The 48,682-nt window shown below is 72.8% G+C and carries 45 protein-coding genes; 20 read left to right on the plus strand and 25 right to left on the minus strand.

Features of this window, described 5'->3' with window-relative positions; genetic code table 11:
- Window positions 1-121 precede the first annotated feature (121 nt).
- Window positions 122-979 carry a type I methionyl aminopeptidase gene (gene map, locus E6U81_RS33845; RefSeq protein WP_136233831.1) on the minus strand — a complete coding sequence of 286 codons (858 nt, stop codon included), beginning with the start codon at window positions 977-979 and terminating at the stop codon, window positions 122-124.
- A 93-nt stretch (window positions 980-1,072) separates the two neighbouring features.
- Here map and E6U81_RS33850 point away from each other — a divergent pair, with 93 nt between their 5' ends.
- Complete coding sequence (locus E6U81_RS33850) at window positions 1,073-1,324, plus strand: hypothetical protein (protein ID WP_136233832.1); 252 nt, start codon at window positions 1,073-1,075, stop codon at window positions 1,322-1,324.
- A gap of 50 nt (window positions 1,325-1,374) precedes the next feature.
- Here the strand turns inward: E6U81_RS33850 and E6U81_RS33855 are convergent, their stop codons facing one another.
- On the minus strand, window positions 1,375-1,983 hold the full coding sequence (locus tag E6U81_RS33855; RefSeq protein WP_136233833.1) for a hypothetical protein: 609 nt from the start codon (window positions 1,981-1,983) through the stop codon (window positions 1,375-1,377).
- 85 nt (window positions 1,984-2,068) lie between these two features.
- Here E6U81_RS33855 and npdG point away from each other — a divergent pair, with 85 nt between their 5' ends.
- Window positions 2,069-2,773, plus strand: coding sequence for an NADPH-dependent F420 reductase (npdG, locus tag E6U81_RS33860; protein ID WP_031146191.1), 705 nt, complete (start codon window positions 2,069-2,071; stop codon window positions 2,771-2,773).
- A gap of 52 nt (window positions 2,774-2,825) precedes the next feature.
- Here npdG and E6U81_RS33865 read toward each other — a convergent pair whose 3' ends face one another.
- Window positions 2,826-4,910 (minus strand): TerD family protein, encoded by a 2,085-nt coding sequence (locus E6U81_RS33865; protein ID WP_206310091.1) that lies wholly within the window; start codon window positions 4,908-4,910, stop codon window positions 2,826-2,828.
- Between the two features lie 239 nt (window positions 4,911-5,149).
- On the opposite strand from E6U81_RS33865, the gene E6U81_RS33870 reads away from it, so the two are divergent.
- Window positions 5,150-5,338: a hypothetical protein gene (locus E6U81_RS33870; RefSeq protein ID WP_030849047.1), complete on the plus strand. Its 189-nt coding sequence runs from the start codon at window positions 5,150-5,152 to the stop codon at window positions 5,336-5,338.
- Between the two features lie 4 nt (window positions 5,339-5,342).
- Here E6U81_RS33870 and E6U81_RS33875 read toward each other — a convergent pair whose 3' ends face one another.
- Together E6U81_RS33875 and E6U81_RS33880 are read right to left on the minus strand one after the other, a co-directional pair.
- Window positions 5,343-6,236 (minus strand): S41 family peptidase, encoded by an 894-nt coding sequence (locus E6U81_RS33875; RefSeq protein ID WP_136233834.1) that lies wholly within the window; start codon window positions 6,234-6,236, stop codon window positions 5,343-5,345.
- 72 nt (window positions 6,237-6,308) lie between these two features.
- Window positions 6,309-7,109 carry a site-2 protease family protein gene (locus tag E6U81_RS33880; RefSeq protein ID WP_136233835.1) on the minus strand — a complete coding sequence of 267 codons (801 nt, stop codon included), beginning with the start codon at window positions 7,107-7,109 and terminating at the stop codon, window positions 6,309-6,311.
- A gap of 73 nt (window positions 7,110-7,182) precedes the next feature.
- On the opposite strand from E6U81_RS33880, the gene E6U81_RS33885 reads away from it, so the two are divergent.
- Window positions 7,183-11,145 carry a BTAD domain-containing putative transcriptional regulator gene (locus E6U81_RS33885; RefSeq protein ID WP_136233836.1) on the plus strand — a complete coding sequence of 1,321 codons (3,963 nt, stop codon included), beginning with the start codon at window positions 7,183-7,185 and terminating at the stop codon, window positions 11,143-11,145.
- A 57-nt stretch (window positions 11,146-11,202) separates the two neighbouring features.
- Here the strand turns inward: E6U81_RS33885 and E6U81_RS33890 are convergent, their stop codons facing one another.
- The 3 genes from E6U81_RS33890 to panB all read right to left on the minus strand — a co-directional run bounded on the left by E6U81_RS33890 (window position 11,203) and on the right by panB (window position 14,074).
- On the minus strand, window positions 11,203-12,054 hold the full coding sequence (locus E6U81_RS33890; RefSeq protein ID WP_136233837.1) for an ABC transporter permease: 852 nt from the start codon (window positions 12,052-12,054) through the stop codon (window positions 11,203-11,205).
- Window positions 12,051-13,064 carry an ATP-binding cassette domain-containing protein gene (locus tag E6U81_RS33895; protein ID WP_136233838.1) on the minus strand — a complete coding sequence of 338 codons (1,014 nt, stop codon included), beginning with the start codon at window positions 13,062-13,064 and terminating at the stop codon, window positions 12,051-12,053. The genes E6U81_RS33890 and E6U81_RS33895 overlap by 4 nt, the downstream gene beginning before the upstream one ends.
- Before the next feature lie 146 nt (window positions 13,065-13,210).
- Window positions 13,211-14,074, minus strand: coding sequence for a 3-methyl-2-oxobutanoate hydroxymethyltransferase (gene panB, locus E6U81_RS33900; RefSeq protein WP_206310092.1), 864 nt, complete (start codon window positions 14,072-14,074; stop codon window positions 13,211-13,213).
- Between the two features lie 288 nt (window positions 14,075-14,362).
- Between panB and E6U81_RS33905 the strand changes: the two genes are divergently transcribed.
- Complete coding sequence (locus E6U81_RS33905; protein ID WP_136233840.1) at window positions 14,363-15,391, plus strand: endonuclease/exonuclease/phosphatase family protein; 1,029 nt, start codon at window positions 14,363-14,365, stop codon at window positions 15,389-15,391.
- A gap of 83 nt (window positions 15,392-15,474) precedes the next feature.
- Here E6U81_RS33905 and E6U81_RS33910 read toward each other — a convergent pair whose 3' ends face one another.
- The 4 genes from E6U81_RS33910 to E6U81_RS33925 all read right to left on the minus strand — a co-directional run bounded on the left by E6U81_RS33910 (window position 15,475) and on the right by E6U81_RS33925 (window position 20,686).
- Window positions 15,475-17,229 (minus strand): NAD+ synthase, encoded by a 1,755-nt coding sequence (locus E6U81_RS33910; protein ID WP_136233841.1) that lies wholly within the window; start codon window positions 17,227-17,229, stop codon window positions 15,475-15,477.
- A gap of 129 nt (window positions 17,230-17,358) precedes the next feature.
- Window positions 17,359-18,531: a hypothetical protein gene (locus E6U81_RS33915; RefSeq protein ID WP_136233842.1), complete on the minus strand. Its 1,173-nt coding sequence runs from the start codon at window positions 18,529-18,531 to the stop codon at window positions 17,359-17,361.
- 110 nt (window positions 18,532-18,641) lie between these two features.
- Window positions 18,642-20,234, minus strand: coding sequence for a multicopper oxidase family protein (locus tag E6U81_RS33920; RefSeq protein ID WP_136233843.1), 1,593 nt, complete (start codon window positions 20,232-20,234; stop codon window positions 18,642-18,644).
- A gap of 77 nt (window positions 20,235-20,311) precedes the next feature.
- Window positions 20,312-20,686, minus strand: a complete 375-nt coding sequence (locus tag E6U81_RS33925) for a hypothetical protein (protein ID WP_136233844.1) — start codon at window positions 20,684-20,686, stop codon at window positions 20,312-20,314.
- 75 nt (window positions 20,687-20,761) lie between these two features.
- Between E6U81_RS33925 and E6U81_RS33930 the strand changes: the two genes are divergently transcribed.
- Both E6U81_RS33930 and E6U81_RS33935 read left to right on the plus strand, forming a co-directional pair.
- Window positions 20,762-21,463 carry a DUF998 domain-containing protein gene (locus E6U81_RS33930; protein ID WP_136233845.1) on the plus strand — a complete coding sequence of 234 codons (702 nt, stop codon included), beginning with the start codon at window positions 20,762-20,764 and terminating at the stop codon, window positions 21,461-21,463.
- Complete coding sequence (locus E6U81_RS33935; RefSeq protein WP_136233846.1) at window positions 21,460-22,410, plus strand: alpha/beta hydrolase; 951 nt, start codon at window positions 21,460-21,462, stop codon at window positions 22,408-22,410. The genes E6U81_RS33930 and E6U81_RS33935 overlap by 4 nt, the downstream gene beginning before the upstream one ends.
- Before the next feature lie 28 nt (window positions 22,411-22,438).
- Here E6U81_RS33935 and E6U81_RS33940 read toward each other — a convergent pair whose 3' ends face one another.
- From E6U81_RS33940 to E6U81_RS33955, 4 genes are all read right to left on the minus strand, one after another.
- Window positions 22,439-22,858, minus strand: a complete 420-nt coding sequence (locus E6U81_RS33940) for a CBS domain-containing protein (RefSeq protein WP_136233847.1) — start codon at window positions 22,856-22,858, stop codon at window positions 22,439-22,441.
- Window positions 22,859-23,046: 188 nt separating this feature from the next.
- Complete coding sequence (locus E6U81_RS33945; protein ID WP_136233848.1) at window positions 23,047-23,724, minus strand: DUF305 domain-containing protein; 678 nt, start codon at window positions 23,722-23,724, stop codon at window positions 23,047-23,049.
- Entirely contained in the window at window positions 23,721-24,422 is a 702-nt protein-coding gene (locus E6U81_RS33950; RefSeq protein WP_206310093.1) for a DUF3105 domain-containing protein, read from the minus strand. The genes E6U81_RS33945 and E6U81_RS33950 overlap by 4 nt, the downstream gene beginning before the upstream one ends.
- A gap of 56 nt (window positions 24,423-24,478) precedes the next feature.
- Window positions 24,479-24,853, minus strand: coding sequence for a hypothetical protein (locus E6U81_RS33955; protein WP_136233849.1), 375 nt, complete (start codon window positions 24,851-24,853; stop codon window positions 24,479-24,481).
- A gap of 172 nt (window positions 24,854-25,025) precedes the next feature.
- On the opposite strand from E6U81_RS33955, the gene E6U81_RS33960 reads away from it, so the two are divergent.
- Entirely contained in the window at window positions 25,026-26,387 is a 1,362-nt protein-coding gene (locus tag E6U81_RS33960) for a glutamine synthetase family protein (protein ID WP_031146228.1), read from the plus strand.
- A gap of 121 nt (window positions 26,388-26,508) precedes the next feature.
- On the opposite strand, the gene soxR is transcribed toward E6U81_RS33960, so the two are convergent.
- Window positions 26,509-26,973 (minus strand): redox-sensitive transcriptional activator SoxR, encoded by a 465-nt coding sequence (gene soxR / locus E6U81_RS33965; protein ID WP_136233850.1) that lies wholly within the window; start codon window positions 26,971-26,973, stop codon window positions 26,509-26,511.
- Window positions 26,974-27,068: 95 nt separating this feature from the next.
- Between soxR and fdxA the strand changes: the two genes are divergently transcribed.
- Window positions 27,069-27,392 (plus strand): ferredoxin, encoded by a 324-nt coding sequence (gene fdxA, locus E6U81_RS33970; protein WP_136233851.1) that lies wholly within the window; start codon window positions 27,069-27,071, stop codon window positions 27,390-27,392.
- 59 nt (window positions 27,393-27,451) lie between these two features.
- On the opposite strand, the gene E6U81_RS33975 is transcribed toward fdxA, so the two are convergent.
- Window positions 27,452-27,664: a hypothetical protein gene (locus tag E6U81_RS33975; RefSeq protein WP_136233852.1), complete on the minus strand. Its 213-nt coding sequence runs from the start codon at window positions 27,662-27,664 to the stop codon at window positions 27,452-27,454.
- A 33-nt stretch (window positions 27,665-27,697) separates the two neighbouring features.
- Window positions 27,698-28,315, minus strand: coding sequence for a hypothetical protein (locus E6U81_RS33980; RefSeq protein ID WP_168714812.1), 618 nt, complete (start codon window positions 28,313-28,315; stop codon window positions 27,698-27,700).
- Window positions 28,316-28,435: 120 nt separating this feature from the next.
- On the opposite strand from E6U81_RS33980, the gene E6U81_RS33985 reads away from it, so the two are divergent.
- From E6U81_RS33985 to E6U81_RS33995, 3 genes are all read left to right on the plus strand, one after another.
- On the plus strand, window positions 28,436-29,233 hold the full coding sequence (locus E6U81_RS33985) for an arylamine N-acetyltransferase (RefSeq protein ID WP_240804170.1): 798 nt from the start codon (window positions 28,436-28,438) through the stop codon (window positions 29,231-29,233).
- 159 nt (window positions 29,234-29,392) lie between these two features.
- Window positions 29,393-29,647, plus strand: a complete 255-nt coding sequence (locus E6U81_RS33990; protein ID WP_225884719.1) for a hypothetical protein — start codon at window positions 29,393-29,395, stop codon at window positions 29,645-29,647.
- 185 nt (window positions 29,648-29,832) lie between these two features.
- Entirely contained in the window at window positions 29,833-30,516 is a 684-nt protein-coding gene (locus tag E6U81_RS33995) for a histone deacetylase (protein WP_136233856.1), read from the plus strand.
- A gap of 3 nt (window positions 30,517-30,519) precedes the next feature.
- Here E6U81_RS33995 and E6U81_RS34000 read toward each other — a convergent pair whose 3' ends face one another.
- A complete protein-coding gene (locus tag E6U81_RS34000) occupies window positions 30,520-32,580 on the minus strand; it encodes a PIG-L family deacetylase (RefSeq protein ID WP_136233857.1) in 2,061 nt (686 codons plus the stop codon).
- A 234-nt stretch (window positions 32,581-32,814) separates the two neighbouring features.
- The gene (locus E6U81_RS34005) at window positions 32,815-36,207 is read right to left on the minus strand and encodes a PIG-L family deacetylase (RefSeq protein ID WP_168714813.1); all 3,393 of its coding nucleotides are present in this window, start codon (window positions 36,205-36,207) and stop codon (window positions 32,815-32,817) included.
- A 191-nt stretch (window positions 36,208-36,398) separates the two neighbouring features.
- Between E6U81_RS34005 and E6U81_RS34010 the strand changes: the two genes are divergently transcribed.
- Window positions 36,399-39,386: a bifunctional [glutamine synthetase] adenylyltransferase/[glutamine synthetase]-adenylyl-L-tyrosine phosphorylase gene (locus E6U81_RS34010; RefSeq protein ID WP_136233859.1), complete on the plus strand. Its 2,988-nt coding sequence runs from the start codon at window positions 36,399-36,401 to the stop codon at window positions 39,384-39,386.
- Between the two features lie 92 nt (window positions 39,387-39,478).
- Here E6U81_RS34010 and E6U81_RS34015 read toward each other — a convergent pair whose 3' ends face one another.
- Window positions 39,479-40,264, minus strand: coding sequence for a CAP domain-containing protein (locus E6U81_RS34015; protein ID WP_136233860.1), 786 nt, complete (start codon window positions 40,262-40,264; stop codon window positions 39,479-39,481).
- Window positions 40,265-40,873: 609 nt separating this feature from the next.
- On the opposite strand from E6U81_RS34015, the gene E6U81_RS34020 reads away from it, so the two are divergent.
- Window positions 40,874-41,443, plus strand: coding sequence for a hypothetical protein (locus tag E6U81_RS34020; protein ID WP_136233861.1), 570 nt, complete (start codon window positions 40,874-40,876; stop codon window positions 41,441-41,443).
- Window positions 41,444-41,456: 13 nt separating this feature from the next.
- Here the strand turns inward: E6U81_RS34020 and E6U81_RS34025 are convergent, their stop codons facing one another.
- The 3 genes from E6U81_RS34025 to E6U81_RS34035 all read right to left on the minus strand — a co-directional run bounded on the left by E6U81_RS34025 (window position 41,457) and on the right by E6U81_RS34035 (window position 43,487).
- Entirely contained in the window at window positions 41,457-41,891 is a 435-nt protein-coding gene (locus E6U81_RS34025; protein WP_136233862.1) for a hypothetical protein, read from the minus strand.
- A gap of 63 nt (window positions 41,892-41,954) precedes the next feature.
- Window positions 41,955-42,818: a helix-turn-helix domain-containing protein gene (locus tag E6U81_RS34030; protein ID WP_136233863.1), complete on the minus strand. Its 864-nt coding sequence runs from the start codon at window positions 42,816-42,818 to the stop codon at window positions 41,955-41,957.
- Window positions 42,819-43,022: 204 nt separating this feature from the next.
- Window positions 43,023-43,487, minus strand: coding sequence for an ATP-binding protein (locus tag E6U81_RS34035; RefSeq protein ID WP_346766192.1), 465 nt, complete (start codon window positions 43,485-43,487; stop codon window positions 43,023-43,025).
- 110 nt (window positions 43,488-43,597) lie between these two features.
- Here E6U81_RS34035 and E6U81_RS34040 point away from each other — a divergent pair, with 110 nt between their 5' ends.
- The 6 genes from E6U81_RS34040 to E6U81_RS34065 all read left to right on the plus strand — a co-directional run bounded on the left by E6U81_RS34040 (window position 43,598) and on the right by E6U81_RS34065 (window position 48,468).
- Window positions 43,598-44,449 (plus strand): helix-turn-helix transcriptional regulator, encoded by an 852-nt coding sequence (locus E6U81_RS34040; RefSeq protein WP_240804171.1) that lies wholly within the window; start codon window positions 43,598-43,600, stop codon window positions 44,447-44,449.
- Window positions 44,446-44,649 carry a DUF397 domain-containing protein gene (locus E6U81_RS34045; RefSeq protein WP_136233865.1) on the plus strand — a complete coding sequence of 68 codons (204 nt, stop codon included), beginning with the start codon at window positions 44,446-44,448 and terminating at the stop codon, window positions 44,647-44,649. Before E6U81_RS34040 ends, E6U81_RS34045 begins: the two co-directional genes overlap by 4 nt.
- Window positions 44,646-44,870 carry a hypothetical protein gene (locus E6U81_RS34050; RefSeq protein ID WP_136233866.1) on the plus strand — a complete coding sequence of 75 codons (225 nt, stop codon included), beginning with the start codon at window positions 44,646-44,648 and terminating at the stop codon, window positions 44,868-44,870. Before E6U81_RS34045 ends, E6U81_RS34050 begins: the two co-directional genes overlap by 4 nt.
- Window positions 44,867-45,745, plus strand: coding sequence for a hypothetical protein (locus tag E6U81_RS34055; protein WP_136233867.1), 879 nt, complete (start codon window positions 44,867-44,869; stop codon window positions 45,743-45,745). Before E6U81_RS34050 ends, E6U81_RS34055 begins: the two co-directional genes overlap by 4 nt.
- Complete coding sequence (locus tag E6U81_RS34060) at window positions 45,745-46,251, plus strand: GNAT family N-acetyltransferase (RefSeq protein WP_206310094.1); 507 nt, start codon at window positions 45,745-45,747, stop codon at window positions 46,249-46,251. The genes E6U81_RS34055 and E6U81_RS34060 overlap by 1 nt, the downstream gene beginning before the upstream one ends.
- Window positions 46,252-46,398: 147 nt before the next feature.
- Window positions 46,399-48,468: a phospholipase C, phosphocholine-specific gene (locus E6U81_RS34065; RefSeq protein WP_136233868.1), complete on the plus strand. Its 2,070-nt coding sequence runs from the start codon at window positions 46,399-46,401 to the stop codon at window positions 48,466-48,468.
- Window positions 48,469-48,682: the final 214 nt, after the last annotated feature.

A 48,682-nucleotide genomic window follows, 5' to 3' on the forward strand; every position in this document is an offset into this window, starting at 1 on the left:
GCCGCCCCAGCACGGGCCGAGGCAGCAACGGCTGCACGAGTTCCCACTCAGCGTCCGACAGTTCATGGCGACGTATCACCCGACCATGATCCACAACGCAAGATCACTTTGACGACAGACCCTAGGGGAGGGTCAGGATCTCCGCCCCGGTGTCCGTCACCACCAGCGTGTGCTCGAACTGCGCGGTGCGCTTGCGGTCCTTCGTGACGACCGTCCAGCCGTCGTCCCACATGTCGTAGTCGTGGGTGCCCAGGGTCAGCATCGGCTCGATGGTGAAGGTCATCCCCGGCTCGATGACCGTGGTCGCGTGCGGGCTGTCGTAGTGCGGGATGATCAGGCCGGAGTGGAAGGACGAGTTGATGCCGTGGCCGGTGAAGTCCCGGACCACGCCGTAGCCGAAGCGCTTCGCGTACGACTCGATGACCCGGCCGATGACGTTGATCTGGCGGCCCGGCTTCACGGCCTTGATCGCCCGGTTCAGCGCCTCACGGGTGCGCTCCACCAGCAGCCGCGACTCCTCGTCCACGTCACCGCACAGGTAGGTGGCGTTGTTGTCGCCGTGCACCCCGCCGATGTACGCCGTCACATCGAGGTTCACGATGTCGCCGTCGCGCAGGACGGTGGAATCGGGGATCCCGTGACAGATGACCTCGTTGACCGAGGAGCACAGCGACTTCGGGTAGCCGCGGTAGCCGAGCGTCGAGGGGTAGGCGCCGTGGTCGCACATGTACGCGTGGGCGACCTTGTCGAGCTCGTCGGTGGTCACCCCCGGCGCGATCAGCTTGGCGGCCTCTTCCATCGCCTGGGCGGCGATCCGGCCGGCGATGCGCATGGCCTCGATGGTCTCGGCCGACTGCACCTCCGGTCCGGTGTACGGAGTGGGCGCGGGCTTGCCGACGTACTCGGGCCGGCGGATGTTTCCGGGAACGGAACGGGCGGGAGAGAGCTCGCCTGGAACGAGCAGCGACTGACCGGACATGCAAGCGAGTGTATCCAGCGGGGATGGGGCAGCATGGCGGGATAGAGCGGCACACAGCGGCTTGCGGAGGCATCGAGAGGAGCCTGGACGACGATGGCCCTGTTCAAGAAGCGCCAGGTGGGCAAACCGGGCGAGTGGTACTACTGCCTGGTCCACCAGAAGGTCGAGGAAGGCCCCGAGTGCCCGGCGAAGGACCGGTTCGGCCCCTACGGAACGCCCGAGGAGGCCACCCACGCCATGGAGACGGCACAGGAGCGCAACCTCGAGTGGCAGAACGACCCCAAGTGGAACGACAAGACCCGAGAGGAAGAAGAGGGCACGTCGGGCACGGGCGCGGCCGGCTGACGGGTCGGCCGACGGGACGCCGATGGGCCGGCCGGCGGGTCGGTGGCGGACTACCAGCGGCTGGGCGGCGGCGCGGTCAGCCGGTCGGCCAACCCCGCCAGCCGGTCCCGGAACCGGCGGCCGGACCCGCGCTGAGCCGGCGGGCCGTTCTCCCCGGCCGCCGCGCTGACCAGGTGCTGCACGGTGTCCAGATCCAGCTCCGCGCCGCCGTCCGGCACCGACAGCGCATCGTGCGCGAGCGCGCCCAGCTCCCGGTCCCCGCCGTCCAGGGACAGTACGGTCGCCCCCGCGCGCCGGGCGTCGTGCACGCGCTCCAGCAGCCCGGGGCCGGGCTCCCGGGGCGCCACCACCAGCACCGTGTGCCCGCGCCCGGCCGCCGCCAGCCGGCCCAGCCCCACCGACAGGTGCGGCGGCTCGCCGGGCCGCACGCGGTGGCGCACGAGCGTCGGCGCCAGCTCCGGCAGACCCGACCAGGCGGCCTCGTCCACGAGGTGCGCCGCCATGTGCCAGGGCTCGTACCCCTCGGTCCCCACCAGCAGCAGCTTCCCGCCGGCCGGAGCGACGGACCGGCGCAGCGAGCCGGCGAAGCGGCGCGCGTCGCCCGGCCACTGCGTACCGGCGAGCACCTCGCGCAGCAGGGCGACCCTGACGGCATCCATGCCCGCATCCTCCCGCATCGGGGCGACACGGGGAGGCGCTTCCCGACTCTTCGACTGTGGGCTACCCGGCAGTACCCTCGCCCCCATGACTTCCTCAGACAGCACGCAGAAGCCGCCGGCCAAGGACCCCTGGGACCTGCCGGACGTGTCCGGCCTCGTCGTCGGCGTCCTCGGCGGCACCGGCGACCAGGGCCGGGGCCTCGCCTACCGGCTCGCCCGCGCCGGCCAGAAGGTGATCATCGGCTCCCGTGCCGCCGACCGCGCGCGCACCGCCGCCGACGAACTGGGGCTCGGTGTGGAGGGCGCGGACAACGCCGAGTGCGCGCGCCGCAGCGACATCGTGATCATCGCGGTGCCGTGGGAGGGCCACGCCAAGACCCTCGAAGCGCTCCGCGAGGACCTCGCGGGCAAGCTCGTCGTCGACTGCGTCAACCCGCTCGGCTTCGACAAGCAGGGCGCCTACGCCCTCCAGGTCGAAGAGGGCAGCGCCGCCCAGCAGGCCGCCGCGCTGCTCCCGGACTCCCGCGTCACGGCCGCCTTCCACCACCTCTCGGCGGTCCTCCTCCAGGACGAGTCGATCGACGAGATCGACACCGACGTCATGGTCCTCGGCGAATCCCGCGCCGACACCGACATCGTCCAGGCCCTGGCCGCCCGCATCCCGGGCATGCGCGGCATCTTCGCGGGCCGCCTGCGCAACGCCCACCAGGTCGAGGCCCTCGTCGCGAACCTGATCTCCACCAACCGCCGCTACAAGGCCCACGCGGGCCTGCGCACGACGGACGTCTGACCCCCGCCCGGCGGTCCGGTCCCGGGACCGGACCGCCGGACGCGTGCCGTGCTCAGCCCCGCCGACCGGTACGGGCCTCGACGGCGCCCAGGTGGGCCACCACCCCGTGGTAGAAGCGGTCGACGGCGTCGTCGACGCTGCGGATGAAACCCGACTCGGTGTTGCCCCGGCTGTTGCCCATCCCCTTGATGAGCGTCAGGCGGAACCCCGCGATCGGGGCGCCGTCCCCGGGCAGCAGATCGCCCGGCTCGGGCCGCAGGCGTTCCAGGGTGCCGCGCGGCCCGTTCTCGCCCTCGACCAGACTCTGCACGTGCAGATCGGCCGGAGCCTCGGCGAGCATGCGGATCAGCCGCTTCGCCGCCGCCAGCGGATGCGCTCCCTCGAAGGCCGGGACGTCCACGGAGGTGCGCACCTTCATCGTGCGCAGATCGGCGACGACTCCGATCACCGAGCTCGTCCCGTCGATGCGCAGTTCGGCGGAGAGCCTGCCCTCGCCGCACAGCCTCTCGGCCGCCGCCACGCGCCTCGCCCGCGGATCGCTGCTGCGCCGGGCGCGCTGTACCGGCAGGGCCTTCTGCCCGAGTTCTCCCCCGAGGCGCAGGCACACCTGGCGGATGAGGCGCTCCCAGCTCTCCACCACGTCGACGGCGCGGGCGTCGCCGATGCCGATGGTCTCGTCGTCGATGCCGTTGCGCACCGGCACCCACGCGGGACCCATGTTCTGGAACCCGTGGCACCCGGAGTGCTCGTGCTGCAGGTACTCCAGGAGCTCCTGCAGGAGCCAGGCGTGGGCGGCGTTGCCGACCCCCTCGTGGCGGATCAGCATCTGTGCCTGGTGGGCGACCTCGGCCCACGACAGGTGCCACAGGCTGACCTTGTGCTTGCGCCTTCCGTCGATCTTGACGTCCACCATGGGGGCCCCTTCGAGGGCCACGTCGTTGGAGAGCGTGATCACCGCTTCGTAGCCGCGGCGCGCCGCGATGTCCATGTACTGCTGGACCTGCTCGGCCTTGAGCGCGTTGCCGTTCGTCTTCGTCTCCACCAGCGCGGTCCACAGCTTTCCGGCGCGCTCCACCCTGATGACGCCGTCGGGGCGCCTCGGGGTGTCTCCGTGGGGCAGTGGCACCTCGGTGAACGTCTGCATGCGACCGGCGGGGGCACCGAACGCCGCCGTGAGGCGGCGTCCGAGCTCCGGGACCTGAGCCATCACCGACAGCAGGACGGAGGTGGCCCGCACCTCGCGCTCCTTGTCGCTCTTGAGGGACGGGACCGGGAACAGCCGGGCAGTCCGCCAGGAGTCGTTCTCGGCGAGCGACTTCTTGGCCACCTTGGGGAGGGTGACCTTCTTCCTCGTCGTACGCGGGCTGCGGCCGCGCGACTGGGCCGGTACGGGGGACGCGCCGGGAGCAGGATCCCCCGCGGCGGGCGGGGCGGGGACGGTTGCGGCCTCCGCGGGAGCACCGGGCGCGGCGGGTTCCTCCGCACCGGCGGGCTCCTCCGCATCGGCGGGACCTGCCGTGGCGGCGGGACCTGCCGCAGCGGCGGGAGCTACCGAAGCGGCGGGTGACTCCGCAGCCTCGGGCTCGTCGGCCTCCCCGTCGACGTCGATGCCGAAGTCCGTGGCGAGCCCGGCCAGGCCGGTCTCGTATCCCTGGCCCACTGCACGGAACTTCCACTCCTCGCCCCGTCGGTAGAGCTCGCCGAAGATGAAGGCCGTCTCCACGCCCGCGCCCTCGATGGAGAAGCCGACGAGGGCTTCGCCGGACCCGTCCGCGACCGTCATCCGCAGGTCGTCGAGGTCCCCGAACCTGGCGCCGCCGTACTGGCTCGCCGCCACCACGATCCGTACGACGTCGTGCGGCACCGCGGTCAGGTCCACGCTGATGCGGTCCTCGTCGCCGTTGCCGGTCGGGGTCTTGCCGAGGAGCTGCACGCTCCCGTCGTCGGCCGCGGGGTGGTTGTAGAAGTAGAAGTCGTTCTCGCTGCGGACCTTGCCGTTCTCGTCCAGGAGCAGCACGGAGACATCGGCGTCACCGGCCCCGGAAGCGCTCGTCCAGCTCAGACTGACGACCACCGAGCCGGCGTCCTCGCTGAGCCCGGTCAGGCTGACGTTCGCGCCCTTTGAGATCTCCTGCATGCGGCGTCCCCCACCTGCCCGGCGGCAGCCGTCGCGGGCGGAGCGGCCGGGCTGTTCGTTCTGTCGCGCTCCGGATACGGCGCGTCACCGGCGAACGCTAACGCTGCGGGGGAGAGGAGGTCAGGCAAAGCCGGAAATGTACGGGAAGCGGCTGCGCGCGGCCCTTACGGCAGCACTGCGGGGCATGGGGGACACTGGAGGGGCTCTACCCCCTTCCGTGTCCCCGAGGAGCTCTTCCCATGCCCCGCCTTGCCGTCTTCGCCGTTGTCGTGTGCGTCCTTGCTGTGGCCGCGGCCGTCGTCGCCTTCGTGGAGGGCAGCTTCCTCGGGATCGTGTGGGTGCTCCTGGCGGGCCTCACGTCCAACATGGCCTGGTACTACATGCGCAAGGCCAAGGCCGAGAAGGCCGCGACCGCGCGCAACGCCTGAGCCGTCAGCTCCCGGCGGCCGCCCGGGCGGCCTTGAGCGCCGTGTCGAGCGCTTGATCGGCCGGGACCGGGATGTCGGGAACGACCCCGACGCCCTCCCAGTTGCCGCCCGTCACCGTGCTGATCGTCCGGGCGGCCGGCACCGCCACCAGGACGTGCTCGCCGATCGCGTGCCGGTCCGTGGGGTGCGCACCTCCCCGCGTGGTCTCACCGACGAGGACGGCACGGCCGTGCGCCTGGAGGGTGTGGGCGACGTCCTCGCCCCCGGAGAAGGTGAGCGCGCTGGTCAGCACGTACACGGGGCGGTCGAGGTAGCGGGGCGCGGGCAGGTGCGCCACCGTCCAGTACTGGCGGGTGGTCCCGGTGCGGCGCTCGTAGATGTCGTTCAGGTGGACCTGGTCGTCGGGGAAGAAGTAGCTGCACCACATCGCGGCCCCCTCCGGCGAGCCGCCCCGGCATGCGCGCAGGTCCAGGACGAGCGCGGAACCGCGGGCGGCCAGCTGCATGGCGGCGCCGATCACGGCGGCGCCCTCGTCGGCGGTCGATATCAGGCCGAGTTCGACGACGGTGACGCCGCCCTCCAGCCGCTCGACGCGCCGCACACCGTGGTTCTCGGCCTGCAGCAGGGCGAGGAACGCGGCCCGTCCGGCGTCCTGGTCCTCCGGTTCCATCGACTGCGGCTCCTCGACCCACAGCAGCCGCAGGTGCTTGTCCGGGCACACCTCCTGGATGTGCGCCGTGACCGTCTCGCACAGCTCCCGCTCGTCCAGGCCGTCGTACTCGCCGGCCGCGAGCCGGCGCCGGACCGCGGCGTCGATGTCCACGGCCTTCTCGGGGAACACGTACCCTGCGCCGATCCGCTCCAGGGCCCGCTCGATGATCTCTTCGTGTGTAGGCACGGCCGATCATGCTAGGTGGCGGGCGGGCCCACGGCGAAGGGTTTCCCGCCTGGAACCCGGTCCCCTCATCCTCTAGTCCTGCGGGATCTCGCAGACGCCGCTGCCCTCCTGCCAGAAGCGGTACAGGTCGCGGCCGCAGTACGTCTCCAGGTCCGACACGCCCAGCGCCGACAGCACGCCGTCCACCACACCGAAGAAGAAGACGTTGACCGACGGGATCCACAGCAGCGCGAAGACGGCGATCAGACCGAACGGCGCCAGCGGCTCCACCTCGCGCCGCACCCGGTGCGACAGCCACGGCTCGATGACCCCGTAGCCGTCGAGGCCGGGAACCGGCAGGAAGTTCAGGATCGCCGCCGTCACCTGGAGCATCGCGAGGAAGCCGAGCGCGTAGCGGAAGGCGAGCGGCACCCCGTCCAGGGCGTCCAGCCAGAACGGGGCCGTGCAGATGATCGCGAAGGCCACGTTCGTCAGAGGTCCCGCCGCCGAGATCAGGCTGTGCTTCCAGCGGCCCCGGATGCGGTCGCGCTCGATGAAGACCGCGCCGCCCGGCAGACCGATTCCGCCCAGGATCACGAAGACCACCGGCAGGACGATGCTGAGCAGCGCGTGAGTGTACTTGAGCGGGTTCAGCGTCAGGTAGCCCTTGGCGCCGACCGTGAGGTCGCCGCCGTGCAGGGCGGTACGGGCGTGCGCGTACTCGTGCAGGCAGAGGGAGACGATCCACGCCGACGTGACGAAGAGGAACACGGCGAGCCCGGTGCTCGTCGAGTACCCCGTCCACACCGCCCAGCCCGTGACGGCCATGACGGCGAAGATGCCGAGGAATACCGAACTGATCCGCCGCTCGTGGCGGGTGCCCTGATGACCCATGCGGGGAAACCTATCCCGGGCCGCGCGCGGAAAACGGTTCGGGGCCGGGCCGGGGTCCGGGGACAATGGGCCGGTGCGTTACGCGATTCTCGGCTCCGTCCAGGCCCTCCGCGACGACGGGACCCCCGTGGCCGTCGGCGGGGCGCGCCTGCGCGCGCTCCTGACGGCGCTCGCGCTGCGCCCGGGACGGGTGGTGCCGACCCGGCTGCTGGTCGACGAGGTGTGGGACGGCGCCCCGCCGGCCGAGGCCGTGGCCGCGCTGCAGGCCCTCGTGGCCCGGCTGCGGCGGGCGCTGGGGCACACGGCCGTGCTGTCCGCCGACGGCGGCTACCGGCTGGCCGCCGAGCGCGAGGACGTCGACCTGTACCGGTTCGAGCGGCTGGCCCGGGCCGGCGCCGGGGCCCGGGACCCGGCCGAGGCGGCCGCCCTGTACGAGGAGGCCCTCGCCCTGTGGCGCGGACCGGCCCTCGCGGACCTGCCCGACCCGGCCGCGGAAGCCGCCCGCTGGGACGCCGTACGGATGGAGGCGCGCCGGGGCCGGCTCGCGGCGGCCCTGGCCCTGGGCGAGGCCGAGCACTCCCTGCCGGAGCTGACCGCGCTGTGCGCGCAGCAGCCGCTGGACGAGCCGCTCCAGGCGCTGCGGATCCGGGCCCTGCGCGACGCGGGCCGGCCGGCGGAGGCCCTGTCCGCCTACGACGACGTCCGCCGGGACCTGGCCGACCGGCTCGGCACGGACCCCGGCCCGGCCCTGCGCGCCCTGCACGCCGAACTCCTGGCCCCGGCACCCTGGCCCGCGACCGCCGACCCGCGGTTCGCACCCCCCGCCAGCCCACCACCCCCGGCCCACAGCCCGACGGCGACCCACGGCCCGACCGCGGGCGACGCCCCGGCCTCCGGCCACGCGCACGGCCCGGGCTCGGCCCCGGGCCACGGCCCGGCGGCAGGCTACGGTCCGGCCTCGGCCCCCGGCCCGGTCTCGGGCCACGGCGACGGCCCCGCCCCGGGCCACGGCGACGGCCCCGCCCCGGGCCCCGGGCCGGCCTCCGGTCACGGCCCCGGCCCGGCCTCCGGCCCGGTCTCCGGTCACGGTCACGGTCCCGGCCCGGCCTCCGGCCCGGTCTCCGGTCACGGTCACGGTCCCGGCCCGGCCGCCGGTCACGGCTCGGCCTCGGGCCACGGCCCGGCGGCAGGTTACGGTCCGGCCTCCGGCCACGGCGACGGCTCGGCCTCCGGCCCGACCTCGGCCGATGGTCAGCCTTCACCCCACGGCCCGGCCCCGGCCCACGGCCCGGCCCCGGCCCACGGCCCGGCCGCGGCCGATGGTCAGCCTTCGCCCCACGGCCCGGGCTCGGCCTCGGGCCACGGCCCGGCGGCAACCCGTGGTCAGGCTTCGCCGCAGGGCGGCCCGGCCGCAGGCCACGGGTCGGGCCCGGTTCACGGGCCGGCCGTGGGCCGGGCGGCGGACGGCGGCAGCGGGTCCGCCTTCCGGGCGCCCGGCAGGGGCGGCGGCAATCTGCGGGCTCGGCTGACCACCTTCGTCGGCCGGGAGGACGACATCCGCGTCATCGGCGACGATCTCGCGCGGGCCCGGCTCGTCACGCTCCTCGGGCCCGGCGGCGCCGGCAAGACCCGGCTCTCGCAGGAGGCCGCCGAGGCGCACGAGCCGTACGGCGACTGGCCCGACGGCGTGTGGCTCGTCGAGCTGGCCCCCGTCGACGACCCGGAGGACGTCGCCGAAGCCACCCTCGCCGCCGTCGGCGCACGCGAGACCAAGCTGCGCGGCGCCGCCGCCGAGGAACTGCGGGCGCTGACCGACCGCAACGGCGACAACCCCCTCGACCGGCTCGCCGAGCACTGCGCCCACCGCAGCCTGCTGCTCGTGCTCGACAACTGCGAGCACGTCGTCGAAGCCGCCGCCGAGCTCGCCGAGCGCCTCCTCACCCACTGCCCCGGCGTCCAGATCCTGGCCACCAGCCGCGAACCCCTCGGCATCCCGGGGGAGACCGTCCGCCCCGTCGAACCGCTGCCCGACCCGATCGCGCTGCGGCTGCTCGGCGACCGCGGGGCGGCGGCCCGCGCCGGGTTCACCGTCGACGAGGACCCGGCCGCCGCCGCGGAGATCTGCCGCCGCCTCGACGGGCTGCCGCTCGCGATCGAGCTGGCCGCGGCGCGCCTGAGGCTGCTGACGCCGCGGCAGATCGCGGACCGGTTGGACGACCGTTTCCGGCTGCTGACCAGCGGCGCCCGTACGGTCCTGCCGCGCCAGCAGACGCTGCGGGCCGTCGTCGACTGGTCCTGGGACCTCCTCGACGAGGCCGAGCGCACCGTCCTGCGCCGGCTGTCCGTCTTCGCGGGCGGCTGCGACCTCGCCGCCGCCGAAGCCGTCTGCGGCGACGGCACCGGCACCGGCCCGGACGTCGCCGACACCCTCGGCTCCCTCGTCGACAAGTCCCTCGTCGTCGCCGCTCCCGCCCCCGACGGCTCCGGCATGCGCTACCGCCTCCTGGAGACGGTGGGCGAATACGCCGCCGAGCGCCTCACCGAAGCCGGCGGCGACCGCGAGGACACCGCCCGCCGCCATCTCGTCCACTACCGCGAGCTCGCCCGGACCAGCGACCCCCTGCTCCGCGGGCGCCGCCAGCGCGAGACGGCGCAGCGGCTGGCCACCGAGTACGAGAACATCCGTACCGCCCTGCGCCGGGCCGTCACCACCCGCGACGCGGACGAGGCGCTCTGCCTGATCCACTCCCTGGGCTGGTACTGGCACCTCCTCGACCAGCGGGCCGAGTCCCGGCACTGGGCGGAGGCGGTCGCGGCCCTCGGCCCCAACCCCTTCGTCGCGCCCGTCGTCCCTGCGGAGCCGGTGTACGGGCAGCTCGTGGACGCGCCGCCGCCCTACACCGGCGAGGTACTCGCCGAGGCCTGGCGCGCCCTGCACCTGGTCCGGCTGGCGTCCCGGGACCAGACCAACAAGGACTGGGACGACCCCGAGACCCGCGCCCTGGTCGACGGGGTGATCGCCACCTACCGGCCCGGGCTCCCGCAGACCTGCCGCACACCGGCCTCCCTGTGGGTCTACGCCGTCATGATCGCGGGCGACGCCGGGCTGCTCAAACGGGTCGTCGACGCGACCGTGGCCACCGCCCGCGCGCTCGGCCACCGCTGGGAGCTGGCCTCCGCCCTCCAGCTGCGCGCCAACATCCTCGCCAACCGCGCCGACTGGGCGGGCGACGCCTCCCGCGACGCCGACGAGAGCCTGGAGCTCTTCCGGGAACTCGGCGACGACTGGGGCTGCGCGGAGGCGCTCTCCGCCCGCGCCGAGTCCCGCGAGCGGCGCGGCGAGCACGCCCTGGCCGCCCGCGACTACCGCGAGGCGATCGCGTACGCCGAACGTCTCGGCGCGAAGGCGCAGGTGACGGTCTTGCGCGTGCGGATGGCCGGCACGCTCACCGAGAACGGCGAGATCGCGGAGGCCGAGCGGATCCTCACCGAGATCACCGCCACGGTGCAGCGGTTCGGCAACGAGGCGATGCCCGCCGCCCGGATGTTCCTCGCGGGCATCCTCGGTCGTACCGGGCGGATCGACGAGGCACGCGTGCAGATCCAGGTGCTGCGCGAGGAGTTCGCCTTCGGCGCGTACGCCATCTTCGACGTGTTCCTGCTCGCCACATCGGCCTGGCTGGACAACCAGGACGGCCGCTACGAGGAGGCCCTGCAGGGCATCCGCGACGCCACGGCCGCCTTCCGGCACCCGCTGGCGCAGATGGTCGCCCCGCACCTGCCCGCCACGTTCCTGCTGACGGCCGCCGTCTCCCTGGTGTCGCCGGGCGGCCCGCAGCGGGAGCACGACGGCGCCCGGCTGCTCGGTGCCTACCGCGGCCTGCTGCCGCCCGACCATTTCCCGGTGACCACGGAGCGCGAGGACTTCGCCTTCGCCGAGAAGCAGGCGCGGTCGGCGCTGGGCGACACCGCCTACGAGGCGGCGTACGCCGAGGGCGGCGGCCTCACCCTGGAGGAGGCCACCGCCCTCGTCTGACCCGGCCCCCGGCCGGTGCCCGTCCGGGACGCGATCCGGAATGGACCGGTCCGCGGGTCAGGTCTTCTGGCGGAACTTCCGGACCGCGAGCGGCATGGTGACCGCCGTGATGGCCAGCGACCAGGCCAGCGTCATCCACACCGAGTCGCCGACGGGAGTGCCGTTGATCAGGGCGCGGGCGGCGTCCGCCAGGTTCGACAGCGGGTTGTAGTCCGTGAAGGACTGCAGCCAGCCCGGCATCGTCGACGGCGGGGCGAAGATCGAGCTGCCGAACTGCAGCGGCATCAGGACCAGCATCGCCATGCCCTGGACGGCCTGGGCGGTCTTCATGGTGAGACCGAGCAGGATGAAGATCCACATCAGCGCGCTGCCGAAGACGGCCGACAGCCCGATGGCGAGGAGCAGGTCCAGCACCGAGGACTTGATCGACAGGCCGAGCATGAAGCCCACGCCCAGCAGGATCGCGATGGCCACCATCATCCTGCCGAGCTCGACGACGATCTTGGCGAGGAGGACGGACGACCGGGCGATCGGCATGGACCGGAACCGGTCCATCACGCCCTTCTTGAAGTCGTCGTTGACGCCGGTGCCCACCGCCATGGCGATGTTCATGCCCATCATGGCCATGAGGCCCGGGACCACGTAGTTCACGTAGTCCGCCTGGTTGCCCTTGCCGGAGATCGCGCCGCCGAAGACGAACACGAACAGCAGCGTGAAGATGATCGGCATGAACAGGACGTCGAACATCGACTCCGGGTCCTGCTTGATCTGCAGGGCGTTGCGGCGCACCAGGGCACCGATGTGCCGCAGGTTGGCCCGCAGGCCGATCCGTCCCTCACCGCGGGCGGCGGCCACCGGGGCCGGACCGGGCGCGGCGGGAGCGGGCTTCGTCGTGGTTACGGTGCTCATGCCGCGACCTCCTCGGTCTTCTCGGTGGGGACGGAGTCCTCGACGAGCGTGGGCTTCTGGCCGGTGATGGCCAGAAACACCTCGTCGAGGCTGGGCAGGTAGGTGCCGAGGTCGGCGATCGCGTACCCGCGGGCGGCCAGCAGGCCGACCACGGCGGTCAGCTGCTCGTCGCTCAGGATCGGCACGAGGAGCACGCCCTCGTCCGGCACGGCCTGGGAGCCGGCCACGCCGTCCAGCCCGGCCTCGGCCAGCGAGCGGGCCATGCCCGGCAGGTCCGAGGAGGAGACGGGACGGATCTTCAGGGTGCGGCCGCCGACGCGGGCCTTCAGCTCGTCGACCTTGCCGTTGGCGATGACCTTGCCGCGGTCGATGACCGTCAGCTGGCTCGCGAGCTGCTCGGCCTCCTCCATGTACTGGGTGGTGAGCAGCACGGTGGCGCCCTCGGCGACCAGGCGCTGGACCTCGTCCCACACCTCGTTGCGGGTGCGCGGGTCGAGACCGGTGGTCGGCTCGTCCAGGTAGATCACGGCCGGCCGGCCGATCAGCGAGGCGGCCAGGTCGAGCCGGCGGCGCATACCGCCGGAGTAGTTCATGGCGGCCTTCTTCGCCGCCTCCGTCAGGGAGAAGCGCTCCAGCATCTCGTCCGCGCGGCTGCGGGCGTCCTTGCGGGAGAGGTCGAGCAGCCGCCCGATCATGTAGAGGTTCTCCCAGCCGGAGAGCTTCTCGTCGACCGAGGCGTACTGGCCGGTCAGGCCGATGGTGCGGCGCAGCTGCCGCGGCTGGCGGACCACGTCGAAGCCGGCGACGGTCGCAGTCCCGGCGTCCGGGACGATCAGGGTGGAGAGGCAGCGCACCAGCGTGGTCTTGCCGGCGCCGTTGGGGCCGAGGACCCCGAGGACCGTGCCCTCACGGACATCCAGGTCGACACCGTCGAGGGCCTTGGTCTCGCCGTAGTGCTTGACCAGCCCCCGCACCTCCACGGCGTTGGGGTTCTTGTCGTTTCGCGTCATGCCCACCATGGGACCAGGTGCCACTGACAAAGCGCCGACAGGCGACCGACAAAGGTACGACAGACATACGACAGCCCGCCGACGCAACGGTCGGCGGGCTGTCGCAGTGGTTCACCTCACACCGGCGGGGCGCACCGGTGTCCGTGTCAGTGGAAGGCGTGCTCCGCCTGCGGGAACGTTCCGCCGACGACGTCCTCGGCGAAGGCCTTCGCCGCGTCCGTCATGGTCTCGCGGAGCTTCGCGTACTGCTTGACGAACTTCGGCATCTTCCCGCCGGTCAGGCCCATCATGTCGGTCCACACCAGGACCTGCGCGTCGCACTCCGCGCCCGCCCCGATGCCGACCGTCGGGATGTGCAGGGACCGGGTGACCTCGGCGGCCAGCTCGGCCGGAACGAGCTCCAGCACCACCGCGAACGCGCCCGCGTCCTGCGCGGCCTTCGCGTCGCGCAGCAGCTGGTGCGCGGCCTCGTCGCCGCGGCCCTGGACCCGGTAGCCCATGGCGTTGACCGACTGCGGGGTCAGACCCAGGTGCGACATGACCGGGATGCCCGACTGCACGATCAGCTCCGTCTGGGCCAGCGAACGCTCGCCGCCCTCCAGCTTCACGGCGCCCACTCCGGCCTCCTTGACCAGCCGGGTCGCGCTGCGCAGCGCCTGCACGGCGCCTTCCTGGTACGAGCCGAACGGCATGTCGCCGATGACCAGCGCACGGCTGGTGCCGCGTACGACGGCCGCCGAGAGCATGGTCATGTGGTCCATCGTCACCGGGACGGTGGAGTCGAAGCCGAGGTGGCAGTTGCCCATCGAGTCGCCGACGAGGATGACCGGGATGCCGGACTCGTCGAAGACGGACGCGGTCATCGCGTCGTAGGCGGTGAGCATGGGCCACTTCTCGCCGCGTTCCTTGGCGAGGGTCAGGTCGCGGACGGTGATGCGCCGGGTGCCGGTGCCTCCGTAGAGGGTGGGGGAGGCTGCGGGTTCGCGGGCAGGCGAAACGGCGTGCGTCATTGCAACTGCTCCTTGTGTCATCTCGAGGCACCCTTACGGTGTCCCCGGACTCACTCACCATGGTGGCATCCCCGGGGCCGTGGGCGGAAGTGGTGCGGGCGGCCCGCCGCACCGGGTACGCCAATGTGCGCGTTTCGTGACAAGCGGAACCCCCTGCGTACGGCGGTTCGTCCTCCCGGACGTGCGACCGTGACGGACGGTCGTGACGTACGGCACGGAAGGCTCCGCTTCATCGCCTAGGGTCAAGGGGCGGGGACGGAGCGCGAGCACGGCAGTGAGGGCAGTGGCATGGCACAGGCGTACAGGACGGAATCGGGGAACGGCGGCTCGGAGCCCGAGCCCTCCGAGCCCCGCTTCCGGCGCCGGCTCGCCGAGCTGCGCAGGGACCCGGGCATCTGGCGGCGGGGCCTGGTCCTGGCCGCGGTCGCCGTGCTGCTGTCGCTCGTGATGATCTTCCACGCCGATCTGCCCAACGACGTGGGCAACCTCGGCAGCCTCACCGAGACCTTCCTGCCCTGGCTGGGCCTGGCCGTTCCGCTTCTGGCGGGCGGCGCCGTCTTCCGCCGGTCGGCGACCGCGCTGATCGCGGTCCTGCTGCCCGCGGTGGTCTGGGTGAACCTCTTCGGCGGCCTGGTCTTCGACAAGTCCGGCACCGGCGGCAACCTCGTCGTCGCCACCCACAACGTCGACGCCGACAACCCCGACCCGCGCGGCACCGCCGAGTCCGTCGCCCGCTCCGGGGCCGACGTCCTGGCCCTCACCGAGCTCAAGGGCAGTGTCGTCCCCGTCTACGAGAAGGCCCTGGCCGGCACGTACAGGTACCACTCGGTCGAGGGCACCGTCGGCCTGTGGAGCAAGTACCCGCTGAGCGGCAGCGCCCCCGTCGACATCCGTATGGGCTGGACCCGGGCCATGCGGGCCACCGTCGCCACCCCGCACGGCGAGGTCGCGGCCTTCGTCGCCCACCTGCCCTCGGTCCGGGTCAAGCTGAACGCGGGCTTCACGGCCAACCAGCGCGACGACAGCGCCGACGCGCTGGGTGCCGCGCTCGCCGCCGAGCCCCTGAAGAAGGTCCTCCTCCTCGGCGACCTGAACGGCACCATGAACGACCGCGCCCTGTCCGAGGTCACCTCGCAGATGCGCTCCACCCAGGGCGCGGCCGGTGACGGCTTCGGCTTCAGCTGGCCGGCGCAGTTCCCGATGGCCCGCATCGACCAGATCATGGTCCGCGGGATCCGGCCGGAGGCCTCCTGGACCCTGCCCCGCACCGGCAGCGACCACCTGCCGGTCGCCGCGCGGGTGACGGTGAACAAGTAGCGGCGCACACACAGCGGCGCGGAGGGGCCCCACCGGTGATGTGGTGGGGCCCCTCCGTGTTCTGCCCGACCTGTCGGGCGGGCCTACGCCCGCTCGCGCCAGCCGTTGGTGATGGGCAGCCGGCGGTCCTTGCCGAAGCCCTTCGCGGAGATCTTCGTGCCCGGCGGGTACTGGCGGCGCTTGTACTCGGCCGTGTCGACCATCCGCAGGGTCTTCGCGACCAGCTCGGCGTCGAAGCCGGCCGCCACGATCTCGTCCAGGCCCTGGTCCCGGTCCACGTACAGGGCGAGGATCGCGTCGAGCACCGGGTAGTCCGGCAGCGAGTCGGTGTCCACCTGCCCGGGGCGCAGCTCGGCGCTCGGCGGCTTCACGATCGAGTTCTCCGGGATCGGCGGGGTCTCGCCGCGCTCGGCCGCCGCCCGGTTGCGGTACCGGGCGAGCCGGAAGACGTCGCTCTTGTAGACGTCCTTGATCGGGCCGTACGCGCCCACCGAGTCGCCGTACAGGGTGGAGTAGCCGACGGCCAGCTCCGACTTGTTGCCGGGGGCCAGCACGATGTGGCCCTCCTGGTTGGAGACGGCCATCAGCATGGTGCCGCGCAGCCGGGACTGGAGGTTCTCCTCGGCCAGGCCGGTCAGGCCCAGCGAGCCCATGTAGGCGTCGAACATCGGCTCGATCGGCACGGTCCGGAAGTTCAGGCCGGTGCGCTCGGCCAGGTCGGCCGCGTCGCCCTTGGAGTGGTCCGAGGAGTACTTCGAGGGCATCGAGACGCCGTACACGTTCTGTGCGCCGATCGCGTCGCAGGCGATGGCGGCGACGAGCGCGGAGTCGATGCCTCCGGAGAGCCCGACCAGGACGGAGCGGAACCCGTTCTTCTTCACGTACGCGCGCAGGCCCACGACCAGCGCGTCGTAGACCTCCTCGTCGTCGTCGAGCCGGTCGGCGTAGCCGCCGGTCACGACCGGCTCGTACGGATCCACCGGCTCCTCGGACAGGACGACGCGGTCGATGCGCAGCCCGTCGCCCACCACGCCCTCGGGGGCGTCGGTGCGTGCGGCCGGCAGGTCGAGGTCGACCAGGACGCAGCCCTCGGAGAACTGCGGGGCGCGGGCGACGACCTCGCCGTCGGCGCCGACGACGATCGAGTCGCCGTCGAAGACCAGCTCGTCCTGGCCGCCGATCATCGCCAGGTAGGCGAGGGTGCAGCCGGCCTCCTGGGCGCGCTTGCGCACCAGTTCGAGGCGTGCGTCGTCCTTGTTGCGCTCGTACGGGGAGGCGTTGATGGAGACCAGCAGCCCGGCCCCGGCCGAGCGGGTGGCCGGGACCCGGCCGCCCTCCTGCCAGAGGTCCTCGCAGATGGCCAGGGCCACGTCGACGCCGCGCACCCGGATCACCGGCTGCGTGTCGCCCGGCACGAAGTACCGGAACTCGTCGAACACGCCGTAGTTGGGCAGGTGGTGCTTGGCGAAGCGCAGCACCACCCGGCCGCGGTGCAGGACGGCCGCCGCGTTCTCCGGGGAGCCGGCCGGGCGCCCGAGGCGGGGGGTCGCCTGCTCGGTCCGGTCGAGGTAGCCGACGACGACCGGCAGTTCGCCGAAGCCCTCGGCGGCCAGCCGCTCCGCGAGGTCGCGCAGTGCGGCGCGGGAGGCCTCGACGAAGGAGCCGCGCAGGGCGAGGTCCTCGACGGGGTACCCGGTGAGCATCATCTCGGGGAACGCCACCAGGTGGGCGCCCTGCTCGGCGGAGTGCCGGGTCCAGTGGACGACCGAGTCTGCGTTCGCGGCGATGTTGCCGACGTGCGAGTCGATCTGATTCAGAGCGAGGCGTAGTTGAGGCACGGGGCCCAGTCTAATCGTCTTTCTGACGCGATGTCCTGGGCCCCGCCTGTTTCCCGGGTTCTGCGGCGTGCCGGGTGCCGCCCGCGGGGCCTTCCGCGGGCGGGTTGTGAGGCCGGTCGTGAGGTCGGGTCAGCCGATGGGGCCGGCGTACTTCACGTCGTCGAGCAGGGTTCCGGCGGCGATGTCCGCGCTGATGCTCCTGGTGCCCTCGGGGATCTCGAACGCCACGACGCCGCTGGCGGATTCGCCCGGCAGGATCGAACCCTTCACCATCTTCGGGACGGTGCTGCCGCCGCCGCTGTCGAAGACCATCTCGGCGGTCATGCCCTTGTCGTCGCGGACGTTGGGCACCGCGTAGATGACCTCGTGCGGCGCCGTCGAGCCGTTGGTGATGGTGATGGTGATCTGGACCGCGTTCTTGACCTGCTCGCGGGCGATGATGCCCTTGGGCTCGTACGTCGTCGGCTTCGAGAGGCTCACCTTGACCCCGTTCGGGTAGGTGTATGTCTCGCCGAACTGCAGTGCGCTGGTCAGGCCGGGCACCTGGGAGGGGGAGGGCGACGCGGAGCCGGACCCGGACGGCCAGGGCTCGCTGCTGGGGTACAGGCCTTCGAGGTCCAGGTCCTCCTCGTCGACGCCCGCCTCGATGCGGTCGGTGGTGCGTTCGATGACGGAGACGGTCAGGAAGAACCCGCCGACCGAGGCGAGGATGCCCGCACCGGCGAGAACGGTGCCGATGACGGCCATCGACTTGTGCGGGGCGCCCTTGTTGGCGCGCACGATGGCGCCGATGCCCAGGCCCACGCCGGTCACGGCGAGGATGCCGCCGAGCCAGAACAGGAACGGCACGAAGGCGAGCACGATGCCGAAACCGCCGACGATCAGGGTGGCGACGGCCAGGCCGTTGGTGGGCTCGGCGGCCTGCGGGTAGCCGCCGTACGGGGCGGAGCCGTAGCCGGGAACGGGCTGCCCCCACGGGTCGGTGGGGCCGCCCTGCCCCCACGGGGCGGTGGGGCCGCCGGGAGCCCCCGGGGCGCCGAACGGCGCGGCCGGGACGGTGGGTGCCGGCGGGGCGAACGCCGAGGGGGCCTGGGCCGGTTCGGCTGCGGGGATCTCGGGCGCGGCGGGTGCGTCCGCCGCCACCGCAGGAGCGGCGGCCTCGACGGCCGGGGTCTTCTCCAGCGAGAGGGGCTGGGCGGGCGCCGGTATTGAGGCCGTCTCGGCCGTCTCGGGAACGGGCGTGCCCGCCGGTTCCGTCGGCGGGCCGGAAGGGGTGCTGGGCGGGTTCGGCGGGGTGGTCATACCGGCGGAGGCGTCCTTTGTCGCGGCTGTCGTGATCAGAGCAAGGGTGCCATGCCGGTGGCGAACGCCCTTCCGAATTCCCGCCCGCTCCACGTGAGCCGGCCCACGCCCTAGAGCTGGTAGCCGAGCACCGTCATCATTCCCGACTCCGAGTGGTAGACGTTGTGGCAGTGCGTCATCCACAGCCCCGGGTTGTCGGCGTCGAAGTCCGCCGTCAGCCGCCCGCCCGGCAGCACGATCGCGGTGTCCTTGCGCGCCCCGCCGGGCTCCGCGCCCAGCGCGAAGGTGTGCCCGTGCAGGTGCACCGGGTGCCACATCGGGGTCGCGTTGCGGAACTCCAGCCGGACCCGCTCGCCCGCCTTGACCGGATGCCGCTGGTCCGGCGTGTACGGCGTCCCGTCGAAGGCCCAGTTGTAGCGGGTCATGGAGCCCGTCAGCCGGATCTGCACCGTACGGTCCGGCTCGCGCTGCGCCAGTACGGCCGGACCGGCGGCCCGCAGCGCGTCCGCCGTCAGCGGCCGTGCCTCCAGCTCGGCCGGCCGGGTCGCCGCCGTGGGGGCCGCGCCCGTCCCGGTGCGCAGTACCGCGAGCGCCGACCCGTCCTTGCCCTCCGCCAGCGCGGTGAGCGGGAACACCCCGTCCTGGGCCGTGACCAGGACGTCGTAGCGCTCGCCCATGCCCAGCAGCAGCGAACGCGTCGTGGCGTGCTCGACCGGGAAGCCGTCGGTGTGGGTGACCGTCAGTTCGTGGCCGCCCAGGGCGATCCGGAAGGCCGTGTCCCCGCCGGCGTTGACGATGCGCAGCCGGATCCGGTCCCCGGGTCGGGCGGTGAAGACGGACGGGTCCCCGGGGATCCGCCCGTTGATCAGGTAGTGGGGGTAGACGACGTCGCCCGCGTCCTTGCCGAGGACGTCGCTCTCGCCGCCCATGGCGACGTACTTGCGCCCGTGGGCGGCGCCCGCGCCCTGCGCGGTCGTCCCCGTGCTCATCCCCTTGCGGAGCTCGGCGAGGACGGCGTCCGGGGTGGCCCCGTCCACCCCGTCGATCCAGTCGTCGAGCACCACCACCCACTCCTTGTCGTACGAGAGCGGTTCCTTGGGGTCCTCGACGATGAGCGGCGCGTACAGGCCGCGGTCCTGCTGCACCCCGGTGTGCGGGTGGAACCAGTAGGTCCCCGGGTGCGTGACGGCGAACCTGTACGCGAAGGACCCGCCCGGGGCGATGTCCCGCTGGGTCAGCCCCGGGACCCCGTCCATGTCGTTGCGCAGCGCGAGGCCGTGCCAGTGCAGGGAGGTGGCCTCGGGGAGGTGGTTGGCCAGGGTGAGGGAGAGGGTGCCGCCAGCGGTGGCGCGGACCTCCTGGCCCGGCAGCCGGTCGCCGTACGCCCAGGAGCGCACCGTGCGCCCGCCGCCGAGGTCGAGCGTGGCGGCGGTGGCGGTGACCTTGACCTCGGTGAGCGGGCCGGTGGCCCCGCGGGCGGCCTCGGCGGCCCGGACCTCGGGCCCGGCCGGGTCGACGTACCCCTCGGGCCCGTCGGCCTTCGGGCCGCCGTGGTGCATGGAGCCGTGGCCCGTACGGGGGTCCGCGGCGGAGCCCGGGGAGCCGGCGGAGCCCGCGGGCCCGGAGCAGGCTGCGAGCAGCCCGGAGCCCACGGCGGCCGCGGCGGCGCCGAGTACGGAGCGGCGGGTGGGGAGACAGCGCAAGGGAGCACCTCGGGGTGTGGGGTGGCGGATGCACGGACGCGGTCCGGTGGCGCTGCGCGGCGCCGCCGGGGCGCGGCCTATATCCGCAGTACCGCCTGCCGGAGGGGGAGGCCGGGGGCGGTCCCGGTGGGAACGGCGGGGCAGCCGGACCCGGGGCGCCCCGTTCCGGTTGCGGATGCCGCCGCCCGGGCGGCCTGCTCCGGTTCAGGCGCCGGTTCCTGGGCCGCCCCGCGCACCTGGGGCGGGGTGGCGGGGGTGTGGTGAGCGCCACCGCGCGCAGCCGCACCGGAAGCCTTCGCCGAGGCAACGCACCGGCCCGGGGACACGTCCTCCATGGCGTGGGGCCCGGCAGGACGGCCCGGGGACAGCAGGGTGATGACACCGCCCAGCAGCAGCGCGGCGAGCAGCAGCAGCCGGGGCCCCGGGGCGGCTCGCCGAGCACTGCGCGTCATGGCCGGAACCCTACCCGGGGTGGGTATCCGATCGGCGGAGGACCGACCCCGAGCTTGATTAGGATTAGTCACACTATGTCCCCATATGGGCTCTCTCCGCGCACCGCCCGGCCGGTCGCCCTCCTGATCGGCCTCGCCGCCGCGGCGTACACCGCGTGGGTGCTCGAAGTCGTCCTTTCCACGGGCCTCAACCCCATCGAGACGTACGTCAGTGAACTCGCCGCCCAGGACCAGCCGCTCGGCGGCCTCTTCCGGGCCACCGACTTCACCGCCGGGATGCTCGCCTTCGCCGGCGGCCTGCTGGCCCTCATACGGCTGCTGAAGTACGCCGAGTCCCGCCGCCTCTGGGCCGTCGTCGGCTGGGCCGGGGTCACCCTCTTCGGCGCGGCCACCGCGGCCGACGCCTGGCTCCCGCTGAGCTGCACGCCCACCGCGGACCCCGAATGCGCCGCCCGGGAGACCGCCGGGCTGGTCCCCGCCACCCACCAGGCCCATGCCGTCAGCAGCACCCTCGCCATGACCGGGGCCCTCGTGGGGCTCGTGGCCCTGACGGTCGCGGCCCGCCGCTACGGCTGGTTCGCCCCGCTCGCCCGCTACGGCCCCGCGCTGGTCGTCCTGGAACTGCTCGCCACCACCTGGACCCTGTCCGCCATCGCGATGTTCACCGCGGGACGCGGCACCTGGGCGCTCGGCGCCGGTCAGCGGCTCCAGGTCCTGCTCGTGGCAATCTGGCTGGGCCTGCTTGCCTACTCCGTCCACAAGGAACGCCGCACATGACCGCGCACGAGCCGCAGGGGCCGCACGAGCCGTCGCACTCAAGGGGGACGGGCCCGGGACCGGGCCTGTCCCCGGGCCTGTTCCTGAACGTCGACGGGACCGCGCTGCACACCGTCGTCGAGGGCCGGGGCCCCGTGTGCGTGCTCAGCGCCGGACTCGCCATGGCCTGGTTCGACTGGGACGCCGTCGCCGCGCTGCTCGTCGCCGAGGGCCGCACCGTCGTCCGCTTCGACCGGCCCGGCCACGGCCTGAGCGCCCCAGCCGCCGCCCCTCCCACCACCGCCGGGGAGGCCCACCGGATCGCCGGACTCCTCGACGCGCTGGGACACGGCGGGCCCGCGGCCGGCCCGGTCACCGTCGTCGGGCACTCGATCGCCGCCTTCCACACCGAGGGCTTCGCCCGGCTGTACCCGGAGCGCACCGCCGCCCTGGTCCTCGTCGACGCCAGCGTCGAGGAGGATCCCCGTACGGTCCTGCCCGCCGCGCTGCGCACCGGCGTCGCCCGCGCCCTCGGCCGGGCCGTGACCGCCGCCGGGCTGCCGGCCGCACTGGGCCCCGCGGCCCGGCGCGCCACCGTACGGGCCTCCCGCACGGGCGGCGGCGACCCGGCCGCACCGGACCTCGTACGCCGCTGCTACCGCACCGGCCGCGTCTGGCGCGGAGCCCTGCTGGAGAACTCCCGCTACCTGGACATGGCCGCCGAACTGGCGGCGCTGCGCCGCACCCGCCCGCTGACCGCCCCCACCACCGTCCTCGCCGGTCACGACGGAACATCCGGCCGCGGCGCGCTGCGCTGGCTGGGCCGCCAGGCCGACCTCGCCGACCGGCTCGGCGCCCGCTTCGAGGTCGCCGAGCCCGCCGGCCACCTGGTCATGCTCGACCGCCCGGACCAGGTGGGCCGGACGGTCGCGGAGACGAGCGAACGGAAGCGGCGGGACGCGTACTGACGGGTGACGGCTGACGGGCCGGTGCCGGTCAGCGCCTGGCGTAGACCTTCTCGACGAAGCCCGCCAGCTGGTCCTCGGACAGGTGCTGGGCCAGGTCGGCCTCGCTGATCATGCCGACCAGCTTCTTGTCCTTGATCACGGGCAGCCGCTTGATCTGGTGGCTCTCCATCTCGTCGAGCACATCGGTCACGTCCGCGCCGGCGTCGATCCAGCGCGGAGTGCCCTTGGCCATGTCCCCGCACGTCATCTTCGACGGGTCCAGGCCCTTGGCCACGCAGTTCACGACGATGTCGCGGTCGGTGATGATGCCGCACAACCGCTCTTCGGTGTCGCTGATGGGCAGCGCACCCACATTGAGCCGGGCCATCAGCTCGGCGGCCCGGTCAAGGGTCTCGTGCGCCGGGATCCACTGGGCCCCGGGGTGCATGATGTCTGCGGCGGTGGTCATGACAGAACCTCCTGAGCACGCCGTTCACGGCCGGGTGCGGGCGCGCCCGGCCCGGCGTCCCCACCGGGATGCAGGATGCCCGGGATGCGGCCGTTCGGCCCACCCGACCACCCGACGACCCCCGAACGGCGGAACACACGCCCGTACGGGTGAGAGGGCGCCTCCCACCACCGTACGGGCGTGTCCCGTCAGCCGCGCGGTGTGGCTCCGCGCTGCTTCAGCATGTCCTCCATGAGGGTGATCTCCGAGCGCTGCGCGTCGACCATGCCCTGCGCCAGCTCCCGCTCGACGGGGGTCACGCAACGCTGCGCGCACCCCTCGGCCATGGTCACGCCGCCCTTGTGGTGGTCGGCCATCAGCTGGAGGAAGAGCACCTCCGCGTCCCGCCCCGAGGCGGCGCCGAGCTGCTCCAGCTCCTCCTTGGTGGCCATGCCCGGCATCAGCGCGCCGGGCTTGGCGGGGCCGTGACCGGCGTGCCCGCCATGGCCCGCCGAGCTCCCCATCCACGACATCGGCGGCTCGCCGGCCACCACCTTCGGCAGCCCCCACAGGTCCAGCCAGCCGAGCATCATGCCCCGCTGGTTCGCCTGCGTGTTGGCGATGTCGTACGCGAGGGTGCGCACCGCCTCGTCCTGGGTGCGGTCCCGCACGATGAAGGACATCTCCACCGCCTGCTGGTGATGGACCGACATGTCCCGGGCGAAGCCGGCGTCGGCGGAGTGCAGTCCCGGCGTACGGGGCTCCGTACGCGGGGCCGGCGCACCGGATCCCCCCGCGGCGGCGACCGTGGCCGCCGCCGCGAACAGCAGTGCCAGCAGGACGGCCGTGCCCGCGACCCAGTACGTACGGGGTATCGCGCGGCTCACTTGCCGGCCACCCCGCTCGTGCAGGCCGCGCCCGGCTCGGGCGTCTGCTCGCCCTGCACGTACTTGGTGAAGAACTGCGCCACCCGCGGGTCGTCCGCCGTGTCCACCGTCAGCTGCTTGCCCCACGCGCTGAGCACGATCGTGCCGGTCTGCTCCTTGACCGGGCTCATCAGCGTGTACGGGGTCTTGCCGACGGTCGCGCCGAGCTTGTCGACGTCGGCCGGGGCGGCCTTGTCGTTGTAGGTCACCCAGACGGCGCCGTGCTCCAGCGAGTGGACGGCGTTCACCTCGGGCACCGGGTTCTTGTAGACGTCGCCGTTGCAGTTCATCCAGCGGGGGTGGTGGTCACCGCCGACCGGCGGGTTCATCTCGTACTTCACCGGCGTCTCGACGTGGTTGCGGCCGAGGTTCTTCACGTCCCAGAGCTTCTCGCCCTCGACCGGCTTCTTGCGGATCTCCTCCGCCTCCTTGCGGAGCTTCTCCGCGGCAGCCGTCTTGCGCTGCTCCTCCTGCTTCTGCTCGATCAGCACCCAGGCCCCGAAACCGACGAGACCGACGACGACGGCCGACGAGACGGTGATCGCGATCGCCTTGTTGCGCCGCTCCCGGGCCTTCTCGACGCGGCGCATCTCGGCTATCCGCGCCTGACGGGAGTTCGGGTCGGTGTGCTGGGGGGTCCTGCCGGAGTTGCTGGCCATGTGCCCTGGTTCCTTCTTCTGATGAGGGGGGTGGACGGAACGCAAAACCGGACCTGTCAGGTCCGCAGCACCTGGAGAACATGCAGGTCGGGGGCGCGCGCCAGCGCCTCGGGGGGCCGGATCCGCCCCGCCGCCGTCGCGTGCGCGGCGGCCTGCGTACCACCGCCCGGCACGGTCACGGCGGGCGGCGGCACGGGCAGCACGGCCGGTGTCACGTGCGCGAGGGGAGAGCATCCGGGCAGGTCGTACGGGGACACGCAGACGGTGTGCGCCGTACCGTGCGCCCGCACCTCGGAGGCGGAGTGCGGCTCACCCGAGCGCGCACAGAGGAGCAGCGCGCCGGCCAGCACTCCGAGGACCGTCAGCAGGGCGGCACGCCGCAGCGCGGAACGTCCATGACGCCCCCGCTGCGTGTACTCCCGGCCCCCCATGGGCGCAGATGGTAATGCTCATGACCGGGCCGAGGTCAGTGCGGGGGTGCCGCCAGCTTTCCCGGGTGCGTAATGTGGCGGAAACCACCACTGGCGATACTGGGCCGGCCCGAGTGCGCCGCGACCGGTCAGGCGGTGGTGCACAGGCCGTCTGAACTGCGAGGATGAAGGCATGGACAAGCAGCAGGAATTCGTCCTCCGGACGCTTGAGGAGCGCGACATCCGCTTCGTGCGCCTGTGGTTCACCGACGTACTGGGCTTCCTCAAGTCCGTCGCGGTCGCCCCCGCGGAGCTGGAGCAGGCCTTCGACGAGGGCATCGGCTTCGACGGCTCCGCCATCGAGGGCTTCGCGCGGGTCTACGAGTCCGACATGATCGCCAAGCCGGATCCGGGCACGTTCCAGATACTGCCGTGGCGCGCCGAGGCCCCCGGGACCGCCCGGATGTTCTGCGACATCCTCATGCCGGACGGCTCGCCGTCCTTCGCGGACCCGCGCTACGTCCTCAAGCGCATCCTCGCCAAGACCTCCGACCTGGGCTTCACCTTCTACACCCACCCGGAGATCGAGTTCTTCCTGCTGAAGGACAAGCCGCTGGACGGCACCCGCCCGGTCCCGGCCGACAACTCCGGCTACTTCGACCACACTCCGCAGAACGTGGGCATGGACTTCCGCCGCCAGGCGATCACCATGCTCGAATCGATGGGCATCTCGGTGGAGTTCAGCCACCACGAGGGCGCCCCGGGCCAGCAGGAGATCGACCTGCGCTACGCCGACGCCCTCTCGACGGCCGACAACATCATGACCTTCCGCCTGGTCATGAAGCAGGTCGCGCTGGAGCAGGGCGTCCAGGCCACCTTCATGCCGAAGCCGTTCTCGGAGTACCCGGGCTCGGGCATGCACACCCACCTCTCCCTCTTCGAGGGCGACCGCAACGCCTTCTACGAGTCGGGCGCCGAGTACCAGCTCTCGAAGGTCGGCCGGTCCTTCATCGCGGGCCTGCTGCGGCACGCGGCCGAGACGGCCGCGGTCACCAACCAGTGGGTCAACTCCTACAAGCGCATCTGGGGCGGCTCCTCGCGCAGCGCCGGCGCGGGCGGCGAGGCCCCCTCGTACATCTGCTGGGGCCACAACAACCGCTCGGCCCTGATCCGCGTCCCGATGTACAAGCCGGGCAAGACGGGCTCCTCCCGCGTCGAGGTCCGCTCGATCGACTCGGGCGCCAACCCGTACCTCACGTACGCGGTCCTCCTGGCGGCCGGCCTCAAGGGCATCGAGGAGGGCTACGAACTCCCGGCGGGCGCTGACGACGACGTCTGGGCCCTCTCCGACGCCGAACGCCGCGCGATGGGCATCGAACCCCTCCCGCAGAACCTCGGCGAGGCCATCTCCCTGATGGAACGCAGCGAACTGGTCGCCGAAACCCTCGGCGAGCACGTCTTCGACTTCTTCCTGCGCAACAAGAAGCAGGAGTGGGAGGAGTACCGCTCGGAGGTCACCGCCTTCGAACTCCGCAAGAACCTCCCGGTCCTGTAACCGGGCGACCGGACACCTCGGGCCGGCGGTCATCGACCGCCGGCCCGAAGCCGTCTGGGGCCGGGGGAGCCGCGCGCTGATCCGGCCAGATCCGTAGGAGAGAACCCGGCCCCGGAACCCCTTACAGGCGTCGGGCTCCGGCACCGTCCTCGGCGAGTGTGTCGCCAGGGTTCAGCAGGGCGCAGGCCTTCATCGAGAGGCAGCCGCAGCCGATGCACCCCGTGAGTTCGGCCTCGAGTCGTTCGATGGTCTGCCGGCGCTCCTCCAGACGGCGCTTCCAGCCGCGCGAGGCGCGCTGCCACTCCTGGTGGCTCGGCGGCCGGTCGAGCGGTACGTCGACGAACGCCTCCCGGAGGTCCTGCAGCGGGATGCCGATCCGTTTAGCCACCGAGATCAGGGCGATCCGGCGCAGCATGTGCCGGGGGTAGCAGCGCTGGTTGCGCTCGTCGCGTTCGGACGCGATCAGGCCGAGTTCCTCGTAGAACCGCAGGGCGGACACCGCCGCCCCGGTCCGCGCGCTGACCTCGCCGATGCCCAGCCAGTCGTCCGGGGTGGCTTTGGCGCCGCCGGGCTGATGAGTCGTCATGCGCTGCCTCCCTCTTGCCCTCAAGTTTACTTGAGCGCCTACGGTCGGCTACGCCAGAGCGGCAAGCAGCACCGACCGGAGAGGACGGCAGCCCGATGACATTCGTGATCGCCCTGCCCTGTGTGGACGTCAAGGACAAGGCGTGCCTGGACGAGTGCCCCGTCGACTGCATCTACGAGGGGGAGCGGATGCTCTACATCCACCCCGACGAGTGCATCGACTGCGGCGGCTGCGAGCCAGTCTGCCCGGTCGAGGCGATCTACTTCGAGGACGACACCCCGGAGCCGTGGCAGGCGTTCAACGCGGCGAACGCCGAGTTCTTCACCGAGCTCGGCTCCCCCGGTGGCAGTGCGAAGCTCGGCCTGATCGAGAGGGACCATCCGATGGTGGCGGCGCTGCCGGTCCAGGACACCGTCTGACCCACCGGAACGTGACCGAGCTCCTGACGGTGTTCCGGCCGTGGGCCGGAGAGAGCCCCTCAGTCGGCGGCGGGGGGTGACAGGACCGGGGATGCGGTGGCGTGGGCCGCACAGGCGGCCCACCAACTGTCGCCGGCGGCGGAGCTGACCCGCACGCTCCAGGCCGCCGGGTGGGGGCAGGGGGCGCCGCCCCAGGTGCACTCGCCCCGCCTGGAGGCCGTGCCTGCCCTGTGGTTGTCCGCCGCCCACTCGCGCTTCTCCTGGAGTTCCATGGGCGCCATTGAAGCGGAGTCGCGCCCCGGTGTTCAGCGCATCCAGAAGAAGATGGTGTCCTCGGTCCGGCCGGCCTGCTTCGTGCGCTCCCACTCATTGGCCTCGACCCGCATGGGGTTCAGCAGGACCTGCGCCGTTTCGCGCACTTCGGGGTCCAGGCGGTCCAGGACCGCCTCGTACGCCTCGACCAGTTCGGCGGCGCGGGAGGCCGGGAAGGTGCCCATGGCAGGGAGGGCGTCGCCCGGGTGCGGGAGGCGGATCGGCGGGCCCGAGAACAGCAGCGCGGCGGGGGCCAGGTCGGCGGGGACCCCGTGGCTGGTCATCTCGTCGTCGACGGTGTGGAACCAGGAGGGCCGCCGCCAGTAGCCGAGGTCGTAGGTGTCGGAGAAGTTCATCGCCACCAGGGCCTGGAAGGCGTACTGGTAGCCGGGCTCCATGTCCGCGCTGGTGCTGCCCGCCAGTAGTTCCTCCAGGGCCTGGACGACCGGCACGTCCAGCGTGATGTCGTCGGCCTCGAAGCGGGCGTCGATCTGCTCGCACCGGTCTCGGGCGACGGCGAGGACGCGTTCCTGCTCGGGCGTCCGCTCCACCGCCGTCAGCAGGCGGATCACGTCCCGCATGTCGCCGGTGCTCATCTCCAGGTTTCCCATGGCCCCGTTCCTCCGCATATCGATCATGAGTTCATGTACGAGTTCATGATCGTTGATTCGGGCGGGGACTAGGTCCAATGGCGCATGGCGCCGAAGGGGCCGGATGGGGAGAGTGGGGGGATGGAACCTCTCGACGACGCCCGTACCGATGCCTACCTGCGCCGCCTGGGGGCCGAGCGGCCCGAGCGGGCCTCGGGCGGCTCGCTGCGCGAGCTGCACCTGCTCCATCTGCGGACCGTGCCGTTCGAGAACCTGGCGATCCACCTGGGCGAGGGGATGGCGCTCACCCGCGACGCCCTCTTCGACAAGATCGTGACCGCCGGGCGCGGTGGCATCTGCTACGAACTGAACGGAGGGTTCGCCGAGTTGCTGGGCGCCCTCGGGCACCGGGTGGAGCTCCTCCAGGCGCGGGTGTACGGCAAGGACGGCGAGCCGGGGATCCCCTACGACCACCTCGCGCTGCGCGTCGACGGGCGCTGGCTCGCCGACGTGGGCTTCGGCGAGCACAGTGCGTACCCGCTCGACCTGGACGAGTCCGGCGAGCAGAAGGATCCGGGCGGGGTGTTCCTCGTCCGGCCCGCCGGGGACGGCACGGAGGGCGATCTCGACGTGCTGCGCGACGGCGTGCCCGCGTACCGGCTGGAGGCCCGGCCCCGGGTGCTCGCCGACTTCCGGACCGGCGCCTGGTGGCACGGCACCAGCCCGGAGTCCGGCTTCACCAGGGGCCCGGTCTGCTCCCGGATCACCGAGGACGGCGGCCGGATCACCCTGCGGGACCGCACCCTCATCGCCACCTCGGCGGACGGCGACCGTACGGAGGAGGAGCTGGCCACCGAGGAGGAGGTGCGGGCCGCCTACCGTGCCCGGTTCGGCATCGTGCTCGACCGGCTGCCCGTGGCCCTCCACCCCCGGCCCTAGGGGCGCACAAGAGGGGCGCGCAGGGGGCGTGAACTGTCGAAACGATACAGCCGCGGCATTGGAGTGAACTGCCGTTCCCGGCGGTGCCCCCGAGCTGTTGGACCGGCCGACGCGCACATTCACCAGCGCGTCGTCGTTCCACAGATCCTTAGGGGAGTCATGCGTATTCGTTCTGCTGTCACCGCGTCCGTCCTGGCCGCCGGCATCCTGCTGGGCGGGGCCGGTGCGGCTCTGGCCAACGACGGGGTCGACATCGACTACTTCTCCGGCGGTCGCGCTGGCTACTCGTCGAACTGCTCCTCCCTCGCCGCGGTGCCCGCCAGCCGCCCGGCGTTCACGGGCCCGATCTACACCTCGAACTGTGTCGCGGACGGCGAGCTGGAGTGGGCGAAGGGTCACCACCTGGGCGCCTGACCCCGGCGGCCCGCGCTGCGGGGGCGGACCGACATCCACGTCCATGTCGGCCGCCCCCGCGGCGTGCCCGGGCCCGGCTCGCCGGACCTTTGGGGAGAACTTTGCACGCTTCGCGGCATACATACCTCTCGGCGCGTGCAGGCGAACCGGTGGAACCCCTACCGCGCAGCCCCGAGGACCCGTGCATGGCCGTACACGCCGTTCGTCCGCTCAAGCGGGCGATACCCGCCCCCGAGCACGTCTGGTACGCCTCCTACGGCTCCAACATGCACATGGACCGCCTCGCCGCCTACATCGCCGGCGGCACCCCGCCGGGGGCGACACACGCCCACCCGGGCTGCCGCGACCGGCGGGCGCCCGCGCGCTCGGTCCCGGTCGAGCTCGACGGCCGGCTGTACTTCGCCACCGAGTCCCTGGTGTGGACCGGCGGACGCGGCTACTACGACCCCACCGCCCCCGGCCGGCTCCGCGGGCGGGCACACCTGGTGACCACCGGCCAGCTGTCCGACATCGCGGCGCAGGAGATGGCCCGGGAACCGGGCACGGACCTCGACCTCACGACCGTCCTGCGGGACGGCCGCCACGCCCTCGGCCCCGGCCGGTACGAGACCCTCGTCTGCCCGGGCACCATCGACGGGATCCCCGTGGTGACCTTCACCGCGCCGTGGACCCTCCGCGACGTCGCACTGCGCACCCCAGCCGCCGCCTACCTGCGCCACCTGGCGGCCGGCCTCCTGGACTCCGGCCCCTGGACGCGGCAGGACACCGCCGAATACCTCTCCACCTGCCCCGGCGCCGCCGGCACCTGGACCCCCGACCGCGTCCACGCCCTCCTGACGACCACGACCTCGACCACGATCACTCCCTAGGCGTCAGCGGACCGCGCGGTGCCAGGTGGGGCGGGCGGGGGTGGAGGGGGTGGCGAAGGTGTGGAGTTCGGCGTCCAGGCCGAGGACCGCCGTGGTCGTCGTGCCGCCCGGCTCCAGGACGGCCGCCGGGGCGCCCGCGAAGAGCATGCGGGACTCCGCCCAGGCCGGGGGGCCGCCGAGGCCGGAGGTGCTGACCGTGCCGCTGTCCGCGCGGCCCGCCACGTGGCGGCCCGCGGCGCCGACCGCGCCGTAGCCGGCCCGGCCGCCCGCCTCCGTGACGGAGGACACCTGGGGCCGGGTCGCCGGCCCCGCCGTGACGACGGCGGTGCGCACCACCCCCGAGTCCGGCCGCCGGAAGTACAGGCGGACGCCCGCGCCGTCCGGGGCGGCCGTCAGGGGGACCGTCGTGGCCGGCAGGCCCGTCGGCGAAGGCCCGCGCAGCGGGCCGTCCGCGCCCGCCTGCGTCCAGGCCAGCACCGAGGTCGTGGTCGTCGCGTACACGTGCCGCCGCCCGGCGGCGTCGACGGCCGTGACCGGGTCGCTCTGCAGGTCCTCGCCGCCGAGGCGCTGCCAGGGGGAGAAACCGCCGTCCGGCTGCTGGACGACGGCGCGCAGGGTGCGGCGGGAGTCGCGGAGGTAGACCGTGAGAAGGCCCCGCGCGTCCACCGCGGCGGCGGGGGCGCTGATCGCCGAGGTGCCGTCGTGGTCGCCCTTCTCGGGGGTGCCGAGCGACTGCCACGCGCCGAACGCCCCGTCGGGCGAGACCTGGACGGCGTACACGACCTCGCGCCGGTAGTCGGAAGGGGCGGGGCCGAGGACGGTGCGGGTGGCGAGGACGGCGACGCGGCCGTCGGGCAGCCGGGCGGCGGTCGCCCCCGGGTCGATGCCCGGGCCCGCGAGGAAGACCGGCTTCTCCCAGGCCCCGCCGGCATCGCGCCGCCAGTACGCCATGCGGCCGTCCAGCACGGTGAAGGCCCACAGGGTGCCCGGTGTCCCCTCCGCGAGCCAGGACGCGTTGTCGGCGCGGGTGTAGCGCAGCGACTGGGCCCAGTTGCGCCCGGTCGGGTTGCCCGCGACCTTGCGGTCGCCGCAGCCGGAGGGGCTTCCGCAGTAGTCCTGGTGGTCCTGCCAGGCGTAGGTCCGCAGGTAGTCGGTCTTCGCCTCGGCCGTCTGCGGGTCGAGGGAGTGCGGGAGCGTGCTGTTGTGGTAGCCGAGGTAGCTCTGCACCGAGAAGTGCGGGCGCCGTTGGACCTGTTCGGCGTAGGCGGTGGTGGCGGCCTGCACGAAGCGGGCGCCGTACATGTGGTCCTGGTGGTCGGTGAAGCGGCCGTTCTCCCCGTACCGGCCGGGCGTCGGGTCCTGCATCCGTATCGTCGTCGGCCGGTACTGCTCCAGGACCCCGGCTATCGCCTGTATCAGCTGGTCCTTCGTGTACGAGAAGCCCTGCTTGACCGGTGTCCCGGAGGTCAGCTGGGAATCCAGCGCGGGTATCCGGCCGTTCCACAGGCCGCGCAGGCTCTCGGGGGTGTCCTCGCCGGTCGTGCGGGCCTCGCGCAGCATCAGCCACACCAGGTTGACCTGCGGCTTCGCTATGAGTATGTCGACTTCGGCGCGGCCCCCGCCGGCGGTGGGCACGACCGTACGCTGCCACGCGCTGGTGCGGTCGCCGGTGGCCATCTGGGCGTAGGCGGAACGGATGCCGTTCTGCCGGGCCTCCGCGTAGTGGGCGCGGTCCGCGGGCTGTTCGGGATCGCTGGCGGCGTCGCCGTGGGCCTCGTTGCGGCCGTCGGACTCGCCCGAGGTGAGGTAGGCGGTGGTGACCTGGGTGCCGGAGCGCAGGGAGCGGCTGAGGTCGGGGTTCATGAAGAACAGGTCGTCGTCGGGGTGCGCGACGACCTGGACGACCGAGCCGGCCGTGACGCTCGCGGGCAGGACGACGGTCGGGTTCTTCCCCGGGGCGGCCCCGGCGGAGGTCTGCTGGCCGGAGGCCACGGAGAGTACGCCGGTGGTGCCGGCTGTCAGCACGGTGAGCAGGGCCGCGAAGCGGCGACGGGTCAACGGCATCGGGCACGCCTTGGGTTCGTTCCGGGCAGGAGAAGAGGCTGAACAGTCAATGAGAGGCCGAATCGGCGAACTTGGTTCATCCGAGCGGCCGATGACTCCTGCTTTCCGGAAAGACCGGTTGAGTGCCGCCAAAGTGGAAGCATTTCGTCCGACCCGGGCGCGGCGAGGGGGCCGAGTGGTACGAGGGCGGGGCGGTTCTGGGGCCGCGGCGGGGCGGGGAGCCGAAGGGGTGGGCTACGGGGCCGCGTTGCGCGGGCCCACCGGCTGCCACGGCGCCAGGTACGCGTCCGGAGCGTCCGCCGACGAGGTCACGTACAGCCGCGCGTCGAGCCCGACCACCGCCAGGCTGACCATGTTCCGCCCGGTCGTCGTGGAGGAGGGCGCGCCGAGGAACATCAGCGGGGAGCGCCCCCACGGCCGTCCCGGCCCGACCTCCGAGCCGAGCTGTCCGCCCGCCGCGCGGCCCGCCAGCACGTGCCCGCTCGCCGTCACCGAGCCGAAGCCGTTCAGCCCGCCGAGGTCGGTCATGTTGTTGACCTTCAGCCCGTCGTCGGCCGTCAACAGGGCCGTACGGACGTTGCCCGAGCCGGGCTTGCGGAACCACAGCCGCACCCCGCCCTCGCGGCCCGCCGCGGTCAGCGGGAGCGTGGTGTCCGGCAGCCCGGTGGCCGTGACCCGGCCCAGCGGGGCGCCCGGCTTCGGCTGCGCCCACCCGACGACCGTCTTCGACGTCGCGGACAGGACCATGCGCCGGCCCGCGCCGTCGGTCGCGGTGACCGGGGCGCCGTGCAGGTCCTCGCCGCCGAGCTTCTCCCAGGGACCCCAGCCGCCGTCCGGCTGCTGCACCCGGCCGCGCAGGCTGTACGCGCCGTCGCGCACGTACGCGGCCAGTTGCCCGGTGCCGTCGACCGAGACGGCCGGAGCGCTGATGTCGGAGGTCCACGTCTCGTCCGCGGTCTCGGGGGTGCCGAGCGACTGCCACTCCCCGAACCCGTCCGCGCCGGGCCGCTTCTGGACCGTGTAGACGACCTCGCGCCTGTAGTCGGCGGGCCGCGCCCCGAAGGAGGTGCGGGTGCCGAAGACCGCGATGCGGCCGTCCTTCAGTGTCACGGCGCCCGCGCCCGGATCCATTCCGGTGCCGGGCAGCAGCTCCGGGCCCCGCCAGGGGCCGACCGGGCCGGGCCGGTGCCAGACGGCGACCTGGCCGTCGAGCACCTTGAAGGCCCACAGGCCGTGGTCCTTGTCGGAGGTCAGCCAGTCGGTGCCGGTGCCACGGGCGTAGTTGACGGTGTCCGTCCACCGGTTGCCGGACGGCTGGCCGGACACCTTGAGGTCGCCGCAGCCGGCGGCGCTGCCGCAGTGGTTCTGCCGGTCGAGCCAGGCGTAGGTGTCGAGGCTGTCCAGCTTCTCCTTGGCCTCCTGCGGGTCCAGGGCGCTGGGGAGGGAGCCGCCCGAGTAGCCGACGTAGTTCTGCACCGCGAAGTGCGGCCGGTCCTTGACGTCCTCGGCGTAGGCGGCGGTGGCCATCTGCACGAAGCGTGCGCCGTAGAAGTGGTCCTGGTGGTCGGTGTACTGCTTGGTGTCCGGGTACCGGCCGGGGGTCGGGTCCTGGAACCGGACGGTCGTCGGCGTGTACTGCTCCAGGACGCCGACGAGGGTCTGGACGACCTGGTCCTTGGAGTACGCGAACCGCTGCTTGACCGGGGTGCCGGAGGAGAGCATCGACTCCAGGCGGGCGACCTTGCCGTTCCACAGGCCGTGCAGGCTGTCGGGCACGTCGGCGTAGCCGTGGCCGGCCTCGCGCAACTGCAGCCAGACCAGGTTGACCTGGGGTTTGGCGACGAGGACGTCGACCTCCGCGTGGCCGCCGCCCTTCGTCGGGACGACGGTGCGCTGCCAGGCGCTGGTGCGGTCGCCGGTGGCCATCTTGGCGTAGGCGGCGCGGATGCCGTTCTGGCGGGCCTCGGCGTAGGCGGGCTTGTCGGGCTTGGTGTTCGCCCCCTTGGCGGGGGCGGCGTTGATGCCGTCGGCCTCGCCCGCGGTGAGGTAGACGGAGGCCACGGGGTGGCCGGCGGATATGGAGTAACGCAGGTCCGGATTCATGAAGTACAGGTCGTCGTCGGGGTGCGCGACGATCTGGACGATGCGGCCGGGGTCGGGTACGGCGCCGGTCGCCTGCGGCGCGACGGGAGGGGTGGGGGCGGCCAGGCCGGCGAGGGCCTCGTTGCCGCGGAGTACGAGCATGCCGGTGGCGGCGACGGCCGCGCAGAGGGCGACGGCCTTGACGAGCCCGGCCCACCGGTGCCGTCGAGCCGCCTGCGGCGATGCCATGCGGGCCGGCCGTGTCTCCCCGGGCCCGCCGGCCCGCCGGGCGGCCCTGCCGTGCGCCTGCGGCGATGCTCCGCGGGCCTGCCGTGCGGCCATGCGGCCGTGCTGCTCCGGCGGTTCGGCTTCGGCTGCGCCTTCGCGCGCCGGTCGGGCGGCCCTGCGGCCGCCACGCTGCTCGGGCGGTGCGGAGGCCCGTGCCGGGCCGTCGGCGGTGCCGGGTCCGGCCGTTGCCGCGTCGGCCGAGCCCGCCGCCCTGCGACCGCGCTGGGCCGGCGGTGCGGCCTCGGCTTCGCCGGCCGACCGGGTCGCCCTGCGGCCGGCGGCCCGGCTCTGTCGCGCGGTGGTGTCGGCTTCGGCCGCGCCTTCGCGCGCCAGTCGGGCGGCCCTGCGGCCACGCTGCGGCTGCGGCGCGTCCTCGGGCCCGCCGGCCTTGCGGCGGCCACGCTGCTCGGGAGGCGCTGCCTCGGCTCCGGCGGCGCGGCGTGCGGCCCTGCGGCCAGTGGCCGGGTTCTGCGGTGCGGCCTCGGCTTCGCCGGCGCCTTCGCGCGCCAGTCGGGCGGCCCTGCGGCCACGCTGTTCCGGGGGTGCGGCTTCGGCTGCGCCGGCCGACCGGGTCGCCCTGCGGCTGCGGCCGGTTCCGGCGTCGGCCCTGCGGTCGCGCCGGGTCTGGCGCGTGGGCTCCGGGGCCGGGGCCTCGTCGTCCGGCTGCGCGGGGCCGGCGGTGGTTGCGGGCACGCTTTCGGCCTTGCGCCCGCGTGGGCCCCCCGGTCCCGCCGCGATGGTGTCGCCGCCGTGGGCGACCGGGCCCCGGGGCTCTGGGATTGCCGCCCCGTGAACCTGGTGCGGCTGCTCGAACTCGTACGCCTGCAGCGGCAGGAAGTCCTGCTGGGCCGGGTACGGCTGCTGGTGTCCGTAGGCGTGCTGCGCCTGCGGCGGCAGAGGGCTCTGCCGGTCGGGGTGGGCCGTGTGCGGCTGCTGGAACTCGTGCCCCTGCTGGGCCTGCGGCGGCAGGCCGTTCCACTCGGCCTGCTGGGCATGGTGAAACTCACGTACGGACTCGGGGTGTTGGTGCTGGTGAGGCAGGTGGGACTGGTGGTACTGCTGAGGTCCGGGCTGTTCGTTCCACGCGTACTGCCCGTACGGCCCGTACGACCCGTGCTGCCCGTACGACCCGTGCTGCCCGTACGACCCGTGCTGCCCGTACGACCCGTACTGCCCGTACGCCGGATCCGCTGGCCAGGGCCCCGGCGGGACACCGTCGCCCGCGGTGGGACCGGGGCGGGGGTGTCCGTCGGACATGGGGCTCCTCGTGGCCGGTCGGCGGGGAGCGGGCCCCATGACGCCATAAATATTCGGATAATCCGATAATCCAGGCCATGGTACGTCCCGGTGAGTCGAACGCCTGCTCCGGCTAGGCTCGACCCAGGCAGGTCAGGGCAGTGCAACGCAGAGCCAAGGCAGTGGCAGCGACGACCGCGGGAGGCGGCGGGATGACGGTCCCGGGACGCAGGAGCAGCACCTTCATCCGGCTGCTCCGCAGCGGTTTCACCGACCCCTCCGCGGCCGCCCGGCTGCTCGACTCCGAGGCACTCGCCGCCGTACGCGCCGATCCCGTACTCCTCGACGCCCTCGGCGCGACCGCCGACCCCGACCTCGCCCTGCGCGGGCTGGTCCGCCTCGCCGAGGCGCAGCCCGACGGCGAGCTCCCCGGGCTCCTCGACACCCTGGTCAGCGCCAAACCCCTCCGCGACCGCCTCCTCGGTGTACTCGGCGCCTCCGAGGCCCTCGGCGACCACCTCGCCCGCCACCCCCGCGACTGGCTCGGCCTCGTCACGTACGAGGCCGCCGACCTGCACCCGGGACTGCCCGAGTTCGAGCGCGGCCTCGCGGACGCCCACGACCCCGTCGCCCTGCGCGTCTCCTACCGCCGCTGTCTGCTCTCCATCGCGGCCCGCGACGTCTGCGGCACCATCGACGTCGCCCAGACCGCCGCCGAGCTCGCCGACCTCGCCACCGCCACCCTGCGCGCCGCCCTGCGGATCGCCTCCGCCGCCGCCCCCGAGGACGCGGCGCTCTGCCGCCTCGCCGTCATCGCGATGGGCAAGTGCGGCGGCAACGAGCTCAACTACGTCTCCGACGTCGACGTGATCTTCGTCGGCGACGCGGCCGCCGGCGCCGACGAGGGCAAGGCGCTCCAGGCCGCCACCCGTCTCGCCTCGCACCTGATGCGGATCTGCTCCGACACCACCGTCGAGGGCACCATCTGGCCCGTCGACGCCAACCTCCGCCCCGAGGGCCGCAACGGACCCCTCGTCCGCACCCTCGCCTCCCACCTGGCCTACTACCAGCGCTGGGCCAAGACCTGGGAGTTCCAGGCCCTCCTCAAGGCCCGGGCCGTCGCCGGCGACGAGACCCTGGGTTCCGACTACATCGACGCCATAAGCCCCCTGGTCTGGCAGGCCGCCGAACGCGAGAACTTCGTCCCCGACGTCCAGAAGATGCGCCGCCGCGTCGTCGACAACATCCCCGTCGCCCAGGTCGACCGCGAACTCAAGCTCGGCCCCGGCGGTCTGCGCGACGTCGAGTTCGCCGTCCAGCTGCTCCAGCTCGTCCACGGCCGCAGCGACGCCACCCTGCACTCCGGAACCACCCTCGACGCCCTCCACGCCCTCGCCGCCGGCGGCTACGTCGGCCGCGCCGACGCCGCCCAGCTGCACGACGCGTACCGCTTCCTGCGCACCATGGAGCACCGCATCCAGCTCTACCGGCTGCGCCGCACCCACCTGGTCCCCGAGGACGAGAACGACCTGCGGCGCCTCGGCCGGTCCATGGGCCTGCGCACCGAACCCGTCGCCGAACTCAACAAGGCCTGGCGCCGGCACGCCTCCGTCGTCCGGCGCCTGCACGAGAAGCTCTTCTACCGGCCGCTGCTCGACGCCGTCGCCCAGCTCACCCCGGGCGAGACCCGGCTCTCGCCGCGCGCCGCCGGCCAGCGCCTCGAAGCCCTCGGCTACGCCGACCCGGCCTCGGCCCTGCGCCACCTCGAAGCCCTCGCCTCCGGCGTCACCCGCAAGGCCGCCATCCAGCGCACCCTGCTGCCGGTGATGCTCGGCTGGTTCGCCGACTCCGCCGATCCGGACGCCGGCCTGCTGAACTTCCGCAAGGTCTCCGACGCCCTCGGCAAGACCCCCTGGTACCTGCGCCTGCTGCGCGACGAGGGCGCCGCCGCCGAGAACCTCGCCCGCGTGCTCTCCGCCGGACGCCTCGCCCCCGACCTGCTGATGCGGGCCCCCGAGGCGGTGGCCCTGCTCGGCGACCCCGAAGGCCTGCAGCCCCGTACGCACGAGGCCCTCCAGCAGGAGGTCCTCGCCGCCGTCGGCCGAGCCGAGACCCCGGAGACGGCCGTCGCCGCCGCCCGCGGCGTGCGCCGCCGCGAACTCTTCCGGACCACCGCGGCCGACATCATCGGCTCCTACGGTACGGAGGACAACCCGGCCGAGGAGGACCACGGAGCCCTCGTCGACCGGGTCGGCGGGGCCGTCTCCGACCTCACCGCCGCGACCGTCGCGGGCGCCCTGCGCGCCGCCGTGCAGTCGCACTTCGGTGACACGCTGCCCACCCGTTTCGCCGTCATCGGCGTCGGCCGCTTCGGCGGCCACGAACTCGGCTACGGATCCGACGCCGACGTCCTCTTCGTCCACGAACCCCGCGAGGGCGTCGACGAACAAGAGGCCGCCAAGGCCGCCCAGACCGTCATCGCCGAGATGCGCAGGCTGCTCCAGCTGCCCACCGCCGACCCGCCGCTGCTCATCGACGCCGACCTGCGCCCCGAGGGCCGCTCCGGCCCTCTGGTGCGCACCCTGGCCTCCTACGCCGCCTACTACCGGCGCTGGTCGCTGACCTGGGAGAGCCAGGCGCTGCTGCGGGCCGAGCCGGTCGCCGGCGAGGAGGAGCTCGGCCGCCGCTTCATCGAGCTGATCGACCCGCTGCGCTACCCGGCCGAGGGCCTCGGCGAGGACGCCGTACGGGAGATCCGCCGCCTCAAGGCCCGGATGGAGTCGGAGCGGATGCCGCGCGGCGCCGACCCGACCCTGCACACCAAGCTGGGCCGCGGCGGTCTCAGCGACGTCGAGTGGACCGTCCAGCTGATCCAGATGCAGCACGCCTGGGCCGAACCGGGCCTGCGGACCACCCGTACCCGCGAGGCCCTCGCGGCCGCCCACGCGGCCGGGCTGATCCCGACCGACGAGGCGCAGATCCTGGACGAGGCCTGGGTCCTGGCGACCAGGGTCCGCAACGCGGTGATGCTGGTGCGCGGCCGTGCCGGCGACACCTTCCCCTCCGAGGCCCGCGAACTGGCGGCGGTGGGCCGCTACCTCGGCTACGCGGAGGGCACGGTCGGCGAGCTGCTGGACGACTACCGCCGCATCACCCGCCGCGCCCGCGCGGTGGTCGAGGAACTCTTCTACGGGGGCTGAACGGCCTCTTCTCCCGCGGCCGACGAACTGGAACGGCGGATGGCGGACCCTGTGAGGGGTCCGCCATCCGCCGTTCCGGGGTGGCGCGGGGGTCAGCGGGCCGTGCCGAAGTCCTGGGTCCAGTAGTGGTTCGGCTGGGCGAGGCCGATGCCGATCTCCTTGAAGGAGCAGTTCAGGATGTTCTCGCGGTGGCCGGGGCTGTTCATCCAGCCCTCCATGACCTTCTCGGGCGTGCTGTAGCCGTAGGCGACGTTCTCGCCGTACGTGCTCCACGCGTAGCCGGCGCGGGTGATGCGCGCGCCCGGGTCGGAGCCGTCGGAGCCCGTGTGGGACATGTTGCTGGTGGCGGCCATGTCCGCGCTGTGGTCCTGCGCGGCCTTCGTGAGCTTCGCGTTCAGGGTGACGGCCTGGCATCCGGCGGCGGCGCGCTCCTGGTTGACCAGGGCGAGGACCGCGGCGACGGAGCCCGAGGCGGCCGGCGCGGGCGAGGTCTTCGGCGGCTGCGGCGCCTGCGGCTTCTTGGTGACCGGCGGCTTCGCGGGCTGCGGCTGTGCCTGCGGCGGCTGGGAGGGCTGCGAGGGCTGTTCCTGCGGGGGCTGTGCCTGCGGCGGCTGGGAGGTCTCCTCGACCGGCTGCGCGGGCGCAGCGGGGCTGCTCGGCGTCGTCGGGACGTCCACCGGGACCATGAGGTCCGGGTTGCCCGAGGGCTGGTACTGCCACGGGCGCTGCGCCTGGTGGCTCGCGGTACGGGTGCGGCCGGTGTCGTCGCCGCCCGTGTCGAAGCAGGCCATGGCGGCCGTGGGGACACCCACGATTCCGAGAGCGCTGACCCCGATGATTATCTTCCGGTACTGCTTCTTCTTCCGATGCTTCTGCATGCGTGACCCCATTCGGTGTTCGCGAAGCTTCCGGCGCCGGAACTGCGGGACGCCGGAATGGTCGACATTCTTAGAAGCCCGCCATTGACCTGGCAAGTTTCCGTTTCGCGCTCACCCGGGGGATTCGGCACGCGGCTTGAAACGGGCCGTTGATCGTGCATGGTCACGATCAGGTCACTTGCACAACCATGTGATGTGCATTCAGGAACGGCCGTGACCAGGGAAGTAGGGGGCGGCTAAGGCGGTAGCTGAGATTCCGTTCCCGTAGGAGAGGGGAATGTCGAATCCAAAACGGACAAATGTCGAAATGTCGATGGGGTGGCACGCCCGGGGAGCTCTTCGGCGCCGGGGTTCCCGTCGTGACGCATGTCACGCAACCAGGCGCCGGATCGTGGCGTCGGGGCCCGCGCCGCCCGCGAGGGGTGCTTCGAGAACCTGCCCGCATTCCCCGAGGTCCATTCGGAGGAATTGCCGAACCTGTAAATGATCAGGGCGGGGGTGAGAGCGGGCGTGATCGTCCGACGTAATTCCTTCGAGCGGTCCCGGTGGTGTTCGTGCCTCCAGGTGGTTGCGGGTGCCGGGCAGGGTCGGCCGCGGTACGGGTAATGCATGACGCAGAAGAAGGACAAGGCCGATGACGGGGCGAATGGGCGCCGGAGGCAGCCGAGTACGACGACCGCCGCGCTCGCGGGGGCGCTGATCGGCGCCCTGGCCGGCCTCACCGGGAGCACGCTCGCCTACTTCGAGGCCAAGGACACCCGTCGGGAGGAGGCGCAGGCCCGCCGGTCGGACATCCGCCGGGCCGCCTACGTGGAACTCGCGGCGACCGCCAACAAGTACGTGCAGCAGTCCACCCAGCTGCTGACCCTCAGCCTCGACCCGGCCAAGACCGCGCAGGAGAGGCGGCGCCAGTTCGAGGGCGGGTACGCGCCGGCCAACACGGACCTCGCGCGGGCCCTCACGACGGCCCGCCTCGTGGCACCGCCCGAGGGGAGGAAAGACCTGGCGGCGATCGACGCGCGCTCCGAGCGCGTGGGCGAGCTGGCGACGGACTGGTACGCCAAGGGCCCCGAGGGCGTGGACGTGGCGAAGGCCGACGCCGAGTTCGCCGAGGCGGTACGGGTGCAGCTGGCCGCACTGCAGTCCTTCCTGGACCGGGCCGCCGACGATTTGCTGTAGCCCGCGCAAGCCGTCACTCGATGCGGTCGGGCTCCGGTGACCACGCGGGGGGCAGCGGATCGGCGGGGTCCCCGGTCACCCTCAGCGGGTAGCGGTACAGCCACCACTCGGGTCGTTCGGCCATCTCGGCCGGGGTCATGCCGAGCGGTGTGATGGGGGCCGTCGCGGCGCGGAACCGCTCGTCGAGGGCGTCGAGCTGTGGCTGATGGATCCGTCGGACCCGCTCGGTCAGGATCGGCCAGGCGTCGTGGAGCCAGTCCCGGGCGCGGGCGTCGTGGTCGAACTGGCACGCCCACATCGCGTCGATCCCCTCTTCGACTTCCGCCACGAACCCCGCCCACCGCTGCAAGTGTTCGTCCAGCGACCCGGTGTCGTGGTGCGTCGACAGCCGCTGTGCGGCGAGGCGTACCGAGGCGTGGTCCTCGGCGTCCAAGGGCTCCTGTTCCATTCCCGCACTCTCGCATGCGGGGCGCCCCCGCCGGGCGGTCATGGCCGGACATCCCTTTCGTCCTCAGGCGGCGGCCGCCGTTCGGGGGGTGGGTGGCGGTGCGCAGCTGCGGCAGTGGCCGGGGGTGGGGGAGCGGAAGGCGCGTTCGCAGCCGTCGCAGGTGCGGAGGGGGTGGACGGTGCGGTCCGGGCCGGCCGGGTGGGGGGACCGGGGATCCGGCAGGCGGGGCGGCAGCAGCTCCCGCAGGCGGTGGGCGAGCAGCGCGGCGGGGGAGTGGATCGGCGCGGTCGGAAGCGAGCGCGTGAGGGTCGCCGTGACGGCGCTCGGGGTCAGCCCGCGCTCCAGCCATTCCGCCGCGGCGGGCGCCAGCCGTACGGTGTCCCGCTCGGACAGCAGCAGCCGCGGGTCGCGCAGGCGCAGCCGGGCCAGCAGTTCCCGCGCCTCCGACTCGGCCTCGGACGGGACCGTTTCGGGCACGGGTACGGGCACGGGCACGGGCTCCGGGTCCGGGTCCGGTTCGGGCCGGGCGACGCGCTTCGGCTCCGGCCGCTGCGGCGGCATCTGCGGCTCGCGGCTCGCCTCGGCCATCGCGGGAGGGTTGTTGTACGAGATCGTGCAGGTCACGACGCGCCCCGTCGGCAGCCGCTCCTGGAAGCGGGCCAGGTAGCCGTACCGCTCCAGCTCGCGCAGGGCGGTGGCGATGCGGACCTCGCCCTCCGGGAAGCGTTCGGCGAGGTCCTTGATGGTCACCTTGGAGCCGGTCGGGAGCGACTGGATGTGCGTGGCCAGGCCGATCGCCGCCATGCTCAGCTCGCGGTGCTGGGCGAGATGGTTGCCGATCTTGACGTAGCCGCGGCGGTGGTCGTGGTTGACGTGCCGGATACCCGACGGGACGCGCGCAGGCGCGCTAAGCTGCTGGTCAGCCATGGGGAAGGTGCTTCTTCCGATGTGGTCAGGCCCTCGCCCGGGATTGCCGTCCCGGCCGGGGGCCGAATGCGTTTTTGGGGTTGTCGGGATTCAGAGTGCCCGGCGAATTGGCGTATGCGCCAGCCCGGTTGGGGTGATTCACCCGACCGGGTGAGAGGGGGAGGGGGGAGGTATGGAAGGTCGTTTCCCTCCGGTTATTGGTCTTTAGGCGTCGTGCGGCACCGGATATTGATCCACCGGGTCGTGGAAACCTCGATCCGGTGAAATCGGACTCGCCACATCAATTTCCGCCCACACCGTCTTCAGTGGCGCCGGCCCGAGAGTCGTCCCCCACCGCGCGGCGAGCGCGGACACCAGCACCAGACCCCGCCCCGACTCCGCCTCCGCGTCCGGCGCGGTGCAGAGGGCGGGCGGGCCGAACTCCTGCCGCGTGTCGGTCACTTCGATACGGAGCGTAGGCCCCGGCGCGAGGCGCAGCGCGAGCCGGAAGTCCCGCCCGCGTACCCTGCCGTGGGTCACGGCGTTCGCGGCGAGTTCGGCGACGACCTGTGCCGCATCCTCGAACGGATGCCTTTGCTCAGCGAGTTGGGCCACCGTGAGCGCACGTGCGGCGCGGGCTCCGCGCGGGGTGGAGGGGAGTGTGGCGACGAGGGAGATTTCCTGATTCACGTGACTCAGCGTGGCCATCCGTGCGTACGCTGAACAGAGTTGAGGGCGCTGTGTACGACGGTTGTCCAGAGCGGTCCCGTGGTGTCCTCGCGGTCCAAGGGGAGGCGGATGTGAACACGACCGACGGTGCCGACGAGTCGAGCTGGGAACTCGACCCGGAGGACGAATCCGGGGCGGTCATCGCCACAGTGGGGCGCCAGCTGAAAATGTGGCGCGAGGCGGCGGGCTTAGACCGAACCTCATTCGGTGAGCGGATGGGATACGGGGCGAATCTGATCTACAAGATCGAGCGAGGAGCCCGTATTCCGCGCCCGGAGTTCCTGGACAAGGCGGACGAGGTCCTCGGGGCGGGCGGGAAAATCGCCGCGATGAAGGCCGATGTCGAAAGGGCCCGCTATCCCAAGAAGGTCCGGGATCTGGCCAAGTTGGAATCCCAGGCGGTGGAGATCGGGTCGTACGACAACGTCGTGGTGACGGGCCTGCTCCAGACGGAGGCGTACGCCCGCGCCCTGTTCGGGCTGAGGCGCCCGGGCTTCTCGGAGGGCGAGGTCGAACGTCTGGTCGCTGCGCGGCTTGCCCGCCAGGAGATCCTCCGGCGACATCCGGCCCCGCTCCTGACCGTCGTACAGGAAGAGGCTGTCCTTCGGCGGCCCATCGGGGGCAAGATGGTGTTGCGCGGCCAGTTGGAACACCTGTTGGAGGTCGGCCGGTTGCGCACCGTGGAGATCCAGGTGATGCCCATCGCGGTCGAGGAGCATTCCGGGCTCGCCTCGTCGTTCAAGGTCATGCGTCTCAGGGACGGAACGACCTTGGGGCACAACGACGTTCAGCTGGCCAGTCGCTTGATCACCGAACCCAAAGAGGTCCAGATCCTTGACATGCGCTATGGCATGATCCGGGCACAGGCCATGACGCCGCGGGCGTCGCTGACGTTCATCGAAAAGGTACTGGGGGAGACATGACCATCAAGCCGTCGGGCGAGGGCCTCTCCGCCCTCGCGTGGGTCAAGAGCAGCTACAGCACGGCCGACGGCGCCGACTGCGTCGAGGTCGCCCGCACCCCCGGCACGGTCCTCGTCCGGGACTCCAAGCGGCCCGAGGGTGCCCGCCTCGCCCTCACCCCTGACGCCTGGAACGGGTTCGTCGCACACGCTGCCGCGTGAGCGGACTCGCCGAAGCCGCCGAGACCGTACTGCGGCAGCGGCGGCCGGATCCGGCCTGCTGGGACGACGTCGTCGAGGCGGTGTGCTCCGAGGAGCCGAGCTACGACGCCGGGCGGGTGCTGATCCAGGCCGGCACGGCCATCGCCCGGCACACCGACCGGATCGCCGTGGACCTCCGCCGCCGGCAGGGGCCTTCGGGACCGCCGTCGGCCACGGCGTGACGGTGCTCGCCCTCGCGGGAACGGGTGACCTGTGCGCCCTACCGGCCCTGCACTCCCTCGCCGAGCACGGCGGGCTTCCGTGCAACCGCCCGGAGGCCCGTGTCATGGCCGCGCTGCCCCCGGCCGAGCTGGCCGCGGTCATGCGCACCAAGCTGCGGCGCGACGGCGACGGCTACCACGGGAACACCACCGCCCTCGAAGTCCTCGCGCTCTGCGGCCCGGCCGCCGCACCCGCCGTGGACGACGTGGCGGGCCGCCTCGGTACGCAATTCGCCTACGACGCGATGCGCGTGCTCGGCCGGATCGGGCCCGCGGCGGCCGTGACCGCGGACCGGCTGGCCGCGTACGCCACCGGCCGCGTGACCCCCGCGCACCCGTACCCGCGCCGCGCCGCCTGGGCGCACTGGAACGTCACCGGTGATCCCGCCCTCGCCCTCGCCCTCGCCCTCGACGTGTGCGGGGCGGCCGTGCGGTCGGGGACCGCCAGCCACGGCCTGCCCTTCCTCGCCGACCTCGGCCCGCTGGCCGCCGTACACACAACGCCCGTGCGCCGCCTGATGGATGCGCCCGGAGCGTGGACCAGGACCTACGCCGCGCACGCGTACTGGCGGATCACCGGCGACCCGGAGCCTGCCGTGCCGGTGCTGCTGGCCGAGGTCGACCCGGCCTGGGACGGCGATCCGGCCCTACCGGTACGGGAGGCCGTCCGGACCTTCGGGGAGATCGGTGCCCCGGCTGTTTCGGCGGCGCCCCTGTTGCACAGGATCCTCGCGCAGGAGGAACGGCTCGGCCGGCCCTGGCGCGGCGTACGGATCCTCGCCGACCGGGCCTGCGTCCGTACGCTCACCGACGCCCTGGAAGGGATCAACGGCTAGTGGAAACGAAGTTCACGGTGCGCCGCGCAGGCCCGGGCGACGGAGACGTCCTCGGCGGGATCCACGCCGCCGCCTGGGAAGCGGCGTACGCGCCCTTCTTCGATCCGGGGTTCGCCGCGGACGGGATCGCGAGCAGGCTCACCCGCTGGCACGCACGGCTCGCGGCGCAGGACGCCACGATCCTGCTGGCCGAAGGGGACGGCCGGCCGGTGGCCATGTCCGTCTTCCGCTCGTCCTCGACCAGGCCCGGCGCCGCCGAGATCCTCTCCTTCTACAGCCACCCCGACAGCTGGGGAACGGGCGTCGCCGCGGCCCTGATGACCGGGACGCTGGAGCACCTGCGCGCCGACGGTGTCACCCGCGCCCACCTGTGGACCCTGCGCGACACCCCGCAGTCCCGTCGCTTCTACATCAAGTGCGGTTTCGCGGAGACCGGCGCCGACCGCCCCTACGACTTCGGTGACGGCAACCCCCTCACCCAGGTCGAGTACGAACGGGGGTGCTGAGGGCGGCGCGCCGAACTCGGGTGGAATCCGCCCGTCGTTCGCCTGCCGTACCCGCCGACGTCACATCCGGCACCCTCTCCGGTCCTCCGGGCGCGCTGTTCTTGTGAGCGCTCCACCACCCGCGAACGAAGCAGAGGTCGTCACCCCATGGCAGAACTCAACCGTCGCCGCTTTCTCCAGCTCACGGGCGGCGCCGCCGCCCTGACCCTGCTGGGCGAGAGCATCGCGCGCGCCGCCGCCATCCCCGCGCAGGGGACGACGGGCACCATCGCCGATGTCGAGCACATCGTGGTCCTGATGCAGGAGAACCGTTCCTTCGACCACTACTACGGCGCCCTGCGCGGCGTCCGCGGCTTCGGCGACCCGCGCCCCGTGACCCTGCCCAGCGGCAAGTCCGTCTGGCACCAGGCCGACAACGCGGGCAAGGTGACGCTGCCCTTCCGCCCGCCGTCCGACGACCTCGGCATGGAGTACTTCCAGGGCCTCAACCACGACTGGGCCGGCGGACAGAGCGCCTTCAACAAGGGCAAGTACGACAACTGGGTGCCCGCCAAGACGCCCGCCACCATGGCCCACCTGACACGCGAGGACATCCCCTTCCACTACGCCCTCGCCGACGCGTTCACCATCTGCGACGCCTACCACTGCTCGTTCATCGGCTCGACCGACCCCAACCGCTACTACCTCTGGTCCGGCCACACCGGCAACGACGGCAAGGGTGGCGGCCCGGTCCTCAACAACGCCGAGCTCGGCTACGACTGGACCACCTACCCCGAGCGCCTGGAGGCGGCCGGGATCTCCTGGAAGGTCTACCAGGACATCGGCGACGGCCTGGACGCCGCCGGCTCCTGGGGCTGGATCAACGACGCCTTCCGCGGCAACTACGGCGACAACTCACTGCTCTACTTCAACAAATACCGGGGCGCCCAGCCCGGCGACCCGCTCCACGACAAGGCCCGCACCGGCACGAACGCCAAGGCCGGCGAGGGCTACTTCGACCGGCTGCGCGCCGACGTCGCCGCCGGCACCCTGCCGCAGGTGTCCTGGATAGCCGCCCCCGAGGCCTTCAGCGAGCACTCGAACTGGCCGTCCAACTTCGGCGCCTGGTACATCGCGCAGGTGCTGGACGCGCTGACGTCGGACCCCGACGTGTGGGCCCGTACCGCCCTGTTCATCACCTACGACGAGAACGACGGCTTCTTCGACCACGTCGTCCCGCCGTACGCCCCGGCCGATGCGGCCCAGGGCCTGTCGACCACGCCGACCGCCCTCGACGTCTTCCCCGGCAAGGCCGGCTACGTCGCCGGGCCGTACGGGCTCGGCCCGCGCGTCCCGATGCTCGTCGTCTCGCCCTGGAGCACCGGCGGCTACTCCTGCTCCGAGACCTTCGACCACACCTCCGTGGTCCGCTTCATGGAGAAGCGCTTCGGGGTGCAGGAGCCGAACATCTCGCCCTGGCGGCGTGCCGTCTGCGGTGACCTGACCTCTGCCTTCGACTTCGCCCGCAAGGACACCTCCACGGTGTCGCTGCCCGACACCGGCCTGTGGGAGCCGCAGGACCGCGAGCGGCACCCCGACTTCCGGGCGACCCCGCCGGCCGTGGGGGCGATGCCGCGCCAGGAGAAGGGCCAGTGCCGTACCCGCCCGCTGAAGTACGCCCCGTACGTCGACGGCGCGGCCCTGACCGCAGAGGGGAAGTTCCGGCTGACCTTCAGCGGCGGCGCGGACCTGGGCGCACAGTTCCACGTCACCTCCGCCAACCGCACCGACGCCCCCTGGACCTACACGACCGAGGCCGGCACGTCGATCTCGGACACCTGGAACACCCGCTACTCGGCCGGGGTCACCGACCTGACCGTCCACGGACCCAACGGCTTCCTGCGCGGCTTCCGCAACCCCGGCACCACCCCGGGCCCCGAAGTCACCGCCCGCCACAACGCCACCACGGGCAACCTGGACCTCACCCTCACCAATGCGGGGGCGTCGACGGCGACCCTCACGGTCACCAACGCCTACGGCGGAGGGGCCAAGCGGCTCACGGTCGCGAAGGGCGCCACCGTCACCCACAGCGTCTCCCTGAAGAACACGCGGCGCTGGTACGACGTGACGGTGACCGCGTCCGAGACCGCGGACTTCGGCCGCCGCTTCGCCGGGAAGGTGGAGACCGGCGCGGCCGGCCTCTCGGACCCGGCGATCCTGACGGACCAGTCCTCCTAGTCCTCCTCCTGCCGCGAGGACGCGAAAGCGCCCGTGCACCGGAATCCTCCGGGGCACGGGCGCTCGCGCGTACGGGTCGGGCGGACGCGCCCTAGGGTCTGTCGTCAAAGTGATCTTGCGTTGTGGATCATGGTCGGGTGATACGTCGCCATGAACTGTCGGACGCTGAGTGGGAACTCGTGCAGCCGTTGCTGCCTCGGCCCGTGCTGGGGCG

Origin of the sequence: Streptomyces sp. A0592, assembly GCF_004795115.1 — a bacterium.
Lineage (GTDB): Bacteria > Actinomycetota > Actinomycetes > Streptomycetales > Streptomycetaceae > Streptomyces > Streptomyces erythrochromogenes.

Bases quoted from the DNA above. Each gene is read 5' to 3' on its own strand.
- map (WP_136233831.1), bottom strand. From the start codon at position 979: ATGTCCGGTCAGTCGCTGCTCGTTCCAGGCGAGCTCTCTCCCGCCCGT.
- E6U81_RS33850 (WP_136233832.1), top strand. From the start codon at position 1,073: ATGGCCCTGTTCAAGAAGCGCCAGGTGGGCAAACCGGGCGAGTGGTAC.
- E6U81_RS33855 (WP_136233833.1), bottom strand. From the start codon at position 1,983: ATGGATGCCGTCAGGGTCGCCCTGCTGCGCGAGGTGCTCGCCGGTACG.
- npdG (WP_031146191.1), top strand. From the start codon at position 2,069: ATGACTTCCTCAGACAGCACGCAGAAGCCGCCGGCCAAGGACCCCTGG.
- E6U81_RS33865 (WP_206310091.1), bottom strand. From the start codon at position 4,910: ATGCAGGAGATCTCAAAGGGCGCGAACGTCAGCCTGACCGGGCTCAGC.
- E6U81_RS33870 (WP_030849047.1), top strand. From the start codon at position 5,150: ATGCCCCGCCTTGCCGTCTTCGCCGTTGTCGTGTGCGTCCTTGCTGTG.
- E6U81_RS33880 (WP_136233835.1), bottom strand. From the start codon at position 7,109: ATGGGTCATCAGGGCACCCGCCACGAGCGGCGGATCAGTTCGGTATTC.
- E6U81_RS33890 (WP_136233837.1), bottom strand. From the start codon at position 12,054: ATGAGCACCGTAACCACGACGAAGCCCGCTCCCGCCGCGCCCGGTCCG.
- E6U81_RS33895 (WP_136233838.1), bottom strand. From the start codon at position 13,064: ATGACGCGAAACGACAAGAACCCCAACGCCGTGGAGGTGCGGGGGCTG.
- panB (WP_206310092.1), bottom strand. From the start codon at position 14,074: ATGACGCACGCCGTTTCGCCTGCCCGCGAACCCGCAGCCTCCCCCACC.
- E6U81_RS33905 (WP_136233840.1), top strand. From the start codon at position 14,363: ATGGCACAGGCGTACAGGACGGAATCGGGGAACGGCGGCTCGGAGCCC.
- E6U81_RS33915 (WP_136233842.1), bottom strand. From the start codon at position 18,531: ATGACCACCCCGCCGAACCCGCCCAGCACCCCTTCCGGCCCGCCGACG.
- E6U81_RS33925 (WP_136233844.1), bottom strand. From the start codon at position 20,686: ATGACGCGCAGTGCTCGGCGAGCCGCCCCGGGGCCCCGGCTGCTGCTG.
- E6U81_RS33930 (WP_136233845.1), top strand. From the start codon at position 20,762: ATGTCCCCATATGGGCTCTCTCCGCGCACCGCCCGGCCGGTCGCCCTC.
- E6U81_RS33935 (WP_136233846.1), top strand. From the start codon at position 21,460: ATGACCGCGCACGAGCCGCAGGGGCCGCACGAGCCGTCGCACTCAAGG.
- E6U81_RS33940 (WP_136233847.1), bottom strand. From the start codon at position 22,858: ATGACCACCGCCGCAGACATCATGCACCCCGGGGCCCAGTGGATCCCG.
- E6U81_RS33950 (WP_206310093.1), bottom strand. From the start codon at position 24,422: ATGGCCAGCAACTCCGGCAGGACCCCCCAGCACACCGACCCGAACTCC.
- E6U81_RS33955 (WP_136233849.1), bottom strand. From the start codon at position 24,853: ATGGGGGGCCGGGAGTACACGCAGCGGGGGCGTCATGGACGTTCCGCG.
- E6U81_RS33960 (WP_031146228.1), top strand. From the start codon at position 25,026: ATGGACAAGCAGCAGGAATTCGTCCTCCGGACGCTTGAGGAGCGCGAC.
- soxR (WP_136233850.1), bottom strand. From the start codon at position 26,973: ATGACGACTCATCAGCCCGGCGGCGCCAAAGCCACCCCGGACGACTGG.
- fdxA (WP_136233851.1), top strand. From the start codon at position 27,069: ATGACATTCGTGATCGCCCTGCCCTGTGTGGACGTCAAGGACAAGGCG.
- E6U81_RS33975 (WP_136233852.1), bottom strand. From the start codon at position 27,664: ATGGAACTCCAGGAGAAGCGCGAGTGGGCGGCGGACAACCACAGGGCA.
- E6U81_RS33980 (WP_168714812.1), bottom strand. From the start codon at position 28,315: ATGGGAAACCTGGAGATGAGCACCGGCGACATGCGGGACGTGATCCGC.
- E6U81_RS33985 (WP_240804170.1), top strand. From the start codon at position 28,436: ATGGAACCTCTCGACGACGCCCGTACCGATGCCTACCTGCGCCGCCTG.
- E6U81_RS33990 (WP_225884719.1), top strand. From the start codon at position 29,393: ATGCGTATTCGTTCTGCTGTCACCGCGTCCGTCCTGGCCGCCGGCATC.
- E6U81_RS33995 (WP_136233856.1), top strand. From the start codon at position 29,833: ATGGCCGTACACGCCGTTCGTCCGCTCAAGCGGGCGATACCCGCCCCC.
- E6U81_RS34000 (WP_136233857.1), bottom strand. From the start codon at position 32,580: ATGCCGTTGACCCGTCGCCGCTTCGCGGCCCTGCTCACCGTGCTGACA.
- E6U81_RS34005 (WP_168714813.1), bottom strand. From the start codon at position 36,207: ATGTCCGACGGACACCCCCGCCCCGGTCCCACCGCGGGCGACGGTGTC.
- E6U81_RS34010 (WP_136233859.1), top strand. From the start codon at position 36,399: ATGACGGTCCCGGGACGCAGGAGCAGCACCTTCATCCGGCTGCTCCGC.
- E6U81_RS34015 (WP_136233860.1), bottom strand. From the start codon at position 40,264: ATGCAGAAGCATCGGAAGAAGAAGCAGTACCGGAAGATAATCATCGGG.
- E6U81_RS34020 (WP_136233861.1), top strand. From the start codon at position 40,874: ATGACGCAGAAGAAGGACAAGGCCGATGACGGGGCGAATGGGCGCCGG.
- E6U81_RS34025 (WP_136233862.1), bottom strand. From the start codon at position 41,891: ATGGAACAGGAGCCCTTGGACGCCGAGGACCACGCCTCGGTACGCCTC.
- E6U81_RS34030 (WP_136233863.1), bottom strand. From the start codon at position 42,818: ATGGCTGACCAGCAGCTTAGCGCGCCTGCGCGCGTCCCGTCGGGTATC.
- E6U81_RS34045 (WP_136233865.1), top strand. From the start codon at position 44,446: ATGACCATCAAGCCGTCGGGCGAGGGCCTCTCCGCCCTCGCGTGGGTC.
- E6U81_RS34065 (WP_136233868.1), top strand. From the start codon at position 46,399: ATGGCAGAACTCAACCGTCGCCGCTTTCTCCAGCTCACGGGCGGCGCC.